This is a genomic window from Methylobacterium cerastii, from assembly GCF_022179125.1.
GTDB lineage: Bacteria > Pseudomonadota > Alphaproteobacteria > Rhizobiales > Beijerinckiaceae > Methylobacterium > Methylobacterium cerastii.
Genome location: NZ_BPQG01000022.1, coordinates 1 through 54011, shown reverse-complemented (window position 1 = coordinate 54011; position 54011 = coordinate 1). Strand labels below are relative to the sequence as shown.

The following is a 54011-nucleotide window of genomic DNA, read 5'->3' as shown; positions in this document are numbered from 1 at the left end:
AGCTCACCGCTTCTCAAGCTAGAACGTTCTTTCTTCGTGCTCAGAAGACGACCGCGTCGAGTATCCATGATAATTATGACTACCTTCCTTGTTTTGTCAGAGGTATCGGGCGTGTGGGCGCGCAGGAGGTGACGTGGGAGATTAGGGCTGGTGGAACAGCTCGTGTCACGAACAGCGCGGGAAAGACGGTGCGTTACGGGTGCCGCCGTCCCTGCGATAACCTCTTCCAAGGCAGCCGGTAAGATCGCACGAGTGGCGCTAGAGCTTCGGTTTTCGTTTGGGAACACTGGGCAGGTTTGGGTATGCCGTTCCTGAACCACCGCCATGCTGGTTCACTTTCCGAGTTTGGCCCTTTCAAAATGAACTGGTAATCTGTGAACCAGTCGTAGTGAACTAAGCGGCCTCTCCATGTTCGTGCGCGCCTACCTCCGGGCCTCCACCGACGACCAGGATGCAACTCGGGCCCGGACCGACCTCGAACGCTTCGCCTCTGAGCGCGGCCTGACCATCGCCGCGACCTATGTCGAGACCGCCTCGGGGGCGTCGCTGGCCCGGCCCGCGCTTTTCCGCCTGCTCGGGGACGCGCAGGCCGGCGACGTGCTGCTGGTTGAGCAGGTGGACCGTCTCTCCCGGCTCGCCGCCGAGGATTGGGAGCGCCTGAAGGTCGAGATGGCCGCCCGGCACATCCGCGTCGTCGCCCTCGACCTGCCGACCTCGTGGACGATGGCAAGCACGGAGGCCGATCCCTTCACCGTGCGGATGTTCGACGCCATCAACGCCATGTTGCTCGACATGCTGGCGGCGGTGGCCCGAAAGGACTACGACGACCGCCGTCGCCGGCAGGCCCAGGGGCAGGCGAAGGCCAAGGCCGCGGGCCTCTACCGGGGCCGGGCCGAGGACGTGAAGCGCAACGCCGGCATCACCGCCATGCTGCGGTCCGGCGCATCGTGGACCTCGATCCAGGACTTGACCGGATGTAGCCGCGCGACCGTTTCCAAGCTGGCGAAGCGCCTTCGAGAGGCACAAATGGCCGGTTGAGACGTGCCATACCGGGACGCCATGGTAACGGAATCGGTTAAGGATTCCGACATTATCTTCGTCAACCGAGCCTTGTAGGCGCTGCCTCGCCGCACTTGCCACCGGACTGGCTGCGGCACTCACACCGGCGGCCCGATCCGGTGCTTCAAGCGATGTCCATGGCGGCGGAAGTGCAGGCTGCCTCCGCTTCCGCGAGGATGGCCCCTACGTCGTTGAAACCTGGTCCCGGCGCGGGGCCCTCCGGGGGCATGTACGGCAGGTCGGCGTCGAGGTCTTCGAGTTGCGGTAGGGCTTGGCCCGGCGCTACCCGGGCGAGGCCCAGGCCCCACGCCAGAACCAGCACCGCCCGGACTTCGAGGTCCAGGCGCTCTGCCATCCCCGAGACTGCCGGATCTGCGCCGCCTGCCAGGAAACGCTGGGTCAGGACCGCGGCTTCCGTCCGGTTCCCGCTGGGTTCCGGGCCCAGGAGCAAGCCGGTCTGACCGAAGAGGGCTCCGGCCGCCCGGCGCTGCTCCGTTGTCGTCCGGTCGAGGAACAGGTGTCGCAGGGCCGCGCGTTTCTCGGCCGGTTCGAGGTCGTGGCGGGCCAGGATGCGACCGCAGATGCCCAGGGTCAGTCGGACGAAGGCGTCGGCATGCGGGTCCCACCGGATAGCCTCCACGGTCGGCGTTGGCTTCAGGCTCGCAGGCATATCGGTCCGCTCCTCTTGTCCAGATACGACAAGGGTGCCGAGCGGGTGCCGATGCCGCAAGGTGATACCGGTCTCCATGGCCCGTAGAGATAGCTCGGTCAGCTATCGGGTCTGCCGATTTCGACCGAGACATCGTCGCCGGTCCCGGTGTCACCTTGTCGAATCGATGGGAACACGGATGCTGTGCAGGACAGCCCCTGAGAGCCAGCAATGTCCGGTATGACCGGACAACTGGCCAAGGGGGCGTACCGCCCCCTGTGGAACCCCCCGCCATGGCGACCGATGCGACCCTCGCGGCCCTCTGTGAAGTGGTCACTTTCAAGCTTCGCGCCGACGAGCGCGCGACCCTGCGTACGACTGCCGCCGGCCTCGGCGTCGGCCCCTCGTCCTACGCCGCGGACGCGGTGCGCCGGGCGTTGGGCACCGAACGTCGCCGCCCCCTGCCGCAGCCGCGCTCGGCCCTGACCGAGGCGGTCCGCGAGGCCACCGGCGCCCTCGGCCGGCTCGGCAACCTCGTCAACCAAATCGCCCGGCGCGCGCACCAGGGCCACCCCGCCCAGGCGGCGGAACTAGCCACGATCCGGGCGGCGCTGGCCGCCATCGACGCCCGGCTGGGCGCGGCCCTGGAGGCGTGATCATGCAGCACGTCCGCCATGGCCGCACTGCCCGCGATGCCCGGAACCTTGGGCGCCACCTCCTGCGCCGTGACGGCAACGCCAGCATCGAGGTCGTCCGTATCGTCGGCCTCGCCGCCACGGACCTGCCGGGGGCGCTGGCCGCGATGCGCCGCCTCGCCCCACGCACCGCTGCGGCGGCCTTCCACCACATCAGCTTGGCCCCGTCCGGGACCTGCGCGGTCGCTGACCTGAGTGCCGACGCCGACCGGGCGATGCGCGAGATGGGCGCCGACCCCGCGATCCACCCGCACGCCCTCGTCGTACACGGCAAGACCTCGGTCGCCGGCCGGGCCCCCTGCCACGCCCACCTCGTCGTGGCGCATTGGGGCCTGGAGGGTCAGGCCCTTGATGACAGTTGGCTGCATCTTCGCCTGGAGCGGGTCGCCCGCGAGATCGAGCACGACCGCGGCGAGCCCCTGACCCCCGGGCGCCATGATCGGGCCCTGGCCAAGGCCTTGCGCGCCCGGGGCCGGCCCGAGGTTGCTGCCGCGCTGGAGGCGGCGGCCGCTGACGGCCCGCCTCGGTCAGCGACGACCCCCGGGGCCCGCCAACGATTGCGCCGGGCCGGGGTGGACGACGTGGCGGCCCGGGCGGCGGTGAAGGCCGCGTGGGCCTCCGTAACCGGCCCGGCAGCCCTTCGGGAAGCCCTCGCCGAAGCTGGCTTGTCCATCACCCCGGGCGGGAAGCCCGGCGTCTGGACCGTCGTCGCGTCCGGAGGCGCCGTCGTTGGCGCGCTCGACCGCATCGTGAAGCAGAAGCGGGCCGTCGTGGTCGCGCGCATGGAGGAATCCGATGACCGTACCGACCCCGTCGTTGCCCTCGCCCCCGCCGCCACCCTCCCAGGAGATCCTCAGCCGGACCCGGCTCATCGACACGCGTACGGACCGGCTAATGGCGCTTCTCGACCTCTTGGAGGAGCGAGAGGGACCGTCCCCCCTGGAGGCCCTGCGCGAGACGCTGGTGGAGATCCTAGTGACCCAGCGCGACGCGGGGGACCGGCTCGCCCGGATCGAGGGAAACCTGCGGCTGCCGGCCCAACCCCCGCGCCCTCCCGCAGGAACCGGATCCGCGAAGCCGTCGCCGCGCATCGCCTCGCCCGCGACCTGAACCCCACCACGATCCGCGAGGAGGCGGCCCGGCGCTACCTCGCCGTGCGGCTTGCCGAACTTGAAGCCGTCTACCGCCGAGCCCGCCAGGACCGTGACACGGCCCGGGCGCTGATCCCGGAACCTGCGGCGGTGGCCGAGGCCCAGGCGTTGGAGGCGCGGGCAAGGAAGGAGGCGGGGCGGGTCCGGGCCGAGGCCGAGGCGGCAGAGGCGCGGCGAGCCGAGCTCGCGGCCATCGCGCCGACCGGCTGGCGTCGGGCGTGGTGGTGGGCGAGTGGCCGGCTCCGGCCGCATCGCGTCGCGCTTGCACAGGCGACCGGCGCCGCCCGCCACGCCCGCGGCATGGCGATGGCGCACGCCCAGGTGGTCGCCGGGCGGGTATTCGGGGTCGAAGCAGAGGTTGAAAAGGCGGCGCGCCGCCGTCCGGTCGAGGTGCAGCGACGCCGCGAGGCCGAGGCGGTGGCCGTCCGCAAGATGGAGGAGGCGGCGATCGCTGCCGACCTTCTGCGCGCCGATCTGGGGCGCGGGGCCCTCCTGGTCCCCGACCTGCTCAGGCAGGCCGAGGCGGAGCGCCGCCGCAGGGAGGCGGCCGAAGGCGTCCGCGAGGCCCTGGAGATCGTCGGCAGCGGCCCTCGCCCTCGCTGACACGCCGCGTCCTGTCGCAGCGACCGTGCTCCGCAGCGAGGAGCACCCGCTGCCCTGGGAAACGCTAGTGGTTCAAATCTGACGCTTGGTACCCGCCGCGAGGGGCTGCTTCCGACCCTTTGCGGCCCCTGGGAACGTCCGCTCTCAGGCTCGCGGTGAAGCGGCGTCGGACGACCGGGATGGGTGGGAAGCAGACGCCACACTGGAGCTATGCGAATGGCCTCCGGTCGTGCCTCAGATTTTATGGAACGCGATCGGGCGTCGGCCTCACGCGCGCGAGGCAAACGTATGCATAATCGCCTTCACCATCGCCAGCACCTTCGCCCGGTCCTGCTGGTCCGCGACCCCCTGCCACAAGCGCAGCAGCTCCATCGTCTGGCTTAGGTCGGACACGCTGTCATCGTGAAAGGCCGTTGGCTCCATGTCCAAGGCCTCGGCGAGACGGCGAAGGGTCTCATTCTGCTCAAGCAGGCTATCAGCCGGCATGTTTCACTCCTATTGCGCGCAACGTTTTAGGGCGCGCCCGGAGGAGATCAATCTTCTACGGCAACTTCAGAGACGCAGAACCAGAAAATTTTGCGCCATAAAGCGAAATTTGATACTAACGTAAAAAATACTGCATCCAGAGCATTCTAGAGCGGAATAGTAGGCATCATGGCGATACAAGATAAACTTGAGGAGATCGCGGACGCGTGCCTTGCGCTCCATGAAGAGATCAAAAGGCACGGTACGACCGAGATGCAGCACTTCATCCGTCTGTTGCTGTTTCAGGTCGGTCAGGAACTCGCTCGCCAGCAAGCAGCCTCGCAGGAATGACCGGGCCGCGTCCGGCTTGGCGTCGCATAAACGACTTCATGCGAAAGGGACGCGCTGCGCGTACATGCAGGTACGCTATGGGTCGGAGCCGGAACGTCTGCTTCTGACCGAAGGATCAGGTTCCGCTTCCCACCCGTTGCGGACTTCGTAGGTGGGTACCAAGCGTCAGATTTGGACCACTAGGCGGGGGCTACCGCCGCCCCGGGACCTGCGATCCTCAAGCCGGTGGGTCGTGCCTCGCCCCGCACCGCTGTTAGGAACGGCCAGGGCAGGCGCTGGATGGCCTCGTTCAGTTCGACGACGTTTACCGCTCGCGGTTTCTTCTTGGTGCCGTAGCGCCCCGTCATCCCGCTCTCGGCGTGGCCCATCAGCGCCTTCTTGATCTCCCCGCCGTAGCCGGCTGAACCTAACCGATCCTGGAACCCGTGCCGGAACGAGTACAGGCTCGTTCCCTCAGTGGTCAGGCCAAGTTCGCCGCGGCTGAACACGGCCCAGAAGGACGAGAAATAGCCCGAGACCCGCGTGACGTCGCCGGCCTGCGCCTCCATCGCGCTCCACAACGACTTCCGCCCCTCCTGCTTTGCCGCCGCGACGAGAGCTGGCAAGCCCAGGTCGATCAGTTCGCGCCGGACTGGCACCCACCGTCGGCGCGCAAGGGTCTTCAATGCCCGCTCGCCCGCGTTGGTGACGTTGAAGCACAGCATATCGGGATGGTCCGGATGAGGGCCGACCGTGTCGGGTCCGATCTGTAGGATCTCGGAGGAGATCATGCCGTGGAGGCAGGCGATGAGGGGCAGCCAGAACTGCAACTCGCCGCAAGCCTTGACGGCGGTTAGCCGTTTGCCCTGCGTGAAGACGGGATGGGCGAAGATCGTGGCGAGTTCGGTATCCCCGTAGGGCTCGCGCCGATCCTCGTCCTCCGGCACCTCCAGGTACAGGTCGGGCCCGAGGCCCGTCTCGATCCATCCCGCATTCGCCGCGGTGGCCATCAGGCCAGAAATGAAGCCGACCTTCTTGTTGATGGTCGCGGTCTTGTAGGCGGTGGCCGTGTCCAGATGGTCGCGATAGGCGAGCAGGTGCCGGCGCCGTATGAGGCCGATGTCGCCGACCCCCGCATGCGCCTCGAAGGCCGCGACGGTCCGGTCCATCTCTCGCAGGTAGTCCGGACGCGCCTGCTTCTTCGTCTTCGTCCGGTTCTCGACCCACTTGGCCCGGCAGTCCGCAAGCGACCGACAGACCTCCGAATCGATGGTAGTCGGCCTCGCCTGAGGCTCGGGATGAGATCCCGGACGGCTCGCGGCGTGTTTCCACGGTCCATCGACTGCGTCGGGGTGGAGATGGTCGAGGCCGCCCCTGCGAGCCTCACGCATCTGAAACACGTCGAGGTAGGCGAGCTCGGCCGTCAGGCATGCGGCCATGAACCGTTCGAGGTCCGGGTCCGTCCGGGTGAGGCTCACGCCGAGGCGGCGGACGTAGCCCTGGACGAAGGGGAGCCGTGCCTCGGCATAATCGGTCACCGTGCCCTCGCGCAGCGCCCTTCCCCGCGCGATGTGTTCCCTGACGACCGCAGGGTCGCGCCAGGGCAATCGCGAGAGGTCCCGCTCCGCCGTCAATGCCGCCCCGGACGTCGAACCGAGACGCGCACGCCAGTCCTCCTCGGCAAGGCTCGCTCCGAACCAGGAGGCCAGCGCCTGCCAGTCCGGCCAGGTCCACCCCTCGGCGACGAGTGCGGCGGGACCATCGGGGCCGGGGCTTAGTCCCTTGCGCCTGCGCGCCTCGGCGAAATGGTCGTCCCACACCTCGTCCAGCGCGAGCGCGTCCGCTCGGGCTGCCCGCTTGTCACGGGTGCGGAGGGACCTCTGGACGCGCGCGAAGGGGAATGCGTCGCGCAGGTCCTCGGGCACGCGCCGGACGTACTGGAAGACCCCCTCGCGGAGAGTGAGATGGTTGGAAACGGGCACGTCGTCTGTCGCCATGTTATGCACGATGTTATGCGATCGACCCGGGTGCAAGAGGGCCGAAGTGCGTGCAAACGTTGACAAACAATGAGTTGATGAGGCCGAAACGGCCAAATGGCGCGCCCTGCGGGAGTCGAACCCGCCTCTTCAGCGTGAAAGGCTGACATCCTAACCGATAGACGAAGGGCGCTGGCGCTGGGCCGAGGTTTCTATAGTCGGACCGCGGGCGGAGGGCAACGGGCGGATCGTGGCTTGTGAGGCGGTGGCGGGCCGGTTTGTCGCGGATGGGGTGGGACGGCGCCGCCGGGCGGGTGCGGCAACTTCGTCCCGGGCGTGCTAACGCTGCCGCTTCGCGCGCCTTGGCGGGGCGCTGGTCTGCCTGCGCGGTCGCGCGCAGCACGGTTCTGGAATGGTTTGAGCGGATGGCGAGCGAGAGCGACGACGGCGGCGAGGACGGCGGCCGGCCGGCCGGGTCCGAGGTGCGCAAGCCCGGCTTCGGCCAAGCTGATCACGGCAAGTCGGGCTATGGCAAGTCCAGCTTCGGCAAGCCAGGGTATGGGAAGCCGAGCTACGGCAAGCCTGGTGACGGCAAGTCCGGTTACGGCAAGCCCGGCTTCGGAAGGCCGGCTTTCGGCAAACCCGGCTTCGGCAAGCCGGCCTACGGCCAGCGGCCGCGGCCGGCCGGCCCGCAGCCGGCGCACGAGGGGGCCGCCGTGCTCTACGGCTTCCACCCCGTGGTGCAGGCGATGGGCAACGCCGAGCGGAAGCTGCACCGGCTGCTCGCCACCGAGAACGGCGCCGCGCGCCTCGTCGAGGAGCTCGGAACCCTGCGGATCGAGCCCGAGCTCGTGCGGCCGGCCGACATCAACCGGCTGCTCGGGGCGGATGCGGTGCATCAGGGCCTCTACCTCGAGGCCGACCCCCTCGCCTCGCCCGGCCTCGACGCGCTGCCGGCCGACGCGCTGCTGCTGGCCCTCGACCAGATCACCGATCCGCACAACGTCGGCGCCATCGTGCGCACCGCCGCGGCCTTCGGCGTCACCGGCATCGTCACCACGGCGCGCCACGCGCCGGGCGCCACCGGCGTGCTGGCGAAATCCGCCTCGGGCGGCCTCGAGCACGTGCCGTTCCTGGTGGTCCGCAATTTGGCCGAGGCGCTGATCACCCTCGGCGAGCAGGGGTTCACCCGCATCGGCCTCGATTCCGACGCCGAGACCGGCCTCGACACGCTCACGCCGACGCGGCCCGCGGTCATCGTCCTCGGCGCCGAGGGCAAGGGTCTGCGCGAGCGCACCCGCGCCTGCTGCGACGTGCTCGCCAAGATCCCGTTCACCGGCGAGATCCGCAGCCTCAACGTCTCGAACGCCGCCGCGATCGCCCTCTACGCCCTCGGCCGCTGATTTTTCGGACCTGCCGGACCGGGTGTCCCGCAGGTGGCGTCCGGACTGGGCGCGGCGCGGGACACACCCGCGTCGCCCAATCGCAAAAAATTAGATGCCTTGGCCGGCGACTTCGCGGGCGACGGCGCGCTGGCCGATGTCGCGGCGGCAGAACCCTTCCGGCCAGTCGATGCGGGCCACGGCCGCGTAGGCGCGGGCCTGCGCCTCCAGCACGCTGTCGCCGAGCGCGGTGACCGCGAGCACGCGGCCGCCGTCGGCCAGAATGGCCTCGCCCTCGGCGCGGGTGCCGGCCTGGAACACCAGGGCGCCGTCGCGCTCGGCGTCGGCGATGCCGCGGATGGTCGAGCCGCGCACCACCGTGCCGGGATAGCCGGCCGCCGCCATCACCACGGTGAGCGCGGCGCGCGAGGCGTCGAACTCCAGGCTGACGCCGGCGAGGTTGCCGTCGCAGGCCGAGAGCAAAGCGGGGACGAGGTCGGAGGCGAGGCGCGGCATCAGCACCTGCGCCTCGGGGTCGCCGAAGCGGGTGTTGTACTCGATCAGCTTCGGCCCGTCCGCGGTCAGCATCAGGCCGGCATAGAGGATGCCGGTGAACGGCGTGCCGCGCGCGCGCATGCCGTCGAGCGTCGGCTGGATGATCGTCTCCATCACGGTCCGCTCGATCGCGGGCGTGACGATGCCGGCCGGCGAGTAGGCGCCCATGCCGCCGGTGTTGGGGCCGCGGTCGCCGTCGAAGACGCGCTTGTGGTCCTGCGCGGTGCCCATGGCGATCGCCCGGGTGCCGTCGCACAGGGCGAAGAAGCTCGCCTCCTCGCCGAACATGCACTCCTCGATCACCACCTCCGCGCCCGCATCGGCGAACAGCGCCCGCAGCGCGCCCTCGGCCTGCTCCACCGTCTCGGCGACGGTGACGCCCTTGCCGGCGGCCAGGCCGTCGGCCTTCACCACGATCGGGGCGCCCTTGGCGCGCACGTGGGCGAGCGCCGGGTCGAGGGCGGCGAAGCGGCCGTAGCCGGCCGTCGGGATGCCGCGCTCGCTGCACAGCGCCTTGGTGAAGCCCTTCGAGCCTTCGAGCTGCGCGGCGGCCCGGGTCGGCCCGAAGGCGCGGATGCCGGCCCGGGTCAGGTCGTCGACGAGGCCGGCGACCAGCGGCGCCTCCGGCCCGATCACGACGAGGCCGACGCGCTCGGCTTCGCAGAAGGCGCGGACCGCGCCGTGGTCGGCGACGTCCAGCTCCGGCCGGTTCTCGCCGTGCCGGGCGGTGCCGGGATTGCCCGGCGCCGTGAACAGACGGGTGCAGAGCGGGCTTTTCGCAAGGGCGTAGGCGAGGGCGTGTTCGCGGCCGCCGTTGCCGACGAGGAGGATGTTCATGGGATCAGGGTGTTCCCGAAATCCGGGACCGGGGAAAGGGTCCTATCGCACGAAGGTGCGCGTCGTGCACCGGATCCACCGTCCTGCGGCGGGCTTTGACCTCGCCGCCGCGTCCGCATAGCACTTCGGCCATGCCCCTGGTCCCGCCCCCCGCCCCCCGCAGGTCGTCGCCGGCCGCCGACGTGCCGTCCTCGGCGGTGCTCGTCGCCAACCAGCCGGAATGGTCGGTGGGCGACCTCGCCTCGGCGTTGAAGCGCACGCTGGAGGACGCGTTCGGGCACGTGCGGCTGCGCGGCGAGATCTCGGGGTTCCGCGGGCAGCACGGCTCGGGCCACGCCTACTTCTCGCTCAAGGACGGCAACGCCCGCATCGACGCCGTAGTCTGGAAGGGCACGTTCAACCGCCTGCGGCAGAAGCCGCAGGAGGGGCTGGAGGTCGTCGCCACGGGCAAGATCACGACCTTCCCCGGCAAGTCCTCGTACCAGATCGTCATCGAGAGCCTGGAGCCGGCCGGCGTCGGCGCCTGGATGGCGCTGCTGGAGGAGCGCAAGCGCGTCCTCGCGGCCGAGGGCCTGTTCGCGGCCGAGCACAAGCGGGCGATCCCGTTCCTGCCGCAGGTCGTCGGGGTGGTGACCTCCCCCACCGGCGCGGTGATCCGCGACATCCTGCACCGGCTCGAGGACCGGTTCCCGCGGCCCGTCCTGGTCTGGCCGGTGCGCGTGCAGGGCGACGGGGCGGCCGACGAGATCGCCGCCGCGATCCGCGGCTTCAACGCGCTTCCCCCCGGCGGCCCGATCCGTAAGCCGGACGTGCTGATCGTCGCCCGCGGCGGCGGCTCGATCGAGGACCTGTGGGCGTTCAACGAGGAGGCGGTGGTGCGCGCCGCCTTCGAGAGCCGGATCCCGCTGATCTCGGCGGTCGGGCACGAGACCGACACCACGCTGATCGACTTCGTCTCCGACCGGCGCGCGCCGACGCCGACGGGCGCCGCCGAGATGGCCGTGCCGGTGCGGGCCGACCTCGCGCTGGCGCTGGACGACTTGACCCGCCGCCGCCGCGGGGCGGTGGAGCGCAAGCTCGACCGGCTGGCTGCGGATTTCCGCTCGGCCCTGCGGGCGATGCCCGATGCCGACGCGTTCCTCGCGGGCAAGCGCCAGCGCCTCGACCTCGCCGAGGCCCGGCTCGCCCCGGCGCTGGCGGGCAACGCGCGCGCCTTCCGCGAGCGGTTCGCGCGCGTGCTCGACCGGCTCGCGCGGCACCCGCCGGAACTGGTCTTGGAACGCGCGCGGGCGCGGCTTTCGGCGATCGACCACCGGCCGCGCCAGGCGCTCGCCAACCACGCAAGCCGCAAGGGCGACGCGCTGGCGGCCCTCGGCCACCGCCTCGTCGTCGCCCGGACGACGACCCTGCGCCGGGCCGAGACCGAGGCGGCGCGCGCGCGCGAGCGGCTGGCGGCCTCGCATGGGCGGATGATCCACGCGGCGGCCGGGCTGATCGAGCGCCGCCGCGCCCGGCTCGACCGGGCCGGCGACCTCCTCGGCAGCCTCGGCTATCGCGCCGTGCTCGCCCGCGGCTACGTGCTGGTCCGCGACGGCGCAGGCGCTGCGCTCCGCTCCGGCCGCGGGTTGCCGGCCGGCTCGCCCCTGAGCCTCGAATTCGCCGACGGGTTCGTGTCCGCCCGCACCGAGGTGGATGCGGGCGCTCCTGCGCCCGAGGGTGCTCCCTCGGCGAAGCGAGGCCCCGCCCCGGCGAAGCAAGGCGCCGCCCCGGCGAAGAAGCGTGCGCCGCGCCGGGCGAAGGCCGCAGCCGAGGCCGAGCCTCCGCCCGCGCCCGCCGCCGCGCAGGGCTCGCTGTTCGAGGCTTGAGCCCGGTCCGGCGACCCTCGAGGCCGCCGGCTCAACCCTGGCGGCGGTAGTGGTAGCGCAGCAACTCGGTGCGGAACCCGAGGCCGCGGTAGAGCGACAGGGCGGCCGCGTTCTCGGCCACCACCTGGAGGCAGGCGCCGACGGCCCCGTTGGCGCGGGCCCAGCGCATCAGCGCGCCGACCGTGCGGCGGGCATGGCCGCGCCCGCGCAGCTGCGGGGGCGTCGCCACGGATTCGATCACCGCGAGCGGCCCATCGAGGACGGTGTAGCCCATCGAAGCGGTCTCCCCCGCAAGGTCCAGGGCGGCGAAGGCGCGGGGACCGCGCAAGTCTCCCGTCATCGCGGCGTAGATCGCGGCGGCCTGCGCGTCGGCGCCGGCAAGCCGGCTGCGCAGCGCGAGCCAGTCGCCATCGGGCGCCGGCATCAGCCGCACGCCTGAGTCGAGCCCGTCCGGCATCCCGTCGAGGGCGGCGAACAGGGTCGACGCGTGGCCCTCCGCGCCGTAGCCGCGCGCCGCCAGGGGTTCGTCGAGCTCCGGGGCGAGGCTCACCACGCGGACGATCGCCGGCTGGCCGAGCGCCGCGTACGCACGCTCGCAGACCGCGATCGCCGCGTCGGCCGGGCCGCGCGGTCCGGGGGTCGGGTTGAGCGAGTTCGTCCGCCGGGTCGGCCCGCCCGAGGCGCGCAGCAGCCACCCGTCCAGAAGGTGTTGACGTGACGCCGGGCATGCGACCAGGCAGGCCGCCTCCGCTCTCCAGGCGAGGTCGTCGTGCTGAGACATGGACCGTCCGCGGGTTCTACGGCCGGCGGGTCGTAGCACGGCGGTAGACCGATCCGAACCGCAAGACTTGCGCGATCGGTTGTATCGATTGAGTTGGACTCGTATACAAATTGTTGCTCAAGGTTTCTGAAGAGCGGGAAGCATACTGGTAGGCCGATGAAGTTCGACGGCATCGACGATCGAGGGCAGGCGGTGGGGGACCTGCACGCCGCCCTCCAGGCGTCGGGCGTCGTCGGCACCTGGGACTGGAACCCGGTCTCGCAGCGCGTGCGCTACGATCCCGGCGCCGCCGAGCTGCTGGCGGGGGACGCCGCGCTGGCCGGCCGCGACCTCGAGTTCGCCGACGCCGTGGCCGGCATCCATCCCGACGACGTCCCCTGGATGACGCAGGAGGTGGAGCGCGCCATGCAGGCCGGCGGCCTGATGCTGGCGGAGTACCGGGCCGGGATGCTCTCCGGGCAGACGCGCTGGCTCCTGTGCCGCGGCCGGATCTTCCACGATCCTCGCGGGCGCCCCGTGCGCAGCACCGGCATCCTGATCGACATCACCGAGGTCCGGACCATGGACGCCGGCTCCGTCGCGACCCCGTCGATCGGCGAGCCGGAGGCGCCGCTGGTGCGTGCCGCCGACCTCTGCATCGCGTTGCACGGGGTTGTCGGCGAGAGCGGATCCGAAGCGCTTCGCGGGATGACCGAGCGCCTGCTGCTTCAGATCGGCCGCGAGATCGCCCGGGCCGAGCGCGCGGCCGTGCCGCCGACCGCGCTGCATTGAGGGCCGGGGCCGCGCGGGCTTGACGGCGGCCGCGGGGTTGGCGATGCCGCGTCCTGCGGCACGCGTCCTGCCTGTGGGGCGGCGTGCCGCGACCAGGAGAGACCCGTGACCACCACGACCGCCAGCGACCAGCTGCTGCACCTCGTCTTCGGCGGCGAGCTGGAGGACATCGACGGGCTCCGGTTCAAGGATCTGGCCGGCCTCGACATCGTCGGCATCTTCCCCGACTACGCCTCGGCCAAGGTCGCGTGGCGCGCCAAGGCCCAGGCCACGGTCGACAGCGCGCAGACCCGCTACTTCGTCGTCCACCTCCACCGCCTGCTCGAGCCGTAGGCGCCCGGCTGTGCAGGGGGCCGTGCAGGGGGCTGTGCAGCGGGCGGGCCCGGCCATTGTGACGGTTCGACCGCACTGGTAAGAGCCCGACCGACGCGGATGCCGGCGGGCCTGTCGATCGGCCGGCCGTTCCAGTCTTCAGGACGTGTCTCGGCCCGAGACCCCAGATGTTGAGCCCGCAGGCATGAAGTCTTCGATCAAGATCATCGCCGGCAATGCCAGCCGGCCCTTGGCGGAGGACATCGCCGGCTACCTCGAACTGCCGCTCGCCAAGTGCATGGTCCGGCGCTTCGCCGACATGGAGATCTTCGTCGAGATCCAGGAGAACGTGCGCGGCGAGGACGTGTTCATCGTCCAGTCGACCTCGTATCCGGCCAACGACCACCTGATGGAGCTGCTGATCATGATCGACGCCGCGCGTCGGTCCTCGGCGCGGCGCATCACGGCGGTGATCCCGTATTTCGGCTACGCCCGGCAGGACCGGCGCACCTCGGGCCGCACCCCGATCTCGGCCAAGCTCGTCTGCAACCTCATCACCGAGGCCGGCGCCGACCGCGTGCTGACGCTGGACCTCCATGCCGGCCAGATCCAGGGCTTCTTCGACATCCCCACCGACAACCTGTTCGCCGCGCCCGTGATGGTGCGCGACATCAAGGAGCGGCTGACCTCCACCGACCGCATGGTGGTCTCGCCCGACGTCGGCGGCGTGGTCCGGGCGCGCGCGGTCGCCAAGCGCATCGACGCGTCGCTGGCCATCGTCGACAAGCGCCGCGAGCGCGCCGGCGAATCCGAGGTGATGAACATCATCGGCGACGTGGAAGGCCGCTCCTGCATCCTCGTCGACGACATCGTCGATTCCGGCGGCACCCTGGTCAACGCGGCCGAGGCCCTGCTCAACGCCGGCGCCAAGGAGGTCTCGGCCTACATCACCCACGGGGTGCTCTCGGGCGGCGCGGTCTCGCGCATCGCCGCCTCGCGGATGAAGGAGCTGGTGATCACCGACTCGATCCAGCCGACCCAGGCCGTCAAGCTCGCCCGCAACATCCGCGTGGCGACCATCGCCCCGCTCTTGGGCGAGGCCATCGGCCGGACGGCGACGGAAGCCAGCGTGTCGAGCCTGTTCGACTGAGCGTCATGGCCCGTCCAGGGCATCCGAACACAGCGTCCTCAAAAACCGCTCCGTCATTCCGGGGCTGCGCAGCAGAGCCCGGAATCCAGAGCCGCCGCGGGCTCCGAGGTGAAGCGTCCCGGCCCTTCGAGCCCGCGCGGCGCGTCTGGATTCCGGGCTCGCCTTCGGCGCACTGGAATGACGGGGTTTGGGCTGTCTGGCGCAGCCCCCTACCCGTCCCGCCCCCGCACGTAACCCCGCGAGATCAGGCGGCTGCGCTCGCGCGCGCGGCGGTCGGATTCGAGCAGGTCGGAGAGCGCGTCGGCGATGACGCAGCGGAGCGCCAGGTCCGCGTCGCCGGCGCTGGTGAGGAGGTAGGCGCGCGCGATCTCCTCCACCGGGCAGCTTTGCGGCGAACAGCTTTGCGGCGAACAGCTTGGGGGCGAGCAGCTTGGGGACGGGTCGGCCGGGCGGGGTTGGGCGGCGGCGGGCATGGGGTGCGACTCGCTGTGAGAACAGAACAAGAACACACCAGATCGGTCAAGGTTCGGTCAAGAGGGGCGGCAAAGTGGGGGATTCAGGCGAACCGGGATGCGGCCCCATGCGGCGGCGGTCGTGCTCGATCGCGAAGACGTGGGCGTAGAGGTTGGCGACCCAGCGCCGTCCCTCCACGGTGAGGTCGAGGGCGCGGATGGCGTCGCCGATCACCGGCTCGACCTTGCCCCAGAAGAAGCTCGGGTAGCGCTCGGCCAGATCCGCCGGGTCGACGTAGCCGAGCGATTCGCACAGGCCCGCCTCGCGCAGCTCGTGGAACAGCGCGTTGAGTTTTCGCGGATAGAGCGGATCGCCGAGCTGGCCGATGAGGTCGGCCGCGCGCATCAGCCCGGCCTCCGTGGCGGTCTCGGCGTGGTCGCCGTCGTCGGGCACGGGGAAGCGCGTCAGCTCGATCGCGCGTGCCACGCGGCCGGCGTCGACGAACTCGTGGGTAGCGAAGCGCTCCCACACCGCGATCTTCGAGCGCTCGACGTGGTGCGCGGTGAGCCCGGCATCGGACGCCCCGCGCGGCAGCCCGACGGTGGTGCCGGCCCGGTCGATCACGAACCGGGTGCGCGTGTCGCCGGCGCAGACGCCGCGGACGTAGCCGATGTCGTGGTAGAGCGCGGCCAGGATCGCGTGCAGCCAGTCCCGCGGCGACACCCCCTGCGCCACGAAGCGGCCGCGCAGGATGTCCTGGGTCACCAGCGTCACGAGGGTGGTGTGGTCGGCATCGTGATAGAGCGCGTCGCTCTGCGCGATCCGCTCGATGGTCAGCCGCGCCGATTCCTCGATCACCTCGACATAGCCCGGCTCCCGGCTGCCGAAGGTGCGCCGGTAGACCAGGGCGAGATGTTCGCCCAGGGCATTGGCGAGGAGCTTCGTGGCGTCGAGCATGAAACTACCATTAGTCGAAGGGTGCCGGAGATTGTAACGGATAGATATCGGGGGACATACCTCCTCGGTATGGTGTCGCGCCGGGAGTTGATTGCATGCTCATAGGTGACAGCTTAGGTGGTATTTAAATATAATTATCTAAGTTCTCAATATGTTTGGAAAAAGCTAGAATGGAAAAGAAATATCAGATATTTATTTCGTCTACTTATTTAGATTTGATCGATGTAAGGCGCGAGATAGCGAAGGCAGTTTTGCGGCAGACAGAAATCCCTGCCGCTATGGAAGATTTTGGGTCGGTCGATCGGGCAGCATTAGAATACATAAAAGCCGTAATTGATCAGTGTGATTATTATGTACTTATAATAGCAGGAAGGTACGGATCTATCGATGAAAGCGGTCTTAGTTATACAGAACAAGAATAAGATTATGCTTTAGAAAAATCGAAGACAATACTTGTTTTCATAAGGCGAGACATCTCAAATATCCCTGCGAAAGATGTTGATACGGACAAAAATTTACGCAAGAAATTAGAACGGTTCCGATCCAAGGCTTCCAAAGGAAGGCTCGTAAGTTTTTGGGACGACCCGAAAACGCTTATTACAGACGTTACGATTGCGCTAGGCAACGCATTCAGGACCCACCCTGGTTTAGGTTGGGTGCGGGCGACTCAGTTTGATAAAGTTGAGTCAGTTGAGATTGAACGTTTGAAGTACGAAAATCAATCTTTGAGCGCGGAATTGGAGGAGATGAAGTCAGTCGTTAATGCGCAAGAATTTGATTTTGAGTCTCTATTGTCGATATTTCGTATCAATGTGGATTACTATGTAAATTTAAGGTCTTGGAGTGAGTTTATTGAGATAAGTTGGGCGGAAATATTTTCGATTGTCGGACCAATTATGAAGTCACATTCGGAAATTGAAATCATTCGAGGTAAAATGTCTTCGGTAATAAGCACGGCTCTTCGTAAAAGTCAGAACGCATTCGAAGGTGCCGAAATAAACGATCTATCTTTTGATGAAATTACATCTTATTTTATTAGGTGCAACTTTATCGAAATGAAAAACGATCATATTATGTTTTTAACGTCAAAAGGAAGAAAATTCTTGATAGAATATAAATATTTAATAAACATAGGTAAATAAATATAGCTATTCGGGAATATATATTGAGATATATTTCCACAAATCATTAGAAAAAGAGCTAAGTATGGATCACCTTCCCATAAGCATCCAGCACGCTCTCATGCATCATCTCTGACAGCGTCGGGTGCGGGAAGACCGTGTGCATCAGGTCTTCCTCGGTGGTCTCGAGGTTCATGGCGACGACGTAGCCCTGGATCAGCTCGGTCACCTCGGCGCCGACCATGTGGGCGCCCAGCAGCTGGCCGGTCTTGGCGTCGAACACCGTCTTGATCAGCCCGTCCGGCTCGCCGAGCGCGATCGCCTTGCCGTTGCCGGCGAAGGGGAAGCGGCCGACCTTGACGGCAAAGCCCTGCTCCTTGGCCTTGGCCTCGGTGAGGCCGACGGAGGCGATCTGCGGCTGGCAGTAGGTGCAGCCGGGGATCTTCGCCTTGTCCATCGGGTGGGTGTGCAGGCCCTTGATCGTCTCGATGCAGATCACGCCCTCGTGCTCGGCCTTGTGGGCGAGCATCGGCGGGCCGGCGACGTCGCCGATGGCGTAGAGGCCGGGCACGTTGGTGCGCCCTAACCCGTCGGTGACGACGATGCCGCGCTCGATGGCGACCCCGAGCTTCTCCAGCCCGAGGTTCTCGATGTTGCCGACGACGCCCACCGCCGAGATCAGCTTTTCGGCCGTGATCTGCTGCACCTTGCCGTCGCCGCCCTCGATGGTGGCGGTGACGGAGTCGACGCCCTTCTCGACCTTCGTCACCTTGGCGCCGGTGAGGATCTTGATGCCCTGCTTCTCGAAGCGCTTGCGGGCGATGGCCGCGATCTCGGGATCCTCCACCGGCAGGATCTGCGGCAGCAGCTCCACCACCGTCACCGCCGCGCCCATGGTGGCGTAGAACGAGGCGAACTCGATGCCGATCGCGCCCGAGCCCATCACCAGGAGCGACTTCGGCATCGTCTCCGGCACCATCGCCTCGTAGTAGGTCCAGATCTGCTTCTTGTCGGGCTCGATGCCGGGGATCGCGCGCGGCCGCGCGCCGGTGGCGACGATGATGTGCTTGGCCGAGTAGGTGCCGGCGGCGAGCGCCCCCTTCGGCGCGGGGGCGCGGGTGGTCTCCTTCACCGTCACCTGGCCGGCGCCGTTGCCCTTGGCGACGGAATCGACCGTGGCCTCGCCCCAGATCACGTCGACCTTGTTCTTCTTCAGCAGGTGCCCGACGCCGCCGTTCAGCTTCGACGAGACCCCGCGCGAGCGCTTCACGATCGCCGCGGTGTCGAACGAGACCTCCTTGGCGGAGAGCCCGTAATCGGAGGCGTGCTGCATGTAGTGGTAGATCTCGGCCGAGCGCAGCAGCGCCTTGGTCGGGATGCAGCCCCAGTTCAGGCAGATGCCGCCGAGGTGCTCCCGGTCCACCACCGCGGTCTTGAACCCGAGCTGCGCCGCACGGATCGCGGTGACGTAGCCGCCGGGGCCGGCGCCGATGATGAGCACGTCGTAGGTGTCGGCCATGAGCGTCTGGTTTCTTCCCTGGAGCGTCTTGGAGAGGAACGTAGACGAGGAATCTGCGGGCGCCAACGCGGGGCGGCGGCGGGGGGGTTACATCAGCGACCTCTCGCTGGGCAGGGGGAGCGCGGGTCCCTTCTCCCGCCGATCTCGGGCTTGCCCGAGATCGGCTATTCTGGTGTCCAAATCGGGCAAGCCCGACTTGGATTGGGAGAAGGACAAGATGAGGGGCGAAACTCGTCCTGAGAGGTCACGCCCCTCACCCCGACCCTCTCCCCCTGGGAGAGGGGGCCGGTCGGCGCCCTACCCGGCCGCGCGCGATCCCCGCCACAGCCGCCACAGGCGGCGCCAGCGGGCGGTCTCGATCGGCGTGTTGAGGGGGTCGTAGCCCGGGCGCTCCATGGCGGCGAGGTAGCCCTCGACCAGGGCGAGCGGCAGGAAGGCGGCGCGGGCCGTGGGCAGGATCGTCGCCCTCTCGGCCTCGTAGGCGGCCAGGTGCCGGCGGGCGTCGGCGCGCAGGTCCGCGCAGGCGCCGCGCAAGCCCGGCCCGCCGCGGCCGGTGACGATGTCCTCGCGGGTGACGCCGTGGGCGCGGAACACGTCGGCCGGCAGGTAGACCTGGCCGCCGCGGGCGTGCCACGGCAGCGCCCGCAGCAGCCCGGTGATGCCGTAGGCCACGCCCGCATGGCCCGCGGCGGCGGCACCGCCCGGCTCCGCGCCGTCGCACAGGATCAGGCTGGCGAGCCGGAACAACGCCGAAGCGGTCTCGCCGCAATAGCCCTCCAGGTCGTTCAGCCGGGGCATCGGGTCGTCGTAGAGGTCGAAGACGCGGGCGTCGATCAGGTCGACGAAGGGCTGGCGCCCGAGGCGGCGGGCGACGATCGCGTCGAGGAGGGCGGCGGCCACGGGGTTGGCCTTCACGTCGCCGCGGGCCTCGCCCTGGAGCGCGTCGCGCCACCATTGCAGGCGGATCTCGCCGGCCATCGGGTTCGAGGCGGCCTCGCGCACCCGCGCGATCGTCAGGCTGAAGGCGTAGAGGGCGAAGAGGTGCGGGCGGGCGCCTTGCGGCGCGAACAGGGTCGCGAAGTAGCGGTCCGGGTCGCCGGCGCGGACGAGGTCCTCGCAATGGCGGAAGGCGAAGGCGAGGCCGCCGAGCCCATCCTCTCGAGCGTCCGCCCGATCCGGCGCGTCGCTCACGCGACCGCGATCAGGGCCGCCGCCACCTTGCGGTTCTCCGCCACCAGGATGTTGTACGTGCGCGCCGCCGCGCCGGTCTGCATCACGTCGAGACCGATCCGGTTGTCCTTGAGCCATGCCCGAAGATCGGGTGGCAGCGGCACGATGTCGAGGCCCGTGCCGACGAGCAGCAGCTCGATCTCCGCCGATTCGGCCTGAACCGGGCGCAACGCGGTGCGGTCGATCGCCCTCCCCTCCGTCACGGCCCAGGCGCGGACGCCCGAGGGCAGCGCCAGGATCGAGCCGCGGTGCGACATCTCGCCGAAGCGGAAGCCGCCGTTGCCGTAGGCGTCGATGAGGTGGCGGCCGGGCAGGAAACCCTGCTCGAAGCCGTCGAGCTCGGCCATCCTACTCCGCAGCCTGCGGCAGGCGCCCGCGGGCGGCCTGGGCCTTGGTGCCCGAGAGCATCAGACCGAGATAAATGAGACTGGGTGTGGAAACGAAGATGGCAGAGTAAGTGCAAATCACAACGCCACAGAGCATCACCACCGCGAACCCGCGGATCGCCTCGCCGCCGAACAGCACCAGCGCCAGCAGCGACAGGAAGGCCGAGACCGAGGTCATCACCGTGCGCGACATGGTCGAGTTGATCGACAGGTTGAGCAGCTCGTCGGTGGGAATGGTCTTGTACCGGCGCATCAGCTCGCGGGTCCGGTCGAACACCACCACGGTCTCGTTCAGCGAGTAGCCGACGATGGTGAGGATCGCCGCGATCGAGGTCATGTTGAACTCGATGCGGGTGATGATGAACACGCCCATGGTCAGCACGATGTCGTGCAGCGTGCCGACGATGGCGCCGAGCGCCAGCTCGCGCTCGAAGCGGAACCACAGATAGAGCAGCACCGCGACGACCGAGAGCACGACGCCGAGGGTGCCCGACTGCACCAGCTCGCCCGAGACGCGGGGGCCGACGGTCTCGGTGCGGCGGAACTCGTAATCCTTGTCGAAGGCGCCGTGCGCCTTGTTCATCACCGCGGTCTGGCCCTGCTCGCCGGGCTGCAGCGGCAGGCGCACCAGCACGGTGCCCTGGTTGCCGAGCTCCTGCACCTCGGGCTCGCCGAAGCCGAAGCCGGCGGCTGTGTGGCGGATCTCGCCGACGTCGGCGGTGCCCGACTTCGCCTGCAGCTCGACCAGCGTGCCGCCCTTGAAGTCGATGCCGTAGTTCAGGCCGACGGTGAGGAACAGCACCACGGTCGCCACCGACAGGATCGCCGAGAGCGGGAAGCTCACGCGACGGAAGCGCATGAAGTCGAAGTGCGACTCATCGGGCCAGAGGCGAAGCAGGCGCATTTTCAAAGGACCTTACGGTCGGGAAGCGACGATCGGCTCCCCTGAACGGACGACGTGCGGAGCGGCGACGATCTCAGAACGGCAGGGCTTTGGGCCGGAACGACTTGTACCATACCGCGATCATCATCCGCGTCAGCGTCACCGCGGTGATGACGGTGGTGAGGATGCCGAGGATGAACACCACGGCAAAACCCTTCACCGGGCCGGAGCCGAGGAAGAACAGGATCAGCGCGGCAATCGCCATGGTCGAGTTCGAGTCGATGATGGTCGCGAACGCCCGGTCGAAGCCGGCCTGCAGCGCGGAGACGAGGGAGCGCCCGGCGCGATGCTCCTCGCGCATGCGCTCGTAGATCAGCACGTTGGAATCCACCGCCGTGCCGATGGTGAGCACGATGCCGGCGATGCCGGGCAGCGTCATGGTGGCCTCGAGCACCGACATCAGGCCGAGGATGAGCCCGACGTGGACGATGAGGGCGATGTTCGCGATGAAGCCGAAGGTGCCGTAGGTCAGGAACATGAAGGCGACGACGAGGAGCCCGGCGACGCCGGTGGCGATCTTGCCGGCGCGGATCGAGTCGCTGCCGAGACCCGGCCCGACGACCCGGCGCTCGACCACGGTGAACTTCGCCGGCAGCGCGCCGGCGCGCAGCAGGATCGACAGGTCGTTGGCCTGCTGCACCGAGAAGTTGCCGGTGATCTGGCCGGAGCCGCCGGTGATCGCGCTGCGGATCACCGGAGCCGAGACCACCTCGTTGTCGAGCACGATCGCCATGCGGCGCCCGACGTTCTCCGAGGTCGCCTGGCCGAAGCGCTGGGCGCCCTTCAGGTTGAACTTGAAGCTCACCATCGGCTCGTGGGTCTGCTGGTCGAAGGCCGGCTGCGCGTCGGTGAGGTCGCCGCCGTCGGCCATGACGCGACGCTCCACCGCCACCTTGGCGCCGCGCTCGTCGCGCGAGGGAAGCATGTCCACGTCGCCGGCCGGGTTGTCGGAGATCATCCGGAACTCGAGCTTGGCGGTCTTTCCGAGCAGCGCCTCCAGGCGCTCCGGGTCCTGCAGGCCGGGAACCTGGATCAGGATGCGGTCGGCGCCCTGCTGCTGGATCGAGGGCTCCAGCGTGCCGGTCGAGTCGAGGCGGCGGCGGATGACCTCGATGCCCTGGGTCACGGCGCGGCGGGTGCGCTCGTTGATGCCCGCATCGGTGAGGGCGAGGCGGATCAGGCCGTCGGGCTGCTCGTTGATGTCGAGGGTGCGGCCGCCGGTCTGGCCGACGAGCGGGTTCGAGATCGGCTGCGCCAGCTCCTGCAGCTTCGGCATCACCTTGGCACGCGCCGCCGCGTCGGCGATGCGGACCTGGACGCCGCGCTGGAGGATGCCGATGCCGCCATCCGCCCGCACGTTCTCGCGCTGAAGCACGCCGCGGACCTCGTCGCGCAGTCCCTTGGCCTGGGAGGCGACGAGCTCGGTCTGGTCGACCTCCAGCAGCAGCTGCGAGCCGCCCTGCAGGTCGAGGCCGAGGACGATCGCACGGCTCGGCACGATCCAGGCCGGGAACCAGCCCGGCAGCGCGGCCATGAAGCCCTTGCGCTGGTCGGCCGAGAAGAAGCTCGGGACCGCGAGGCTTAGGCCGATCAGGATGGCGACGAGGGTCGCGATGATCTTGGTACGGGAAAAGCGCAACATCCGCCGACTCTGTTTTCTGCAGTCCTGCCGGGGACTTGCCGCGGCATCCTGATCCCGCGGGTCTGAAGCCTGTCCCGGTCGCGACGCGATCGGGAACGGCTCCGAGCTGTTGCCGTGCCGAGGTCTCCAACGCCGAACCGGGACTCGCTTCGGCGGAGAGCGCCCTAGGCGGCCTTGACCGGCCCGCCCTTGACGCGGACCTCGGAGATCATGGTGCGCACCACCTTGACCCGGACGTTCGGCGCGATCTCCACCTCGATCTCGGAGGCTTCGTCCATCACCTTCACGACCCGGCCGACGAGGCCGCCGTTGGTGACGATCGTGTCGTCGCGGCGGACGTTCTTGACCAGGGCCTGATGATCCTTGACCCGCCTTTGCTGCGGCCGCAGGATCAAGAAATACATGATCACGAAGATGAGGACGAAAGGAACCACCTGCAAGGCGATCTCGGCTCCGCCGGCAACGGTGCCGGCCCCTTGCGCGAAGGCGGGGGTGATCAAGCGCGTCTCCTCATGTGACATCAGGCACGAGCGCGCCTGTCGAAAGCGTCGCCGGGCCTGTCTGAAAGCGCGCGGACTATAGCCAGGGGCGTCCCGAAAGCAACGCCGGGCGGCCCCCAGGTCTCAGATCGCGCTCAGATCGCGTGGATGATCAGCAGGATCGCCGCCACGAGCGTCACCAGCAGCGTGGCGATGATGCCGCCGCCGCGGCAGGTGAACTGGCGCGGCGAGTTCTCCGGCGCAAGCATGCCGACGGGATGCAGCAGGCGCGCGACGAGCAGAATCGTCAGCAGTGGCACCACGATCCAGTGCCGGGTCCCGCCGGCCTCAAGGAGGGCGACGAGGCCCAGCGCCATCGGCACGTATTCGGAGAAGTTGCCGTGCGAGCGGATGCGCCGCTGCAGCGTGTCCTTGCCGCCGTCGCCCAGGAGGACGTTGCCTCTCACGCGCCCGCCCATCACCCAGGCGGAGAGGCCGATGAAGAGCAGGCCGAGCAGGCCGGCGAACAGGGCGGTGGTGGCTGGGAAGATCAAAGGTCGGCTCCGGTCGAGGTCGCGCCAACAACGCGGGTCGGCCCGCGACGTTGCAGCCGGCCCCCTGGTTGCAGCAAGGACTTTGCGCGCGTAGGCCCGGGCGATCCGCGGCCCACCCGAACCCATTGGCCATGACACAAGCGACCACCCTGGACACGCTGCTCCCCCTATTGGAGCGCATCGCGACCGCCCTCGAGCGCGCCGCCCCGCCCGCGCGGGTCGAGGCCGACATGAGCGCGGCCGACGCCTTCCTGTGGGGACCGGAGCGCCGTCTGATCCCGGTGCCGCGGGTGAATCGCGTCGAGATGGGGCTGCTCACCGGCATCGATCGGGCGCGCGACACGCTGGCCGAGAACACCGAGCGCTTCGCGCGCGGGCTGCCTGCCAACAACGCGCTGCTCTGGGGCGCCCGCGGCATGGGCAAGTCGTCGCTGGTCAAGGCGGTGCACGCCGAGATCAACGCCCGCCGCGCCGCAGGCGCTTTGCCGATGAAGCTCGTCGAGATCCACCGCGAGGATATCGAGGCGCTGCCCGACCTGATGGCGACTTTGCGCCCCGACCCGCATCGCTGGGTGGTGTTCTGCGACGACCTCTCGTTCGACGGCGACGACACCTCGTACAAGTCGCTCAAGACGGCGCTCGACGGCGGCATCGAGGGGCGGCCCGGCAACGTGCTGTTCTACGCCACCTCCAACCGGCGGCATCTGCTCGCCCGCGAGATGGTCGAAAACGAGCGCTCCACCGCGATCAACCCCGGCGAGGCGGTGGAGGAGAAGGTCTCGCTCTCGGACCGCTTCGGCCTCTGGCTCGGGTTCCACAAGTGCAGCCAGGACGAGTACCTGGCGATGATCCACGCCTACGCCGAGCGCTACGCGCTGCCGGTGGAGCCCGACGCGCTGAGGGCCGAGGCGCTGGAATGGGCGACCACCCGCGGGTCGCGCTCCGGCCGCACGGTCTTCCAATTCATCCAGGACCTCGCCGGACGTCTCGGCCGCACCCTCGACTGAGCGCTATTCTTTTTCGCTTCGTCGCCGCAGGTGCTTGTCGTGTGTCGCCTGCGCCCGAGCTTGCATCCTCGATGCTCTCCGCCTTCCGGCGGACGGCTGTTGGGGGATGGGCTGACGTCATGGGGTTGTTCGACATGTTCCGGGACGCGCTCGCTCGCGCCGAGGCACGCATTGATGCTATCGGCGGAGACGGGCTGCCGATGGCCTTCGCCAAGGTCCACCCCGGCGGCCTTCCGGCCTTCCTCGACAGGCTCCGCGAGGCCGGCCACGGCGCGGCGGTCTCCTCCTGGCTCGGATCGGGCGCCAACGTCGCCCTGCCCGCGGGCGCCTACGCCGCCTTGCTCTCGCCGGAGGCGCTGACGCGCTTCGCCGCCGATCTCGGCGTCCCGGAGGCCCGGGTGCCCACGGCCCTGGCCGAGTTCCTGCCCGGCGCCGTCGACCGGCAGAGCCGGGACGGCACCCTTGCGCCGCAGCGGCAATTCTCGACGCAGGTGGCCTGATCCCTGCTGCCGGCTAGAGTGCGCGCGATTCGGCGAGGAGCCTGAGCGATGAGCCTGTTCGACACCCTGAAGAACGCCCTCGACGGTAGCCTTGGCCAGGCCGCCATCGAGGCGCTACCCTCGATAATCGAGCGTGTGCTGCCGGGCGGCCTCCAGGGCCTTCTGAGCCAGCTCCAGAATTCGGGCTACGCCGCCCAGGTGAATTCCTGGCTCGGCCGCGGCGCGAACGAGCCGATCACGGCGGAGGACCTGCGCAAGGTGATGGACAACGAGCAGGTCCGCCGGATCGCAGACAAGCTCGGCATCCCGACCGACCAGGTCCTGGCGGTGCTGGCGAAGGTGCTCCCCGCGGCGGTCGATCACCACAGCCCCAACGGGACGCTCCAGACGCCGAGCAGCTGAAACGGAAAAAGGCGGCCCTCGCGGGCCGCCCTCCGACTTGGTGCAGAGGCCTGACGCTCAGTTGCTCGCGAGCTGCGACATCGGATCGATCGGTGCGCCGCTCTTGCGGATCTCGAAATGCAGCTGGGGCGAGGTCACGTTGCCGGACGCGCCGGACTTGGCGATCGTCTGGCCGCGCTTCACCTTCTCGCCGGGCTTCACGTCGAGCTCGCCGTTGTGGGCGTAGGCCGACACGTAGCCGTTGGCATGGCGCACCAGCACGAGCTTGCCGTAGCCCTTCACGTCCGAGCCGGCATAGGCGACGGTGCCGTCCTCGGCGGCCTTCACCGACGTGCCCTCGGGCACCGCGATGTTGATGCCCTCGTTGCCGGAGGAGCCGTAGCCCGAGATCACCCGGCCCTTGGCGGGCCAGCGGAAGGTCTGGTCCGCCGCCGCGGCGGCGACCGAGCCGGTGCTGGCGGGCTCGACCTTCGCGGTCGCGACGGCCTTCGCCGGCTCCGGCTTGGCGGCAACCTTCTCCGACGCGGCCTTGTCCGAAGCCACCTTGTCGGCGGCGGCCTTCTCGGACGCCGCCTTGGTGGCCTTGGCCTCGGCGACCTTCTTCGCCGCGTCCTTGGCGGCATCCGCCTTGGCCTGCTTGGCCTCGGCCTCGGTCTTGCGCGCGGCTTCTGCCTTCACGTCGGCCTTGGTGTCCGTCTTGGCGTCGGGCTTCGCGTCGGCCTTGGCGACCTGGCCGGGGCGGACATGGTGCTTCTTAGCGTCCGCCTCCTTGGCGGCGACCTCCTTGCGGGCCTTCTCATCGGCGCGCTTGTCGGCGAGCTTCTTGGCCTCGGCCTCCTTCTGCGCCTCCTTGGCCGCTTCCTTGCGCTTGGCCTCGGCCTTCGCCGCGTCTTTGGCGTCATCCTGGCGCTTGGTCTCGGCGGCCTTGATCCGCTCCGAGGGGGCGGCGGGAACGGCCCGCGCCGTCATCGGGGCCGCCGCCGGGTTCATGCCCGAGGCGCTGTAGACCGGGATGACGAGCTGGCGGCCGGGCGTCACCTGGCTCGCATTGGTCAAGCCGTTGGCCGACAGGATCGCCGAGGCCGGCACGCCGAAGCGCGTCGACATCTGATTGAGGCTGTCGTTCGGGGCGACGGTGATGGTGGTGCCGCCCTGCGCGTTCCAGCCGGGGTTGCCGGTGGAGGCGACGCGGGTGGTCTGCGCCATCGGCTGGGTCGGCACGCGGGCGGCCACCGGGCCGGGCCGGGGCGAGATCGCCATCGGTGCGCCGAGCGCCTCGGACTGGATCCGGCCGGTGCGGATCGGCGGCGCCGACGGCATGTCCGGCAGGCTCCCCGTCGCCGCCGGCTCGCTCGCCATGTTCGAGGCGAACGGATTTGTGAAGGGGTTGTCGAGACGCGATGCGTCCGACGAGCAGGCGGCGGCACCGCTGCCGATAACTCCGATGAGAGCGAAGCGCGACAGCGTCTTCATCCTCCGACCAGTCCCGCGAACCCGCATCGACGCACCCGTTTGCCTGACGCAACTTGATGAGCCCATGAAAGCCGGATTCAGGTTAAACAACCGTTCCCGTTCACCACGTTCACGGCCGCGCGAGCACCATTTCACTCTTCGAATCGCCGCTTAGGAATGCTTACCGTCATCGTGGCGGTGAACGGGTTTGGTTAAAGCGCGACCGCCCGCCCCGGCACCAGCGGCGCGAGGCGCAGCCGCGGTCCCGGCTCGATGGCGAGGCCCTGCCCGCGCGGCTCGGCCACCATCAGCCCGCCTTCCGATCCGGCGACGAGGCGCCCGCCCGGGTTCAGCGCCGCGCCCCAGCCGGGCGGGGGCGCCGACACGGCGCCGTTGACGAGGATGCGGTCGAATCCGCCCTCTTCCATCTCGGCGAGGCCATCGCCCTGGACGATCCGGACCCGTCCGCCGAGGTTCGCGCGCGCCTGGGCCACCAGCGTCGCGTAGCGCTCCAGGCTCGTCACGGCCTCGGCGCCGAGCTGCAGCAGCAGCGCCGTGACGTAGCCGGACCCGGTGCCGATCTCGAGGATGCGCATCCCCGCCTCGACCCTCAGCAGCGCCAGCATCGTCGCCACCGTGCTCGGAGCGGTCATCGCCGCCCCGCAGGGCAGCGGCAGCGGCAGGTCGCGCCGGGCGAGGTGTCGGTACGCGGCAGGCGCGAAGGCTGCCCGCGGCACCTGCTCCATTGCCCGCAGCACCGCCGTGTCGCGGGTGCCGCGCCCGCGAAGCGCCAGCACGAAGGCCGCATTCTCGATCGCCCCGCCGAGGCCGTCATGGCCGCTTAGCCCCGCGCCGTCGCGTTCGTCGTCCGGCCCGGTCATGGTGGCAGGTCGCGGAGCCAGGCGAGGATCAGCGCCGCCAGGGCGTCCGGCGCCTCGATCGGCAGCATGTGGCCGGCCTCCGCGACGACCGCCATCGTTGCGCCCCTGATGCCGTCACGCAGCTCCTCCGATTCTGCGACGCTGCGCAGGCGATCGCGGCCCGCAGCGATCACCAGGGCCGGGCAGGTGATGGCGCCGAGCCGGCCCTCGTCGCCGACGCGTTGCAGCCGGGACTGGCGCAGGAAGGTCTCGCGCCCGAGGCGCCGCCCCATCGCGCGGATGCGCTCGATCAGCGCCGCGTCGCCGGCTCGGTCGGGGTGCACCGAGGCGGCGGCCGCCGCCCGGCTCAGGCCTCCGAACCCCCCGGCCTCGACGCCCTCGATCGCGAGGCGCTTGGCCACCGCCTGCTGCCGGGAGTCGGAGCGCGATGAGGTCGCGACCAGGACCAGCCCGCGCACCCGCTCCGGCGCGAGCCGCGTCGCCTCGCGGGCGACGTAGCCGCCCATCGAGAACCCGACGAGCACGAAGCGCGGCGGCGCCTCGGCGAGCAGCCGCCGCGCCATCTCGGGGATCGTATCGTCGTGGGTGAGGCTCGCGTGGTGGATCGGGCCGGCCGGCGCCAGCGCCTCGGCCATGTCGTCCCACAGGCTGGCGTCGGCCATGTAGCCGGGGATGAGGACGAGGCTCATGGGGAAGGGAGCTCCGCTTTGGGACGTGACCGCTCCGCCGGGTCGATCGGCCTGCTCCCCGTCCCTCCACCGCAGGATGAGGGCGAGGGACGGGAAGAACACCGTCGGAGCTTACGGAGGACCTACTCCGCGAAAGCCTGCGCGAAGCGCGTCAGCGTCGGCTCGTCGGTGAGGTCGAGGCGCAACGGCGTCACCGAGATGCGCTTCTCGGCGATGGCCTTGAGGTCGGAGCCGTTGCCCGGCTCGAACCGCGCCTTGGCGAAGGCGAGCCAGAAATACGGGTTGCCGCGCCCGTCGGTGCGCGCGTCGATGGCGAGCAGCGCCTGGTTGCGCTGGCCCTGCGCCGCCACCGCGATGCCGGCGACCTCGTCGGGCTCGCAATCGGGGAAGTTGACGTTGATCACGATGCCCGGCTCGATCCCGGTCTCCAGGATCTTCTTCACGACGATCGGGCCGTGGTGGGCGGCGCATTGCCATTTCAGGTTCCCGCGGCCGCCGATCCCGTAGGCCTGGGACATGGCGATCGAGCGCACGTTGAGGATCGTGCCCTCCATCGCGGCGGCGATGGTGCCGGAATAGGTCACGTCCTCGGCGACGTTCTGGCCGCGGTTGACCCCCGACAGCACGAGGTCCGGGCCGTGGTCGGCCAGGATGTGGCGCACGCCGAGGATCACGCAATCGGACGGCGTGCCCTTCACCGCGAAGCGCTTCTCGGAGATGTGGCGCAAGCGCAGCGGGTCGTTCAGCGACAGCGAGTGCGAGACGCCGGACTGGTCGGTCTCGGGCGCCACCACCCAGACGTCGTCGGACAGCGTCCGGGCGATACCCTCCAGCGTTTCCAGGCCCGGCGCGTGGATGCCGTCGTCGTTGGTGACGAGAATGCGCATTACGTGGCCTGCCCTTCGATCCGGTTGAGGCCGCCCATGTAGGGCGCGAGCGCGGACGGGATCGTGACGCTGCCGTCCGGGTTCTGGTAGTTCTCCATCACCGCGATCAGCGCGCGGCCGACCGCGACGCCCGATCCGTTCAGGGTATGCACGAAGGCGGGCTTGCCGTCCTTACGGTGCCGGGCGTTCATCCGTCGCGCCTGAAAATCGCCGCAGACCGAGCAGGACGAGATCTCGCGGAACGTCTTCTGCCCCGGCATCCAGACCTCGATGTCGTAGGTCTTCTGGCTGGCGAAGCCCATGTCGCCGGTGCAGAGCGTCATCGTGCGGAACGGCAGGTCGAGCTTCTTCAGCACGGCCTCCGCACAGGACAGCATGCGCTCGTGCTCCTCGGTCGACTTCTCGGGCGCGGTGATCGAGACCAGCTCGACCTTGTTGAACTGGTGCTGCCGCAGCATCCCGCGGGTGTCGCGCCCCGCCGCCCCGGCCTCCGCGCGGAAGCAGGGCGTGAGGGCGGTGAAGCGCAGGGGCAGTTCGTCCTCGGCGAGGATGGATTCGCGGACGAGGTTGGTGAGCGGGACTTCGGCTGTGGGGATGAGCCAACGCGAACTTTGATCGATCCAGTCCTGTACGCCGGATGATATGAAGTCGGTGGCCTTCCGTCCGTCGTCCGCAGTCGCGATTAGCGAACCGACACTTCTACGAAGATCTTCGATCGTAGAGCCATCGTTGACAGCAAACTGATCATCTCGAAATTTCGGCAACTGCGCTGTACCGAACATCGCTTCGTCGCGCACCAGGATCGGTGGCGCTACCTCGAGATAGCCGTGCTCCTGCGTGTGTAGGTCGAGCATGAACTGACCCAGCGCCCGCTCCAGTCGGGCGATCTGGCCCTTAAGCACCACGAAGCGCGAGCCGGAGATCCTGGTGGCGGCCTCGAAGTCCATCAGGCCGAGCGACTCGCCGAGTTCGAAGTGCTGGCGGCCCTCAGGCAGTTCCGCGCGGGCGGAGGCGAAGCGGCGGTATTCGACGTTGCCGTGCTCGTCGGCGCCCTCGGGCACGTCGGCTTTCGGGAGGTTCGGGATTGCGGCAAGCCGGTCGTCGAGGGTCTTGGCGGCCTCGGTCTGCGCCTTCTCGAGCGTCGGCGCGGCCTCCTTCAGGCCGGCGACCTCGGCCATCAATTCGGCCGCACGGGCCTCGTCCTTCGCCTTCTTGGCCGCGCCGATCTCCTTGGCGCGGGCGTTGCGGCGCTCCTGGTTCTCCTGCGCCGCCGAGACGGCCGCCTTGCGGGCGTCGTCCAGCGCGATCAGCTCGGCCGAAAGCGGGCCGAGGCCGCGACGGGAAAGGTCGCGGTCGAAGGCTTCCGGGTTGTCCCGGATGGCGCGGATGTCGTGCATGGGCTGGCTCGGGTCGTGCGGACGGGCACGCTTTGCAGCATCGCTCCGCGCGCGACAAGGCTGCGGCGGGCGAAGGAGCGCCCGCGCGTCCGTACTGGGCGCGATCCAGGCTGCGTCCGGTCAGGGGATCGAAACGTGGCGTTTCGCGGCGCCCGCTGCCGAAACCCACCCCCTCATTCCGGGGCGCCGGAGGCGAGCCCGAAATCCAGACTCGCAGGTCGAGATCGCGCCTGGCACCGTCGGCGGCTCTGGACCCCGGGCTCTGCTGCGCAGCCCCGGGATGACGGGAGTGGTCTGGGATCGAATGCGATCCGCGAGCCTGTCGGCGGGCGCCCGCGATCCGTATCTCCGCAGGTCAGGCCGCGAGGCGCCCGCGCTCCAAGACCTCGTCCCCGTCGATATCGGGCCGGGCATCGAGCACAGCCTCGGCGTCGGCGGCGAGGCGGACGCGCTCCTGCTCCTCGCGGAAACTCGCCAGGATCGCTTCGGGCAGCGCGTCGAGGATGGCGCCGACCGGGTCGGTGCGCCGCTCGCGCTCGGCGAAGAGGTCCGCCTCCGGGAATGCGCCATCCCACAGATACCGGTCGCCGATGCGGTCGCGCGGATCGATGGCGAGGTGGTCCGGCGCCGTCGCCTCGGCACCGTCGTAGGGCTCGACGTCGCGCGCGACCGCGTGCTGCGCCGCGCGCCAGGCCGCCTCGGCCTCGTCCGCCTCGCGGCGGGCAGCCTCGCGAGCCAGAGCCTCCTCGGCGATAGCGCGGGCGACGGTGCGGGCCTCGTCGCGCGCGGCCTCGGCCTCGTAGCGCGTCAGCAGCGCCATCACGCCCTGCATCTCAGAGAATGGCATGTCCTCGCAGGCGGTGATCGCCCGCTCGATCATGCGCCGCGACAGGCCGACGCCGCGCAAGGTGCTGGTGCCGTCGGCGGCCTCGCGCCAGGCCGAGAGCGCGGCCACCACCGCCGGCAGCAGCGCTTCGGCGAGGCCGGAACGGCGGTGCAACTCGGCGATCCCGCGCGGCTCGCGCAGCAGCGTCCCGACGCGGGCGTGCTCCAGGCCGGTCAGGTCGGCGAACGCGGTTTCCGCGAACGCCATCTGCCCCGAGAGGATCGCCCGCAGGATCAGGCCGGCGTTGAGCTGGCCCGTGGTGCGCAGGTGCTTGACGATGCGCGCGGTGGCGGCAGCGCCGGCGCCCTCGCACAACTCGAGCACGTTGCGCTCGCCGGCCTCGCGGCTCATCCGGGCGCTGCGGTCGGCCGAGAGCCAGCCGCACTCGGTCACGAAGGCCGAAAGGCTCCGCGCCAGCCGTGCGCCGACCGCGTGGCGCACCTCGATCGGCAGGTCGGCGCGCTCGAGCAGCGCCTCGCGCAAGGTCGCGTCGCCGCCGTGGCGCTCGACCATGCGCAGCATCCGGCCGGTGGTGATGCGCGCGGTCGGGTTGCGCGCCAGCACCGCGAGGGTGTCGGCGGCGCCGATCTCGGCCAGCGCTCCGGCGACCGCGTGCGAGAGGTGGTGGCGGGCCGCGATCGTCGCGCGGATCGTCTCGCAGCCCATCGCCGCCGCATCCACGAGGTCGGCGTCGGTGAGGACCGGCGAGGAGGCCAGCACCAGGCAGGCGACCTCGGTCTGGTCGGAGGCCAAGGCCACCACCAGCGGTCGTGGGGCGCGGGCCGAGGCGGCGCAGGCCTCGGCCATGGCCCGGCGCACCACCGGCGCGGGGTCGTCGAGGAGGGCGAGGATCGCGGTCTTGGCCTCCCAGGCGGCGTCCGCCTCGAGGTTGCCGTAGAGGTAGGCCCGCGTCAGCGCCGAGGCGGCTTCGGCCCGGCGCCCGGCGGAGGTGGACTGGGTGCAGGCGAGGAACTGGCGGATGTTCATGGGCCGCTCCGGTTCGTGAACAACGACGCGTTGGGGTTGGCCGCGAGGCGCGCGGCGAATTCGGCGGGCCGGCGGGGCGGCAGCGGCGGGTCGACGAGCGCGCGGCCCGCCGGGACCGCAACGGCGAGGGCGCCGGTGGTCTCCGGGTCGGCCGAGGCGAGCGCCGCGACCGGCACCGTGGAATCGAGGCTCGAATCGGAGCGCGGGAAGTAGCTCGGGGCCGGGCGGGCGGCCTCCGCCGCACGGCCCTGGAACAGTTTGGCGACGCCCTCCGAGAGGGCGCCCTGGCGCCGGTCGGTCTGGAACAGGGTGCGCAGGTCGCCGCCCATCGCGGCGTAGGCGCTGGCCGCAGCCGGCGGCGTGGCGAGCGCGACGCTCTGCGTGAGGCCTGTGACGTCGCTCGGCGCCGTGCGGCCTGAGCCCACCGCCGAGAGGCTGGCATAGAGTTCGGCGGTGGTGCGCGGCCGGCCCGTGCGGTCGTAGAATAGGCCGCGGTTGGCGGCGGCCGCCTCAGGCATGTCGAGGGCTGCGGCCCGGTCCGGCGTCGCGCGGGCGGCGGCGATCAGCGTCGTCGCGCCCTTCGCCCCGAGTACGTGGGCGGCGTAGAGGTCGCCCGAGGTCGGCTCGCGCCCGAGCGCCACTGAGAGCGCCTCGCCGTTCTTCTGGGTAAAGGCGCCCGCGAGCGAGGCGGCGATCTTGGGATCGCGCCGAAGGTCGAGGATCGCCTGGCGCTGGCCGGCATCCGCGACCGTGTAGCTGCCGTCGGGCCGCGCCACGATGGCGTCGGCGTAGGTTTGGAGGCCGAGCTTCGGCCCGGCCGACTTCATCACCCCGAGCCAGGTCTGCTCGATGAATTGGAACAGGCCGGTGGCGGTCGAGGTGCCGGCCCTGGCCGAGGGATCGAGGGCGGATTCGCGTTGCGCGGTGGCGAGCAGGTAGTCGAAGCCGACGCCGCTGCTCTGCGCCCCGTCGCGGATCGCGTCGATCACGCCGCCCTGTGCGCCCGAAGTGCCTTGCGCGCCCGAGGTCCCTTGCGCGCCCAAAGCCCGCGGGGGCGCCGCGGCTGGTTGGGGGCTCGAAGGCGTGGTGAACAGGAACATCGGTCGCCGCTTCGAGCCGCACGCGCCGGACGGGCGTCGCGCGAGGCGCCGCACGTGGCGCCCCGGATGACGCAACCCTTGGCCATCATGGTAAAGAAAGCCTAAATTTCCGATGCTTACGCTCCCATGCGCGACCTCTTGATCGCCTCGCCCACCGGCGGCCCACCTGACATCGCCCACGCCGACGCCCTGGTGCTGGCGCATCCTCCGGCCGCGGCGCTCGGTTGGCTGCCGGCTCTTTGCAAGGAAACGGCCCTCTACGTCCGCGTCGTGCCGGGCGCGGTCGACCTCGACGCGGCGCGGGCGGTCCCTCGCGACGGGTTCCATGGAGGCTTCGCGGAGACAGCCGAGGCGGCGGCAATCCTCACGGCGGTGTTTGGGCGCGGTCCGGGTCCCGGCTGTGGCCCTCGCAGGCCGCTACCCTTAGGGTGAGCCGACACCCCCCATCGAAGCCCCAGCATGCCGCATCCGCGACGCCTCGCCCTACCGACCTTCGCCGTCGCCATCCTCACCCTCGTCGCAGGGCCGGCCGCGGCGCGCCCCTTCACCGATGCGGCCGGGCGCGTGGTCGAGGTTCCGAATCGCGCCACCCGGGTCGTGGCCGCCGGGCCGCCGGCGGCGGTGCTGCTCTACACCCTCGCGCCCGACCGGATGGCGGGCTGGGTCCGCACGCCCTCCCCGGCCGAGCGGCCCTACCTCGCGCCCGCGACCTGGGCGCTACCCGCCACCGGCCGCCTGACCGGGCGCGGCGGCACTGCCAACGTCGAGGCGGTTCTGGCCCTGAAGCCGGACCTCGTCGTCGATGTCGGCTCCACGGGGCCGACCTATGCGTCGCTCGCCGACCGGGTCCAGGCCCAGACCGGCATCCCCTACATCCTGCTCGACGGCGCCTTCGCCAAGACCGGCGAGACCTACCGGCAACTCGGCGCCGTGCTCGGCCTGGGGCCGGCCGCCGACGGGCTCGCGGCCTATGCCGACCGCACCGTGGCGGAGGTCGCCGAGCGCGTCGCGCGCGTCCCGGAGGCCGAGCGGCCCCGCGTCTACTACGCCCGCGGCCCGCGCGGCCTCGAGACCGGGTTCGCCGGCTCGATCAACACCGAAATCCTGGAGGTGGTCGGCGCCCGCAACGTGGCCGTCGGCGGCAACGGCCTCGCCAACGTCTCGCCCGAGCAGGTGCTGGGCTGGAACCCCGACGTGATCGTCGCCCTCGATCCCGCCTTCCGGCCCGGCGACGACCCGATCTGGCGGGGCGTGAAGGCGGTGCGCGAGGGCCGCGTCTATCGGACCCCGACGCTGCCCTTCGCCTGGTTCGACGCGCCGCCCGGCGTCAACCGGCTGATCGGCATGCGCTGGCTCGCGCACCTGCTCTACCCAGCGCTCTTCCACGAAGACCTGCCCGCTATCGTCGCCGACTTCTACCAGCGCTTCTACCACGTCGCCCTCACCCCGGAGGCGAAAGCCGTGCTCCTCGACGGCGCCGTGCCGGCGCGCCGATGACGCGAGGTTCCGCGGCGCCGATCGCGGCTCCCGGCGCGCGTCGGATCTCAGCCGTGTTCCGGGCCTGCCTCGCCGTGGCCGGCCTCGGGCTGCTCGTCCTCATCGCCCTCGTCGCGGGGAGATTCCCGGTGCCGGTCGCCGACGTGTTCGCGATCCTCGCCGCCAAGCTGTTCGGCACGGCGCCGGGCGACGCGACGGCGCAGGTGGTGGTGTTGCAGGTGCGGCTGCCCCGGGTCGCCGCGGCCCTCGTCGTCGGCGCGGCCCTGTCCTCGGCCGGGGCGACCTACCAGGGCCTGTTTCGCAACCCACTGGTCTCGCCCGACATCCTCGGCGTCTCGGCCGGCGCCGGGCTCGGCGCGGTGCTCGGCATCTACCTCGCCCTGCCGGTCCTCGCGATCCAGGCCATGGCCTTCGCCGGGGGGCTCGGCGCGGTGGCGATCGTCTATGCAATCGGCGCGCTGGTGCGGCGGCACGATCCGGTGCTGACGCTGGTGTTGGCCGGCGTCGCGGTCGGCGCGGTGCTCGGTTCGGCCATCTCGCTGCTCAAGGTCCTGGCCGACCCCTACAACCAGCTGCCCGCCATCACCTACTGGCTGCTCGGGAGCCTGTCCTCCGTCACCCTTGGCGACGTGTTCGCGATCCTGCCGGCGGTCGGCCTCGGGCTCCTGCCCCTCGTCCTGCTGCGCTGGCGCATGAACCTGATGAGCCTCGGCGAGGAGGAGGCGCGGGCGCTGGGCGTCGAGACCCGCTGGCTGCGCCCGCTCCTCGTGGCGGCGGCGACCCTCGTCACCGCGGCGGCGGTGTCGGCGACGGGGGTGATCGGCTGGATCGGCCTGATCGTGCCGCACCTCGCCCGCGGCCTCGTCGGGCCGGACTTCCGCCGCCTGCTGCCGGCCTCGGCGCTGCTCGGGGCGGGCTACCTCGTGGCGGTGGATCTCGCCGCCCGCACCATCGCGCCGATCGAGGTGCCGCTCGGCATCCTCACGGCGCTCGCCGGCGCGCCGTTCTTCCTCTGGCTGCTGGCGGCGGGCAAGCGAGGCTGGTCCTGATGCTGTCCGTCGAGGCGTTGGCGTTCGGGTACGGCGCGCGTGAGGTCGGCGCGGGCGTGAGCTTCACGCTCGGGGCGGGCGAGGTCCTGTGCCTGCTCGGGCCGAACGGCGGCGGCAAGACCACCTTGTTCAAAACCCTGCTCGGGCTGCTGCCGGCGCAGGCCGGCCGCGTCCGCCTCGACGGCGAGGACCTATCGCGCTGGTCGCGCCGCCGGGTCGCGCGGGCGCTCGCCTACGTGCCGCAGGCGCATGCGGCGTTCTTCCCGTTCACCGTGCGGGCCGTGGTGCTGATGGGCCGCGCCGCCCGGCTCGCCCCCTTCGCCGCCCCCGGCCGCGCGGACGAGGCCGCTGCGGACATGGCGCTCGCGACCCTCGGGATCGGACATCTCGCCGACCGCATCTACACCGAGATCAGCGGCGGCGAGCGGCAGATGGTGCTGATCGCCCGGGCGCTCGCCGGCGAGCCGCGCATCCTGGTGATGGACGAGCCGACCGCGAGCCTCGATTTCGGCAACCAGACCCGCGTGCTCGAACAGGTCCGCCGCCTCGCGAAGACCGGCATCGCCGTGGTGCTCTCGACCCACGACCCCGGCCACGCCTTCCTCTGCGCCGACCGCGTCGCGCTGCTGCATGGTGGCCGCCTCGTGGCGTTGGGAACGCCGGAGGCGACGATCACGCGAGAGAGCCTGCGCCGCGTTTACGGGGTGGACGTGGCGGTGGTGCCCTTGCCGGAGCACGGGTGCTCGGTCTGCACGCCGATCCTGGCGTGAGGCCGAGCCGCGTCGATCTCGTTGCGAGGTCCGCATCGTCTTCACGCGAGCCGGCCTCCACCGCGCTGGAAAACGCTCCGGACCCGCCGTTCAGTCGACGGCGACCATCACGTCGGAGGCCTTCACCACGGCGTAGGCCTCGCCGCCGACCGTGAGCTTGAGGCTGTCGACGGCCTCGTTGGTGATCGCTGCGGTGACGATCTGGCCGGCGGCGATCTCGATCTTGACGTGCGCGGTGGTCGCGCCCTTCTCGACGGCGACGACCTTGCCCTTGATGACGTTGCGTGCGGAGATCTTCATCGAACGGCCTCTGTGGCTTGAGAAAACGTCATTTGGCGCCTTGGCCTGCCGGGATCACGGAGAAGCCCTGGGCCTCGAAGTACGGCCGGGCCGCAGCGCCCTTCAGGAAGTCGAGGAAGCGGACCGCGCCCTCGCCCTTGGCCTCGGCGGTCAGCGCGAACGGGTACACCACCGGCGGATGGCTGTCCTCCGGGAACACGGCGATGACCTTCACGCCCGGATCAGACTTCGCGTCGCTCGCGTAGACCACGCCGAGGGGCGCCTCGCCGCGTGAGACCAGGGCGAGCGCCGCGCGCACGTTGTCGGCCTGCGCCAGCCGCGGCTGGATCGTCCCCCAGAGCCCGAGCTTTTCGAGCGCCGCCTTGGCATACTTGCCGACCGGCACCGAGGCGACCTCACCGGTGGCCAGCCGCCCGTCGGGGCCGAGCGCCTTGGCGAAGGCGTCGGCGGTCAGGGCCAAGTCCGCCTCCTTCGCGTCCTTGGGCGCGACGACGACGAGGCGGTTGTTCAGGAGGTTCACCCGCGTGTCGGCCCGGACGAGGTTCTTCTTGGCGAGGTAGTCCATCCATTCGAGGTCGGCCGAGGCGAAGAGCTCCGCCGGCGCGCCCGACTCGATCTGGCGGGCGAGCGCCGACGAGGCGGCGTAGCTCGGCTTGATCGCGATCCCGGTCTGCGCGGTGAACGCCTTGCCGGCCTCGTCGAGGGCGTTCTTGAGGCTGGCGGCGGCGAACACCGTCACGCTCTCGCCGGCCTGGGCGGCGGAGCCAAGCAGCAGGCTGGCGACGAGGACGGCGCGTGCGAATCCGATCAAGGCGACCTCCGAGGCGGGCGGCCCGCAGCAGCGGCCGGGCGCTGACGCTATATCCTATCATATACAGCGATGGCCAGATCGAAACCGAGGATCGCAGGCGCTCGCACCGGCCGCGCGGTCCGGGGTAGGAACGGCGCTCGGGACGAGGGAAGCCGATGGCAAGGTTGAGCATCCGCGTCGATTTCGGGCCGGGGCACCGGCTCGGGCCCGGCAAGGTGCAGTTGCTGGAGACGATCGCCGCGCACGGCTCGATCTCGGCGGCCGGGCGGGCGCTCGGCATGTCTTATCGCCGGGCCTGGATGCTGGTCGAGGCGATGAATGCCGGCTTCGGGCAGCCGGTGGTCGAGGCGCAGGTCGGCGGGCGGAGCGGCGGCGGGGCGCGGCTGTCCGCCTTCGGTGCGGAGGTGGTGGAGCAGTACCGGGCGGCCGAGCGTGCCGCGACGGAGGCGGCCGCGCCCTTCCTCGCCCGCTTCGTCGCAGACCGATCCACTGGATGACTCTTCAGCCGGCCGCCAGCAGGGCGGCGGTGATCGCGTCCCGCTCGGCCGAGAGGTCGCCCTCGGCCACTGGGCGACCCGCTTGGGCGTACCAGTAGGCCGCGTTGTCCTGGTCGCCTTCGAGGCGATGGAGGTGGGCGTGGACCCAGGCAGCGTCCCGGCCGGAATCGTCCTGGACGAGTTTGTGGGCCTGGTCCCAATGCGCCGGGCCCTTGGCTGCCCACCACAGGGCCGCGAGCGCCGGTGCGTCCGGTGGTGCGTCGGCTTCGGTCGTGCGCGAGGCATCCTGCTTCGTCATCGTCCCCTCCGGCCTGCGATGCACCGCAGGCCGGGGACGACGTCGGGATGGTTCGCGAGGTTCCGCTTTAGGCCCGCGCGAGTTGACGAAGGGCGCCGCGCCCCGCGTAGCGGCCCTGCGCGCCGAGGCCCTCTTCGATCCGGATCAGCTGGTTGTACTTGGCCAGTCTGTCCGAGCGCGCGAGCGAGCCGGTCTTGATCTGCCCGCAATTCGTTGCGACCGCGAGGTCGGCGATGGTTGCGTCCTCCGTCTCGCCCGAGCGGTGCGACATCACCGCGGTGTAGCCGGCGCGGTGGGCCATATCGACGGCGGCGAGCGTCTCGGTGAGCGAGCCGATCTGGTTGACCTTGATCAGGATCGAGTTCGCCGAGCCCTCCCTGATGCCGCGGGCGAGGCGATCGACGTTGGTCACGAACAGGTCGTCGCCGACGAGCTGGCAGCGGTCGCCGATGCGCTGGTTGAGCAGGCGCCAGCCCTCCCAGTCGTCCTCGGCCATGCCGTCCTCGATCGAGAGGATCGGGTAGGCGTCGACGAGCTTGGCGAGGTAGTCGACCTGTTGCTCGATCGAGCGCACGGTGCCCTCGCCCTCGTAGTGGTAGGCGCCGTCCTTGAACCAGTCGGTGACCGCGCAGTCGAGGGCCAGCACCATGTCGGCGCCGGGCTTGAAGCCGGCCGCCTGGATCGACTCCATCACGAAGTCGAGGCCGGCCTCGGCGGTCGGCAGGTTCGGGGCGAAGCCGCCCTCGTCGCCGACGTTGGTGTTGTGCCCGGCCTTCTTCAGCGCGCTCTTGAGGGTGTGGAACACCTCCGCGCCCATGCGCACGGCTTCCGCGATGGAGGAGGCCCCCACCGGCATGATCATGAATTCCTGGAAGTCGATCGGGTTGTCGGCATGCGCGCCGCCGTTGATGATGTTCATCATCGGCACCGGCAGCACCCGGCCCTGGACGCCGCCGACGTAGCGGTAGAGCGGGAGGCCCGAGGCTTCGGCTGCGGCCTTGGCCACCGCGAGCGACACGCCGAGGATCGCGTTGGCGCCGAGCCGCGCCTTGTTGGCGGTGCCGTCGAGCTCGATCATCGCTTCGTCGACCGCGACCTGGTCCTCGGCGTCCATGCCGCCGATGGCGTCGAGGATCTCGGTCTGGACCGCGTGGACCGCCTTGCGCACGCCCTTGCCGGCATAGCGGGTCTTGTCGCCGTCACGCAGCTCCACCGCCTCGTGGGCGCCGGTGGAGGCGCCCGAGGGAACCGCAGCGCGGCCGAAAGAGCCGTCCTCCAGCAGCACGTCGACCTCGACGGTGGGGTTGCCGCGGCTGTCCAGAATCTCGCGGGCGGCGATGTTGGTGATCGCGGTCATGAAGGCTCCTCCCCCGTGGGCGCGCACGATCGGTGGCAGGCCCGGTCTCAAGGTCTCGTCGGTGCGGCTTATCCGCCAAGGCGCGGCCTTGGGCAAGGCGGGGCCATATCGTATGATGCATCCCGCAAAATGAATGCAAAAGCCGTCTTTGCGCGCGGTCGCCGCGACCCTGGGCGGCGATGCCACGAGGCGCACGCGGCCGAAGCATGCGTCGGCGTCGGATGCACCGCGGGAAGGCCTGCGGTAAGGAGGGGCATGACCGAAGAATCTCTGCAGCTGGGGCAGCCGACGCCCCTCCCCGCCGGCCCGCACGAGGCCCGCCTCGACCGGGTGCCGAACCCGCATCCCGACACCGACTACCTCGCCCGGTTCACCGTCCCGGAATTCACCTCGCTTTGCCCGGTGACCGGCCAGCCCGACTTCGCGATCCTGGTGATCGACTATGTGCCCGATCGCTGGCTCGTGGAGTCGAAGTCGCTGAAGCTCTACCTTGGCGCGTTCCGCAACCACGGCGCGTTCCACGAGGATTGCACGGTGGGCATCGCCAAGACGCTCGTGGACCTGCTCGGGCCACGCTACCTGCGGATCGGCGGCTTCTGGTACCCGCGCGGCGGCATCCCGATCGACGTGTTCTGGCAGACCGGCGCCCCGCCGGCCTCTGTCTGGCTGCCCGATCCCGGCGTGCCGCCCTACCGTGCCCGCTGAGAGAGGTCGGACAAAGAAAAAGGGGCGACCGGCATGGCCGGTCGCCCCAAAATTCGAGGCCGAGTTGGTGTACCCTTAGTACGGCGAGCCGTAGTAGCCGCCGTAAGCCGGGGCGCCGTAGCCGTTGCCGTAGGCGCCGTAACCGCGGTTGTAGCCGTAGGAGTCGCGGGCCGCGCCGGCAGCGATCGCACCAGCGGCGAGACCGGCAATGCCGAGACCGACGGCAGCACCCGTGCCGATGCCGCGCCCGCCGCGGTGGCCATAGCCGTAGCCGCGACCGTAGCCGCCGCCATACCCGTGGCCATAGCCGCCGCGGTAGCCCGGCCGCGCGTCGGCGGTGGTGGCGGAAAAGACGCCGGCCGAGATGATCGCGGCGGTGACGAGGACGAACTTGCGCATGATGACCCTTTCTCGATGATCCATCGAATTCGCAAGCTCAACGCTGGGACGTCGCGATCGTTCCGAAGGTTCCGCCGCGCCGCCGCGCCGGAGGTGGAATTCGCGCCGGCATTCGAGGGAAGCGGAGACGCGGAAACACCGCGCTGCGTCCGCGTCAGCGGGACGTGTAGTCGCCGGCGCCCTTGGGCCGCTGCATCGCGAACTTCGCGTCCGGCCCGACCTTGAAGTAGTCGAAGTAGCCGCCGCGCTGGATCGGCTGCATCGCTGCCGTATCGACGAGGCCGTCCACGACGAAGCGGTCGTCGATGTAGATCGACACCACCTGCCCGATCACCAGGAAGTTGGCGGCTTCGCCGCCATCGAGCGGAACCAGCGGAACGGTCTGGAGCCACCGGCATTCGAGGGCGGCTGCGGCTTCCGCCACCCGCGGCGCCCGCACCTTGCGCGACGGGGCCGTGGTCAGGCCGGCGAAGTCGAACTCGCTTTCGCCCCGCGGCAGGGGCGCCGACGAAGCGTTCATCTGCTCGCGCAGGTCGTAGGTGGCGAGGTTGCAGACGAAGTCGCCGCCCTCTTCCGCGAAGGTCATCGCATCTTTGCGGCCGGTGGAGGAGAACGCGACCATGTCGTCGCCCACCGCGTTGAAGAACGAGTACGGCGCGAGGTTGAGCTTCCCCGCCCGGCTCATGGCGCTGATCCAGCCGATCGGCCGCGGCGCGACGATCGCCTTCAGAGGGTTGTGCGGCAGGGTGCGGTCGTCGGGGGCGTAATGCATGGGAGCGAGCCTTACAGCCGCGTGACGATCTCGGCGAGGTCCGGCCGCGGCCGGTCCGACGGGATCTCCTCGGGGGCGCCGACATGGATGAAGCCCGCAAGCTTCTCGCGCGGGTCGAGGCCGAGGGCTTCGAGCACGCGGCGGTCGTAGGCGTACCACTCGGTCAGCCATGCGGTGGCGAAACCCTGGGCGTTGGCCGCGACCACGAGGTTCATGCAGGCGGCGCCCGCCGACAGGACCTGCTCCCATTCCGGGATCTTCACGTGCGGGCCGGCCCGCGAGACCACCGCGACGACCAACGGCGCGTGGGCCAGCCGCCTCGCCTCGAGGTCGAGCCGCGCCGCGTCGGCCTCCGGGTTGTCGGAGGCGTAGGTGTTCGCGATCACCGTCCCGATCCGCGCCCGCGCCTCGCTCGCGATCACGATGAAGCGCCACGGCGCGAGCTTGCCGTGGTCGGGCACCCGCGAGGCCAGGGTCAAGATCGTGTCGATCTGTTCCGGGCTCGGTCCCGGTTCGGTCATCCGCAGGGGCGGCACGGAGCGGCGGGTGCGCAGCATGTCGAGGGTGGCGTTCATCGGGGCGTCTCGGCTGGGCGGTGCGGAAGGTCCCGCGATCACACCGGGATTTCGCACGGGCTGCACCGCCTGGGAAGTCGGGCGCCTTGGCGCGGAGGGCAGCGCAAGGGGCGCAAGGGGCAGCGCAAGGGGCAGCGCAAGGACCCCGGGCGGCCTTGCGCTCGCCACGGTCTTAGGATCACACGGGCGAGACGATGACGGTCGGCCGCTTCGGCCTGCGGAGAGAGGCTTTTCGACATGCGCGGACGAAGGCTCGGGCCCGGATTGGCGCTGCTGGCCGCGGTCGCGCCGCTCGCAGCCGCGGCGCAGTCGCCGGACCCCTTCGGCAACCGCCTCGGCGGCGGCCTGCCCTCGCCCTCGATCACGACGCCGGACCTGCCCCCGAGCCAGCCCGAGGGCGAGGCGACCCTGTCGCTTTCCGCGCTGCTGTCGGGGATCGGCCAGCCCCTGCGCTCGGGCCTTGTCTGGCGGATCTACGAGGACCGCACCGACGGCGTCCGGCCCGGGATCGTGGCCCGCTCCACCGACGCGGCGCCGACCTTCAAGCTCGCGCCGGGGGCCTACGTCGCCTCCGTGACCTACGGCTTCGCCAGCGCCACGAAGAAGATCGCGATGTCGGGCCAGCCCGCGACCGACACCCTGCGGGTGGCCGCCGGCGCGCTCAAGCTGTCGGGCGCGATCGGCGACACGCGGATCGCCCCGGCGCAGCTCTCGTTCTCCGTCTTCGTGCCGATCGGCACCAACTCGGAGGGGCGGCTGGTGCGCAGCGGCGTCAAGGCCGGCGAGCTGCTGCGCCTGCCCGAGGGCACCTACCACGTGGTCTCGACCTACGGGGAATCGAATGCGATCCAGCGCGCGGACCTGAAGGTGGAGAACGGCAAGGTCACCGACGCCACCCTCAACCACCGGGCCGCGACGGTGACGCTGAAGCTCGTCACCAGCCCCGGCGCCGAGGCCTTCGCCGGCACGGCCTTCTCGGTGCTGACGCCCGGCGGCGACACCATCCGCGAGGCGATCGGCGCGTTCCCGCAGGTCACCCTGGCGGAGGGCGACTACGTGCTGATCGCCCGTCACGACGGACAGGTCTACACCCGCGAGTTCAAGGTCGAGAGCGGGCTCGACCGCGACATCGAGGTGTTGGCCAAGGCGGGGTGAGCGGGCGCCGAGGCGCGCTTAGAGCATCTTCAAGCGAGGTGGATGCCGGCACGCGTGAAGAAAATGCTCTAGCAGGCTGCTGAAAAAGTCGGGCGAGGTAGAACAATCATCTCCGAATCACACCATTTGTTAGAGAATGGGGCGGTTCTCGCGTCTCGACGGTTCTCGATCGTGGGGGCTCGGCCCGCGAGTGCCTGCGGCAGGAGAACGTCTTTCTCCATCTCGGGACTTTTTCAGCAGCCTGCTAGGCCTTCACGACCTCGGTGAAGTCCGACCACTGCTCGACCCGGAACGCGCGGATGTCCCGGACCGAAGGCGCGAACCAGGGCAATGACTTCAGGGCCATGATCGCCGTGAACAGGACGGCCATGTCCTCGATCCGGCTGACGTAGGGGCTGCCCTGAACCCAGTCGAAGCCATGCCGGGCGAGTGTCGAGCGGATGTCGGCGTAGGCCTGAGAGACACCTTTCGGATGGGTCGCCTGCACCTCCGCGACGCTCAGGTCGAACGCGATGGCGAACATCACGCCTCGTCGTGATCGTGGAGGATGTCGCGCAGGGGGTAATCCAGCTCCTCGCCCGTCTCCAGGACACGCACGCGCATCAGCTGGTCGCCCGTGGTCGTGACGGATCCGGTCGCAACCACCTCGTAGGCGGGACCGGTCGGCCCGAACCGGCGCCAAGTCCCGATCAGGCATCGGGATGTGGACTCGGAGGGAATCGCGGTCTCACGCATCGGCCAATCCTGTCATAGCCTTCGCAGGAAGACGAGGCCGCTTGCAGGCGGCCTCGTTTCCACGATCAGGGCGCGGGCTCGACCGGATGCTGCCCGTCGAGCACCGCATCGGTGCTCGGCACGCTCTCGGCGACGGCCTCCGCCCGGCGGAGGTCGGGCGAGGTCGCCTCGGCGACGAAGCTCGCCACGGCCTCGCCGAGCGGCAGCGTCCGGGTCTGCTGGCTGCCGAGGCGGCGGATCGAGACCGTGCGCTCCTCGGCCTCGCGGCGCCCGAGCGCCAGGATCACCGGCACCTTGGCGAGCGAATGCTCGCGGACCTTGTAGTTGATCTTCTCGTTGCGCAGGTCCGCCTCCACCCGAAGGCCGGCGCGCGTCAGCGCCCGCACCACGTCGCGCGCGTAAGCGTCCGCCTCCCCGGTGATGGTGGCGACCACCACCTGGACGGGGCTGAGCCAGAGCGGGAAATGGCCGGCGAAGTGTTCGATCAGGATCCCGGTGAAGCGCTCCATCGAGCCGCAGATCGCCCGGTGCACCATCACCGGCGGCACCTTCTGGCTCTCGGCGTCGACGTAGAACGCCCCGAAGCGCTCGGGCAAGTTGAAGTCCACCTGCGTGGTGCCGCACTGCCAGTCGCGGCCGATGGCGTCGCGCAGCACGTACTCGAACTTCGGCCCGTAGAAGGCTCCCTCGCCCGGGTTCACCTCGGTGCGGATGCGGCCGCCCGATTGCGCCTCGATCTGCGCCAGCACACGGGTCATCACCTCTTCCGCATGGTCCCACAGGGCGTCCGAGCCGACGCGCTTCTCGGGCCGGGTCGAAAGCTTCACCACGATCTGGTCGAAGCCGAAGTCGGCGTAGGTCGAGAGGATCAGGTCGTTGATCGTCAGGCACTCGTCGGCGAGCTGGTCCTCGGTGCAGAAGATGTGCGCGTCGTCCTGGGTGAAGCCGCGCACCCGCATCAGGCCGTGCATCGCGCCGGACGGCTCGTAGCGATGGACCACGCCGAATTCCGCCATGCGCAGAGGCAGATCGCGGTAGCTCTTCAGGCCGTGCTTGAAGATCTGGACGTGGCCGGGGCAGTTCATGGGCTTGAGCGCGAACCAGCGCTTGTCCTCGGCCTCGTCGCCCGCGGATTGGGCCGCGAACATGTTCTCCCGGTACCAGCCCCAATGGCCGGAGGTCTCCCACAGGGCCTTGTCGAGGATCTGCGGCGCGTTCACCTCGCTGTAGTCGCCCTTGAGGCGGCGGCGCATGTAGGCGATCAGCTCTTGGAAGATCGTCCAGCCCTTGGCGTGCCAGAACACCACGCCCGGCCCCTCCTCCTGGAAGTGGAACAGGTCCATCTCCCGGCCGAGCCGGCGGTGGTCGCGGCGTTCGGCCTCCTCCAGCCGGTGCAGGTAGGCGTCGAGGTCTTCCTTCGTGGCCCAGGCGGTACCGTAGATGCGGGTCAGCATCGGGTTGTCGGAATTGCCGCGCCAGTAGGCGCCGGCGACCTTCATCAGCTTGAAGGCGGTGCCGACCTTGCCCGTCGAGGTCATGTGCGGGCCGCGGCACAGGTCGAACCAGTCGCCCTGCCGGTAGACCTTCAGGTCTTCGCCGGGCGGGATCGCATCGACCAACTCGACCTTGTAGGCCTCGCCGCGGTCGGCGAACACCTTGCGGATGTCGTCGCGCTTCCAGACCTCCTTGGTGAAGGGCGCGTCCCGGCCCATGATCTCGCGCATCTTCGCCTCGATCGCCGGGAAGTCCTCCGGCGTGAACGGCGTGTCGCGGGAGAAGTCGTAGTAGAAGCCGTTCTCGATCACGGGGCCGATCGTGACCTGCGTGCCCGGCCACAGCGCCTGCACCGCCTCCGCCAGCACGTGGGCGCAGTCGTGGCGGATCAGCTCCAGCGCCCGCGGGTCGGTGCGGTCGAGGAACTCGATGCGCGCGTCACGCTCGATCGTGTCGGAGAGGTCGGAGACGACGCCGTCGAGCGCCATCGCCACGGTGCGCTTGGCCAGCGATTTCGCGATGCCCTCGACGACGGCCCGTCCGGTCACGGCCTCGTCGTAGGCGCGGGTGTTGCCGTCGGGGAACGTGAGGATGGGCATCGCTGGAAATCTCCGGGCTCACTCCTGCGTACGCGGCAGGTAAGCGATCGAGGGCCGAACCGCGTGGGGCGCGGGAGCGGCCGTTTAGACCGTTTCGCGGGTGGAGGGAACGCCGCGGCGCCGGCCGGGCGCCCTACCCAATAAAGAGCCCCGCGCGGTCCTTCGACCGCGCGAGGCTGATGGTGCCGTCGGGATCGCTCCCGCGGTCGGCTTACTCGGCCGCGATCTGGTGGGCCTGCGAACCGTCGGTGTAGGTCTCGGGCGTCAGGCGCTTGCCCGGGGCGGCGCGGCCCGGCAGCGGCGCCAGCGCCAGCGCCTTGGCGAGGTCGATCCCGGCGCCTTCCGCGACCCGGCGGCCGTAATCGGCGTCGGCATGCGAGAAGTGCCAGACCATCCGCAGCTGGATGGCTTCCGGGCACTGCTTCATGTCGCCGACGAGGTTGGCGATCAGGTCGTCGCGCTCCCAATCCTGGAACGAACGGTAGCGCACGCCGGCTTGGGTGTAGTCGTCCTCGGTGCGCGAGGTCTGGTAGCGGCCGAGGTTGCCCTGCACCGGCTGGTGGTAGTCCTTCGCCGGCTTCGGGGCCTCGCGCAGGCCCTCGGCGAGCGTCGAGGGCTCGTAGTTGATGTGCTTGTTCGGGCCGGTGCCGTCGACGCCGTAGGTCATCTGCCCGTCGCGCTGGTTCGAGTAGACCTTCACGCCGGGCTGCGGCGCGTTGATCGGCAGCTGCAGGTAGTTGGCGCCGACGCGGTAGCGCTGCGTGTCCGAGTACGACAGCGTACGCCCCTGGAGCATCTTGTCGTCCGAGAAGTCGATGCCATCGACGAGCACGCCCGTGCCGAAGGCCGACTGCTCGACCTCGGCGAAGAAGTTGTCCGGCACGCGGTCCAGCACCATCCGGCCGACGGGCAGCAGCGGGAAGTCCTCGACCGGCCACAGCTTCGTGTCGTCGAGCGGATCGAACGACAGGTGCTCGTTCGGGCCGTCCGGCATGATCTGCACGCAGAACTCCCACTCGGGGAAGTTGCCGGCCTTGATGTTGTCGTAGAGGTCGCGCGTCGCGTGGCCGACATCCTTGCCCTGGATCTCGGACGCCTGGGCCGAGGTCAGGTTGCGGATGCCCTGCTTGGGCTCCCAGTGGAACTTGCAGAGCACGGCCTCGCCCTGGTCGTTGACCAGCTTGTAGGTGTTGACGCCCGAGCCTTCCATCTCACGGTAGTTCGCAGGGATGCCCCAGGGCGACTTCAGGTGCGTGACCATGTGGATGGCTTCGGGGTGTTGGGCCACGAAGTCGAAGAAGCGCCACGCCTCCTGGCGGTTCGTCACCGGGTCCGGCTTGAACGCGTGGATCATGTCGGGGAACTTGATCGCGTCGCGGATGAAGAAGACCTTGAGGTTGTTGCCAACGAGGTCCCAGTTGCCGTCGACGGTCTTGAACTTCACCGCGAAGCCGCGCGGGTCGCGCTCGGTCTCAGGGCTCTCCTTGGCGCCGGCCACGGTGGAGAAGCGCACGAACATCGGCGTCTTCACGCCGGTCTCGTTGAGGACGCGGGCGCGGGTGTACTTGGAGGCCGGCTCGTTACCGATCTTGCCGTAGGCCTCGAAGTACCCGTGCGCGCCGGCGCCGCGGGCATGCACCACGCGCTCCGGGATCCGCTCGCGGTCGAAATGGGTGATCTTCTCGATGAACTGGTAGTTCTCGAGCGTCGCGGGACCCCGCTCGCCCACCGTGCGGGTGCTCTGGTTGTCGCGGACCGGGTGGCCCTGGCGGGTCGTCAGGATCGGGCGTTGATCGCTCATGCGAAAGATCTCTCCGTGGTGGCGACGAAGTCCGAGGGCCGGCGCCGGCGCCCTTCAGCGAGGGGCGCGCCGTTTCCTGGAATCGTTCCGGGCTCCCCTTATGCGCCTCCTGCGACCGGTTGACCAATGCATCGTCTGAAAGGCTGTGATAGACGCAGCCTATGAACATCGCCGGCCTTTCGCTCCGCGATCTCGAATATGTCGTCGCCATCGCCGACGAGGGGCATTTCGGCCGGGCGGCGGAACGCTGCAACGTTAGCCAGCCGACGCTCAGCGTGCAGGTGCGCAAGCTCGAAGGTGCGCTCGGCCTGGTCCTGTTCGAGCGCTCCAACCGCCGCGTGCTGATGACGGCGCCGGGCCAGATCATCGTGCGGCAGGCCCGCGCTGTGTTGGCCGAGGCGCAACGCCTGCTCGCGCTGGCGAGCGAGGGCCGCGGCGCGCCCCTCACCGGCCGCCTCGTCCTCGCGGCGATCCAGACGCTGGGGCCGTATCTCTTCCCGCTGGTGCTGCGCATGTTGCGCCAGGAATTCCCGATGCTGACGCTCGCCCTCAGCGAGGGCCGCACCGCCGACATCCTCGCCTCCCTGCGCGACGGGCGGGTCGACGCCGCGCTGGTGTCGCTGCCCCTGCCCGCCTCGGGGCTCACCGTCTCGCCGCTCTTCGTCGAGCCGTTCCGCCTCGCCTGCCCGGCCGACCACGCGCTGGCGCAAGGGGGGGCGCTGCGCGCAGCCGACATCGCCGGGCCGGACCTGCTGCTGCTGGACGAGGGCAACTGCCTGCGCGACCAGGCGATCGCCGCCTGCGGTGCCGGCAGCGCCGCCGGGCGCCACGCCACCAGCCTGGAGACGCTGCGCTCGATGGTGGCGGCGGGCGCCGGCTACACCCTGCTTCCGGCGCTGGCGGTCCCCTCCGGCCCCGATCCGAGCGGGCTCACCGTGATCCGCGGCTTCGACACCGACGGGCCGGGCCGGACCATCGCGCTCGCCTGGCGGGCGAGCGACCCGCGGGCGCCGGGCCTCGCCGCGCTGGCCGCCTTCTTCCGCGCCCAGGCTCCGGCCGGCACCGCCGCCTGCCGCGACGCGACCATCGACGCCGGGTGACGGCACCCGGACGAGGGCGACTCGCACAGGGCTGGGTTGTGCGTCGGCCCGCGTGACAGGGTGGGCGGCAGGGTGTAGCGCGGCGCCAGGGTCGCGTCTCCGCCATGCGATCGATCGAACCGACGCATCGCCTTGCCTTTTCCCACACGGACCATCGCCCTCTGGGCGGCGCTGATCGCCGCCTCGGCCCTGCTCGGCTTCGGCCTGAAGCTGGCGCAGTTCCCGGCCGCGCTCCTGCTCGGGCCTATGGTCGCCGCGATCGTTTTCGGGGTGCGCGGGGCGCCGCTGCGGATGCCGAAGCCCGCCTTCCAGGCCGCCCAGGCGATGATCGGCTGCATGGTGGCCCACGCCATCACCGCGGAGATCACCAAGACCCTGATCGCCGACGGCCCCCTGATCCTGCTCGTGGTCGGCGTCACGGTGCTGGCCGGCGCGCTCGTCGGGCTGATCCTGACGCGCCTGCGGGTGCTGCCCGGGACCACCGCCGCCTGGGGCTCCTCGCCGGGCGGGGCGGCGGCGATGGTGGCGATGGCCGAGGAATACGGCTCCGATCCGCGCCTCGTCGCCTTCATGCAATACGTGCGCGTCGCCGCCGTCGTGCTCTCGGCCTCCCTCGTGGCGCGGCTGCTCACCGATTCGGCGACGGCTGGGCCGCCGCCGGCCGCCGCCGAGGCGGCGACATTCCTGCCGGTGCTGGTCACCCTCGCGGTCGCGGCCGTCGGCGCCGGCGTCGCCCTCTGGCTGCGCCTGGCCGCGGGCGCCTTGATCGGGCCGATGCTGCTCGGCGCCGCCCTCCATGCCACCGGTGTCGCCAGCATCAGCCTGCCGCTGCCGATCCTGGAACTCGCCTACGCGACGATCGGCTGGTACGTCGGCCTGCGCTTCACCCGCGAGACCCTGCGCGCGACGCTGCACGCGCTGCCCGGCATCCTGGTGGCGACGCTCGCCGTCATCCTGCTCTGTGCCGGCTGGGCGCTCGGGCTGACGCACCTGCTGGCGATCGACTTCCTCACCGCCTTCCTCGCGACCAGCCCCGGGGGCCTCGATTCGGTGGCGATCATCGCGGTCGGCTCGAAGGTCGACGTGTCGTTCGTGCTCGCGGTTCAGACGCTACGGCTGTTCGTGGTGCTGATCACCGGCCCGCTGCTCGCCAAGTGGATCGCCCGCGCGGTGCCGCAGGAGCCCGCGTGAATGGATGAGGCGGCGTGAATGCACGCGCTCTGGCTCGCGTTCCTGAATTCATGGCGCGGGCTCGTCCACGGCGCCCGCACCGAGCGCGCCGTGCGGCTCGAGCTCGCGCTGCTCGTCGTGGGCGTGCCGGCGGCGCTGGCGCTCGGCACGAACCTCTGGGTCCGCGTCGCCCTGATGGCGACGCTCCTGCTGATGCTCGCGGCGGAGTTCCTGAATACCGCGATCGAGAAGCTGTGCGACCACCTCCACCCCGGCCGGCACCCGCGCATCGGCATCGTGAAGGACCTCGCCTCGGCCGGGACGTTCTCGGCGCAGGCGCTCGCCGCCCTGATCTGGATCGCGGCCCTCTTTGATCGCTTCTGACGCGCTGGCCCCACGCACAGGCATCCTTTCCCGAAACGCGCGATTCGCGCGATTTGATAGGATTTCCGCAGCACTCCCGTAAAGACCGCCGTCTTATCCCGAGGCTGCATGAAAGCCTCGCTTGCCCACGCAAGAAAACAATCCTCCCGGCACGCGGTGATCCTGCCGTCGCTGTTCTGGAGCCGGACCCGTCCGGATTTCTACGCGGTGACCTGTCGCCTCGGGGCCGACGGCATCCGCTTCCGCTCCGCGATCATCCCGAACCCGGGCGAGCACCTGACCTGCAGCATCGGCCTCGTCGGTACCCTCGAAGTCCGCGTCGCCCACACGGCCGAGCGGGCCTTCACGGTGAAGCCGGCTCCCGGGCGCCAGCACAACACCGCCATCGCCCGCACCCTCGTCGAGCTCGCGGGACGCCAGAGCCGCCGGCTCGACCGCCACGGAACCTCGCCGCGGATCGTCCCGCGACGCACCGAGGTGGCGGTGGCCCTGGCCGACGGCACCGTCCTCAAGGGCCGGCTCGCCGAGGTCTCCATCGCGCGGGCGGATGTCTACCTCGCGGCCCCGGTCGCGGTCGGCGCCAAGGTCCGCCTCGGCGCCACCGAGGCGGTGGTGGCGCACAGCTTCCGCAACGGAATCGGCGCCTACTTCCTCAGCCCGCTCGATCCCGACCTCCTCGACGAGGGCCTCGTGCTCTGACGGTCGCGGGGCTTGCACGTTCACATGGGGGCCGTAGGCCGGTCGGGCATCGCGGGCATCGCGGGCCTCGGCCGAGCCGCGCGCCTTCGCCCGCTCGCATCTTGCGCCGCAAGCCGCTATTGCCGGCCACATGTCCGACACCGTGAAACCCGCCCCGCACCCGGCCGAACCGGCGCCCGACTACATCCGCAAGATCCTCACGGCGCGCGTCTACGACGTGGCGATCGAGAGCCCGCTCGATCCGATGCCGCGGCTCACCGCGCGTCTCGGGCGGCCGGTGCTGCTGAAGCGCGAGGACCTGCAGCCGGTCTTCTCGTTCAAGCTGCGCGGCGCCTACAACAAGATGTCGGCGCTCTCGCCCGAGCAGCTCGCCCGCGGCGTGGTCTGCGCCTCGGCCGGCAACCACGCTCAGGGCGTGGCGCTGGCGGCCGCGCGCCTGAAGGTGCGGGCGGTGATCGTGATGCCGCGCACGACGCCGGCGATCAAGGTCGACGCCTGCCGGGCGCGGGGTGCCGAGGTGATCCTGCACGGCGACGCTTTCGACGAGGCTTTGACCGAGGCGCGGCGCATCGAGACCGAGCAGGATCTCACCTTCCTCCACCCCTTCGACGACCCGGACGTGATCGCCGGACAGGGCACGATCGGCATGGAAATCCTGCAGCAGCATACCGGGCCGATCGAGGCGATCTTCGTGCCCGTCGGCGGTGGCGGCTTGGCGGCCGGGATCGCGACCTTCGTGAAGTACCTGCGGCCCGAGACCAAGGTGATCGGCGTCGAGCCGGACGACGCCGCCTGCATGGCCGCGGCCCTGAAGGCCGGCGAGCTCGTCCTGCTGCCGACGGTCGGCCTGTTCGCCGACGGCGTCGCCGTGCGCCAGGCCGGCGCCGAGACGTTCCGCCTGTGCCGCCAGCACCTCGACGAGGTCATCACCGTCGACACCGACGCCATGTGCGCGGCGGTCAAGGACATCTTCGACGACACCCGCGCGGTCTCCGAGCCGTCGGGCGCCCTCGCGCTCGCGGGCGCCAAGCTCTACGCCGAGCGCACGGCGAAGGGTGACGGCTCGGACGGCCCGCTCGTGGCGATCTCGTCGGGGGCGAACCTGAACTTCGACCGGCTGCGCCACATCGCCGAGCGGGCCGAGCTCGGCGAGGAGCGGGAGGTCCTGCTTGGCGTCACCATCCCGGAGAAGCCCGGCGCCTACCGGGCCTTCATCACGGCCTTGGGGCCGCGGGCGATCACCGAGTTCAACTACCGCTACGCGCCGGGCACGCAGGCGCGCATCTTCGTGGGCATCAACCTGCCGGGCGGACGGCCCGAGAAGCGCGACCTGATCGCCGGGCTCGTCGCCGACGGCTACGACGTCCACGACATGAGCGACAACGAGATGGCTAAGGTCCATGTCCGCTACATGGTCGGCGGCCGCGCCTCGGGCCTCGCGCACGAGCGGCTCTACCGCTTCCAGTTCCCGGAGCGGCCGGGCGCGCTGCTGAAGTTCCTCGATGCGCTGGGCGAGGGCTTCAACATCACCCTGTTCCACTACCGCAACCACGGCGCCGACTACGGCCGGGTGCTGGCGGGCATCGCCGTGCCGCCGGGCGCGCGCGAAAATTTCGACGCGGCGGTCGGGGCGCTCGGCTTCCCCTGCTTCGACGAGACCGACAACCCGGCCTACCGGATGTTCCTCGACGGCGAGCCTGCACCCAAATCAGGCCTCGCCGGCTGGTTCGGCCTCAGGAAGGCGTGACGGCGACCGCCTAAGCCGTTTTTCGTGATCCAGAGATCACGGAA

The 54011-nt window shown here is 70.0% G+C and carries 58 protein-coding genes and 1 tRNA gene; 25 read left to right on the top strand and 34 right to left on the bottom strand.

All coding sequences use genetic code 11. From position 1 onward, the window contains the following. The first annotated feature begins 408 nt into the window (after window positions 1–408). Entirely contained in the window at window positions 409–1038 is a 630-nt protein-coding gene (locus MFF13_RS08165) for a recombinase family protein (RefSeq protein ID WP_238271829.1), read from the top strand. A 145-nt stretch (window positions 1039–1183) separates the two neighbouring features. On the opposite strand, the gene MFF13_RS08160 is transcribed toward MFF13_RS08165, so the two are convergent. Next, window positions 1184–1729, bottom strand: coding sequence for a hypothetical protein (locus tag MFF13_RS08160; RefSeq protein ID WP_238271827.1), 546 nt, complete (start codon window positions 1727–1729; stop codon window positions 1184–1186). Window positions 1730–2001: 272 nt separating this feature from the next. Between MFF13_RS08160 and mobC the strand changes: the two genes are divergently transcribed. After that, window positions 2002–2364 carry a plasmid mobilization relaxosome protein MobC gene (mobC, locus tag MFF13_RS08155; protein ID WP_238271825.1) on the top strand — a complete coding sequence of 121 codons (363 nt, stop codon included), beginning with the start codon at window positions 2002–2004 and terminating at the stop codon, window positions 2362–2364. Between the two features lie 2 nt (window positions 2365–2366). Further along, window positions 2367–4157 carry a hypothetical protein gene (locus MFF13_RS08150; RefSeq protein ID WP_238271823.1) on the top strand — a complete coding sequence of 597 codons (1791 nt, stop codon included), beginning with the start codon at window positions 2367–2369 and terminating at the stop codon, window positions 4155–4157. A 267-nt stretch (window positions 4158–4424) separates the two neighbouring features. On the opposite strand, the gene MFF13_RS08145 is transcribed toward MFF13_RS08150, so the two are convergent. The 4 genes from MFF13_RS08145 to MFF13_RS08130 all read right to left on the bottom strand — a co-directional run bounded on the left by MFF13_RS08145 (window position 4425) and on the right by MFF13_RS08130 (window position 7121). Further along, the gene (locus tag MFF13_RS08145; protein WP_147751333.1) at window positions 4425–4643 is read right to left on the bottom strand and encodes a hypothetical protein; all 219 of its coding nucleotides are present in this window, start codon (window positions 4641–4643) and stop codon (window positions 4425–4427) included. Between the two features lie 66 nt (window positions 4644–4709). Further along, on the bottom strand, window positions 4710–4955 hold the full coding sequence (locus MFF13_RS08140; RefSeq protein WP_238271821.1) for a hypothetical protein: 246 nt from the start codon (window positions 4953–4955) through the stop codon (window positions 4710–4712). Window positions 4956–5152: 197 nt separating this feature from the next. Further along, a complete protein-coding gene (locus MFF13_RS08135; protein ID WP_238271819.1) occupies window positions 5153–7045 on the bottom strand; it encodes a DUF6538 domain-containing protein in 1893 nt (630 codons plus the stop codon). A gap of 1 nt (window position 7046) precedes the next feature. After that, a tRNA-Glu gene (locus MFF13_RS08130) sits at window positions 7047–7121 on the bottom strand. Between the two features lie 523 nt (window positions 7122–7644). Between MFF13_RS08130 and rlmB the strand changes: the two genes are divergently transcribed. Next, entirely contained in the window at window positions 7645–8331 is a 687-nt protein-coding gene (gene rlmB, locus MFF13_RS08125) for a 23S rRNA (guanosine(2251)-2'-O)-methyltransferase RlmB (protein ID WP_147752489.1), read from the top strand. 90 nt (window positions 8332–8421) lie between these two features. Here rlmB and purD read toward each other — a convergent pair whose 3' ends face one another. Next, on the bottom strand, window positions 8422–9702 hold the full coding sequence (gene purD, locus MFF13_RS08120; protein WP_147831381.1) for a phosphoribosylamine--glycine ligase: 1281 nt from the start codon (window positions 9700–9702) through the stop codon (window positions 8422–8424). A gap of 131 nt (window positions 9703–9833) precedes the next feature. Between purD and xseA the strand changes: the two genes are divergently transcribed. Then, window positions 9834–11567: an exodeoxyribonuclease VII large subunit gene (xseA, locus tag MFF13_RS08115; protein WP_238271810.1), complete on the top strand. Its 1734-nt coding sequence runs from the start codon at window positions 9834–9836 to the stop codon at window positions 11565–11567. A gap of 31 nt (window positions 11568–11598) precedes the next feature. Here the strand turns inward: xseA and MFF13_RS08110 are convergent, their stop codons facing one another. Next, entirely contained in the window at window positions 11599–12348 is a 750-nt protein-coding gene (locus MFF13_RS08110) for a GNAT family N-acetyltransferase (protein WP_147832353.1), read from the bottom strand. Window positions 12349–12504: 156 nt separating this feature from the next. On the opposite strand from MFF13_RS08110, the gene MFF13_RS08105 reads away from it, so the two are divergent. The 3 genes from MFF13_RS08105 (at window position 12505) to MFF13_RS08095 (ending at window position 14581) form a co-directional block, all read left to right on the top strand. After that, window positions 12505–13119: a PAS domain-containing protein gene (locus tag MFF13_RS08105; RefSeq protein ID WP_147832354.1), complete on the top strand. Its 615-nt coding sequence runs from the start codon at window positions 12505–12507 to the stop codon at window positions 13117–13119. Window positions 13120–13224: 105 nt separating this feature from the next. Continuing rightward, window positions 13225–13452 (top strand): DUF4170 domain-containing protein, encoded by a 228-nt coding sequence (locus tag MFF13_RS08100; RefSeq protein WP_147815645.1) that lies wholly within the window; start codon window positions 13225–13227, stop codon window positions 13450–13452. A 184-nt stretch (window positions 13453–13636) separates the two neighbouring features. Beyond that, a complete protein-coding gene (locus MFF13_RS08095) occupies window positions 13637–14581 on the top strand; it encodes a ribose-phosphate pyrophosphokinase (protein WP_147754674.1) in 945 nt (314 codons plus the stop codon). A 209-nt stretch (window positions 14582–14790) separates the two neighbouring features. On the opposite strand, the gene MFF13_RS26545 is transcribed toward MFF13_RS08095, so the two are convergent. Beyond that, window positions 14791–14958 (bottom strand): hypothetical protein, encoded by a 168-nt coding sequence (locus MFF13_RS26545; protein ID WP_187273804.1) that lies wholly within the window; start codon window positions 14956–14958, stop codon window positions 14791–14793. Window positions 14959–15100: 142 nt separating this feature from the next. Continuing rightward, window positions 15101–15991 (bottom strand): metal-dependent phosphohydrolase, encoded by an 891-nt coding sequence (locus tag MFF13_RS08085; protein ID WP_147832429.1) that lies wholly within the window; start codon window positions 15989–15991, stop codon window positions 15101–15103. A 170-nt stretch (window positions 15992–16161) separates the two neighbouring features. Here MFF13_RS08085 and MFF13_RS08080 point away from each other — a divergent pair, with 170 nt between their 5' ends. Together MFF13_RS08080 and MFF13_RS08075 are read left to right on the top strand one after the other, a co-directional pair. Then, window positions 16162–16413 (top strand): DUF4062 domain-containing protein, encoded by a 252-nt coding sequence (locus MFF13_RS08080; RefSeq protein WP_238271800.1) that lies wholly within the window; start codon window positions 16162–16164, stop codon window positions 16411–16413. Window positions 16414–16647: 234 nt separating this feature from the next. Continuing rightward, the gene (locus MFF13_RS08075) at window positions 16648–17133 is read left to right on the top strand and encodes a hypothetical protein (RefSeq protein WP_238271798.1); all 486 of its coding nucleotides are present in this window, start codon (window positions 16648–16650) and stop codon (window positions 17131–17133) included. 58 nt (window positions 17134–17191) lie between these two features. Here MFF13_RS08075 and lpdA read toward each other — a convergent pair whose 3' ends face one another. From lpdA to MFF13_RS08040, 7 genes are all read right to left on the bottom strand, one after another. Then, window positions 17192–18631, bottom strand: coding sequence for a dihydrolipoyl dehydrogenase (gene lpdA / locus MFF13_RS08070; RefSeq protein ID WP_147828685.1), 1440 nt, complete (start codon window positions 18629–18631; stop codon window positions 17192–17194). 297 nt (window positions 18632–18928) lie between these two features. After that, window positions 18929–19822 carry a phytoene/squalene synthase family protein gene (locus MFF13_RS08065; RefSeq protein WP_187273617.1) on the bottom strand — a complete coding sequence of 298 codons (894 nt, stop codon included), beginning with the start codon at window positions 19820–19822 and terminating at the stop codon, window positions 18929–18931. Further along, window positions 19819–20208, bottom strand: coding sequence for an Mth938-like domain-containing protein (locus MFF13_RS08060; protein WP_147753281.1), 390 nt, complete (start codon window positions 20206–20208; stop codon window positions 19819–19821). Before MFF13_RS08060 ends, MFF13_RS08065 begins: the two co-directional genes overlap by 4 nt. A gap of 1 nt (window position 20209) precedes the next feature. Further along, entirely contained in the window at window positions 20210–21151 is a 942-nt protein-coding gene (gene secF, locus MFF13_RS08055; protein ID WP_147753280.1) for a protein translocase subunit SecF, read from the bottom strand. A 73-nt stretch (window positions 21152–21224) separates the two neighbouring features. After that, the gene (gene secD / locus MFF13_RS08050) at window positions 21225–22832 is read right to left on the bottom strand and encodes a protein translocase subunit SecD (RefSeq protein WP_147828683.1); all 1608 of its coding nucleotides are present in this window, start codon (window positions 22830–22832) and stop codon (window positions 21225–21227) included. Between the two features lie 164 nt (window positions 22833–22996). Next, on the bottom strand, window positions 22997–23332 hold the full coding sequence (gene yajC / locus MFF13_RS08045; protein WP_147753278.1) for a preprotein translocase subunit YajC: 336 nt from the start codon (window positions 23330–23332) through the stop codon (window positions 22997–22999). Between the two features lie 134 nt (window positions 23333–23466). Next, window positions 23467–23865 (bottom strand): MAPEG family protein, encoded by a 399-nt coding sequence (locus tag MFF13_RS08040; protein ID WP_147828682.1) that lies wholly within the window; start codon window positions 23863–23865, stop codon window positions 23467–23469. A 131-nt stretch (window positions 23866–23996) separates the two neighbouring features. Between MFF13_RS08040 and MFF13_RS08035 the strand changes: the two genes are divergently transcribed. The 3 genes from MFF13_RS08035 (at window position 23997) to MFF13_RS08025 (ending at window position 25774) form a co-directional block, all read left to right on the top strand. Then, window positions 23997–24872 carry an ATP-binding protein gene (locus MFF13_RS08035; RefSeq protein WP_238271796.1) on the top strand — a complete coding sequence of 292 codons (876 nt, stop codon included), beginning with the start codon at window positions 23997–23999 and terminating at the stop codon, window positions 24870–24872. Window positions 24873–24991: 119 nt separating this feature from the next. Beyond that, window positions 24992–25372, top strand: a complete 381-nt coding sequence (locus MFF13_RS26660) for a YidB family protein (RefSeq protein WP_238271794.1) — start codon at window positions 24992–24994, stop codon at window positions 25370–25372. 48 nt (window positions 25373–25420) lie between these two features. Then, the gene (locus tag MFF13_RS08025) at window positions 25421–25774 is read left to right on the top strand and encodes a YidB family protein (protein ID WP_147828681.1); all 354 of its coding nucleotides are present in this window, start codon (window positions 25421–25423) and stop codon (window positions 25772–25774) included. A gap of 57 nt (window positions 25775–25831) precedes the next feature. On the opposite strand, the gene MFF13_RS08020 is transcribed toward MFF13_RS08025, so the two are convergent. The 7 genes from MFF13_RS08020 to MFF13_RS07990 form a co-directional block, all read right to left on the bottom strand. Then, a complete protein-coding gene (locus MFF13_RS08020) occupies window positions 25832–27274 on the bottom strand; it encodes a peptidoglycan DD-metalloendopeptidase family protein (protein ID WP_147828680.1) in 1443 nt (480 codons plus the stop codon). A gap of 164 nt (window positions 27275–27438) precedes the next feature. Beyond that, window positions 27439–28107, bottom strand: coding sequence for a protein-L-isoaspartate O-methyltransferase family protein (locus tag MFF13_RS08015; RefSeq protein ID WP_147828679.1), 669 nt, complete (start codon window positions 28105–28107; stop codon window positions 27439–27441). Continuing rightward, complete coding sequence (locus MFF13_RS08010; protein ID WP_238271792.1) at window positions 28104–28796, bottom strand: alpha/beta fold hydrolase; 693 nt, start codon at window positions 28794–28796, stop codon at window positions 28104–28106. The genes MFF13_RS08015 and MFF13_RS08010 overlap by 4 nt, the downstream gene beginning before the upstream one ends. 122 nt (window positions 28797–28918) lie before the next feature. After that, window positions 28919–29683 carry a 5'/3'-nucleotidase SurE gene (gene surE / locus MFF13_RS08005; RefSeq protein ID WP_147753270.1) on the bottom strand — a complete coding sequence of 255 codons (765 nt, stop codon included), beginning with the start codon at window positions 29681–29683 and terminating at the stop codon, window positions 28919–28921. Continuing rightward, a complete protein-coding gene (gene serS / locus MFF13_RS08000; protein ID WP_147828677.1) occupies window positions 29683–31080 on the bottom strand; it encodes a serine--tRNA ligase in 1398 nt (465 codons plus the stop codon). Before serS ends, surE begins: the two co-directional genes overlap by 1 nt. Before the next feature lie 355 nt (window positions 31081–31435). Further along, on the bottom strand, window positions 31436–32953 hold the full coding sequence (locus MFF13_RS07995) for a DUF2336 domain-containing protein (protein WP_147828676.1): 1518 nt from the start codon (window positions 32951–32953) through the stop codon (window positions 31436–31438). Next, window positions 32950–34053, bottom strand: coding sequence for a lytic transglycosylase domain-containing protein (locus tag MFF13_RS07990; protein ID WP_147828675.1), 1104 nt, complete (start codon window positions 34051–34053; stop codon window positions 32950–32952). The genes MFF13_RS07995 and MFF13_RS07990 overlap by 4 nt, the downstream gene beginning before the upstream one ends. A gap of 126 nt (window positions 34054–34179) precedes the next feature. On the opposite strand from MFF13_RS07990, the gene MFF13_RS07985 reads away from it, so the two are divergent. Genes MFF13_RS07985 through MFF13_RS07970 form a run of 4 tightly spaced genes read left to right on the top strand, consistent with a single transcriptional unit; the run spans window position 34180 to window position 37369 of the window. After that, complete coding sequence (locus MFF13_RS07985) at window positions 34180–34485, top strand: hypothetical protein (protein WP_147828674.1); 306 nt, start codon at window positions 34180–34182, stop codon at window positions 34483–34485. A 27-nt stretch (window positions 34486–34512) separates the two neighbouring features. Next, window positions 34513–35550, top strand: a complete 1038-nt coding sequence (locus MFF13_RS07980) for an iron ABC transporter substrate-binding protein (protein WP_147828673.1) — start codon at window positions 34513–34515, stop codon at window positions 35548–35550. Next, window positions 35547–36599 (top strand): FecCD family ABC transporter permease, encoded by a 1053-nt coding sequence (locus MFF13_RS07975; RefSeq protein ID WP_147828672.1) that lies wholly within the window; start codon window positions 35547–35549, stop codon window positions 36597–36599. The genes MFF13_RS07980 and MFF13_RS07975 overlap by 4 nt, the downstream gene beginning before the upstream one ends. After that, complete coding sequence (locus MFF13_RS07970) at window positions 36599–37369, top strand: ABC transporter ATP-binding protein (RefSeq protein WP_373322496.1); 771 nt, start codon at window positions 36599–36601, stop codon at window positions 37367–37369. Before MFF13_RS07975 ends, MFF13_RS07970 begins: the two co-directional genes overlap by 1 nt. Before the next feature lie 90 nt (window positions 37370–37459). Here the strand turns inward: MFF13_RS07970 and MFF13_RS07965 are convergent, their stop codons facing one another. Both MFF13_RS07965 and modA read right to left on the bottom strand, forming a co-directional pair. Next, window positions 37460–37669, bottom strand: a complete 210-nt coding sequence (locus tag MFF13_RS07965; protein WP_147726238.1) for a TOBE domain-containing protein — start codon at window positions 37667–37669, stop codon at window positions 37460–37462. A 28-nt stretch (window positions 37670–37697) separates the two neighbouring features. Next, window positions 37698–38480: a molybdate ABC transporter substrate-binding protein gene (gene modA / locus MFF13_RS07960; RefSeq protein ID WP_147828671.1), complete on the bottom strand. Its 783-nt coding sequence runs from the start codon at window positions 38478–38480 to the stop codon at window positions 37698–37700. A gap of 155 nt (window positions 38481–38635) precedes the next feature. On the opposite strand from modA, the gene MFF13_RS07955 reads away from it, so the two are divergent. Further along, complete coding sequence (locus MFF13_RS07955) at window positions 38636–38977, top strand: winged helix-turn-helix domain-containing protein (RefSeq protein ID WP_147753067.1); 342 nt, start codon at window positions 38636–38638, stop codon at window positions 38975–38977. A 4-nt stretch (window positions 38978–38981) separates the two neighbouring features. Here MFF13_RS07955 and MFF13_RS07950 read toward each other — a convergent pair whose 3' ends face one another. Together MFF13_RS07950 and eno are read right to left on the bottom strand one after the other, a co-directional pair. Then, complete coding sequence (locus MFF13_RS07950) at window positions 38982–39275, bottom strand: hypothetical protein (RefSeq protein ID WP_147814100.1); 294 nt, start codon at window positions 39273–39275, stop codon at window positions 38982–38984. Window positions 39276–39342: 67 nt separating this feature from the next. After that, a complete protein-coding gene (gene eno / locus MFF13_RS07945; RefSeq protein ID WP_147828670.1) occupies window positions 39343–40632 on the bottom strand; it encodes a phosphopyruvate hydratase in 1290 nt (429 codons plus the stop codon). Window positions 40633–40887: 255 nt separating this feature from the next. Between eno and queF the strand changes: the two genes are divergently transcribed. After that, complete coding sequence (queF, locus tag MFF13_RS07940) at window positions 40888–41337, top strand: preQ(1) synthase (protein ID WP_147753070.1); 450 nt, start codon at window positions 40888–40890, stop codon at window positions 41335–41337. Window positions 41338–41412: 75 nt separating this feature from the next. On the opposite strand, the gene MFF13_RS07935 is transcribed toward queF, so the two are convergent. The 3 genes from MFF13_RS07935 to MFF13_RS07925 form a co-directional block, all read right to left on the bottom strand. Next, window positions 41413–41736 carry a hypothetical protein gene (locus MFF13_RS07935; RefSeq protein ID WP_238271790.1) on the bottom strand — a complete coding sequence of 108 codons (324 nt, stop codon included), beginning with the start codon at window positions 41734–41736 and terminating at the stop codon, window positions 41413–41415. A 154-nt stretch (window positions 41737–41890) separates the two neighbouring features. Continuing rightward, window positions 41891–42508, bottom strand: coding sequence for a flavin reductase family protein (locus tag MFF13_RS07930; protein ID WP_147753072.1), 618 nt, complete (start codon window positions 42506–42508; stop codon window positions 41891–41893). Window positions 42509–42519: 11 nt separating this feature from the next. Next, complete coding sequence (locus MFF13_RS07925; RefSeq protein ID WP_147828669.1) at window positions 42520–43083, bottom strand: nitroreductase family protein; 564 nt, start codon at window positions 43081–43083, stop codon at window positions 42520–42522. Between the two features lie 237 nt (window positions 43084–43320). Between MFF13_RS07925 and MFF13_RS07920 the strand changes: the two genes are divergently transcribed. Next, window positions 43321–44238, top strand: coding sequence for an RgsD C-terminal domain-containing protein (locus MFF13_RS07920; protein ID WP_147753074.1), 918 nt, complete (start codon window positions 43321–43323; stop codon window positions 44236–44238). Between the two features lie 244 nt (window positions 44239–44482). On the opposite strand, the gene MFF13_RS07915 is transcribed toward MFF13_RS07920, so the two are convergent. The 4 genes from MFF13_RS07915 to MFF13_RS07900 all read right to left on the bottom strand — a co-directional run bounded on the left by MFF13_RS07915 (window position 44483) and on the right by MFF13_RS07900 (window position 48867). Beyond that, the gene (locus MFF13_RS07915; RefSeq protein WP_147828668.1) at window positions 44483–44761 is read right to left on the bottom strand and encodes a virulence factor; all 279 of its coding nucleotides are present in this window, start codon (window positions 44759–44761) and stop codon (window positions 44483–44485) included. Next, window positions 44761–44973 (bottom strand): DUF5397 family protein, encoded by a 213-nt coding sequence (locus tag MFF13_RS07910; RefSeq protein ID WP_147828667.1) that lies wholly within the window; start codon window positions 44971–44973, stop codon window positions 44761–44763. The genes MFF13_RS07915 and MFF13_RS07910 overlap by 1 nt, the downstream gene beginning before the upstream one ends. 65 nt (window positions 44974–45038) lie before the next feature. Continuing rightward, window positions 45039–47066, bottom strand: coding sequence for a threonine--tRNA ligase (thrS, locus tag MFF13_RS07905; protein ID WP_147753077.1), 2028 nt, complete (start codon window positions 47064–47066; stop codon window positions 45039–45041). 211 nt (window positions 47067–47277) lie between these two features. Next, window positions 47278–48867: a catalase gene (locus MFF13_RS07900; protein ID WP_147828666.1), complete on the bottom strand. Its 1590-nt coding sequence runs from the start codon at window positions 48865–48867 to the stop codon at window positions 47278–47280. 161 nt (window positions 48868–49028) lie between these two features. On the opposite strand from MFF13_RS07900, the gene MFF13_RS07895 reads away from it, so the two are divergent. The 5 genes from MFF13_RS07895 to ilvA all read left to right on the top strand — a co-directional run bounded on the left by MFF13_RS07895 (window position 49029) and on the right by ilvA (window position 53967). After that, a complete protein-coding gene (locus tag MFF13_RS07895; RefSeq protein WP_147753079.1) occupies window positions 49029–49967 on the top strand; it encodes a LysR substrate-binding domain-containing protein in 939 nt (312 codons plus the stop codon). 132 nt (window positions 49968–50099) lie between these two features. Beyond that, entirely contained in the window at window positions 50100–51158 is a 1059-nt protein-coding gene (locus MFF13_RS07890) for an AbrB family transcriptional regulator (RefSeq protein ID WP_147828664.1), read from the top strand. Window positions 51159–51176: 18 nt separating this feature from the next. Continuing rightward, on the top strand, window positions 51177–51521 hold the full coding sequence (locus tag MFF13_RS07885; protein ID WP_147753081.1) for a diacylglycerol kinase: 345 nt from the start codon (window positions 51177–51179) through the stop codon (window positions 51519–51521). A gap of 108 nt (window positions 51522–51629) precedes the next feature. Continuing rightward, complete coding sequence (locus MFF13_RS07880; RefSeq protein ID WP_147828663.1) at window positions 51630–52220, top strand: PilZ domain-containing protein; 591 nt, start codon at window positions 51630–51632, stop codon at window positions 52218–52220. 130 nt (window positions 52221–52350) lie between these two features. Then, a complete protein-coding gene (gene ilvA / locus MFF13_RS07875; protein ID WP_147828662.1) occupies window positions 52351–53967 on the top strand; it encodes a threonine ammonia-lyase, biosynthetic in 1617 nt (538 codons plus the stop codon). Window positions 53968–54011: the final 44 nt, after the last annotated feature.

Excerpts from the sequence above, each read along its gene's own strand:
- queF (WP_147753070.1), top strand. The coding sequence starts at position 40,888 with ATGACCGAAGAATCTCTGCAGCTGGGGCAGCCGACGCCCCTCCCCGCC.
- MFF13_RS08110 (WP_147832353.1), bottom strand. The coding sequence starts at position 12,348 with ATGTCTCAGCACGACGACCTCGCCTGGAGAGCGGAGGCGGCCTGCCTG.
- MFF13_RS07885 (WP_147753081.1), top strand. The coding sequence starts at position 51,177 with ATGCACGCGCTCTGGCTCGCGTTCCTGAATTCATGGCGCGGGCTCGTC.
- xseA (WP_238271810.1), top strand. The coding sequence starts at position 9,834 with ATGCCCCTGGTCCCGCCCCCCGCCCCCCGCAGGTCGTCGCCGGCCGCC.
- MFF13_RS07965 (WP_147726238.1), bottom strand. The coding sequence starts at position 37,669 with ATGAAGATCTCCGCACGCAACGTCATCAAGGGCAAGGTCGTCGCCGTC.
- MFF13_RS07975 (WP_147828672.1), top strand. The coding sequence starts at position 35,547 with ATGACGCGAGGTTCCGCGGCGCCGATCGCGGCTCCCGGCGCGCGTCGG.
- MFF13_RS08085 (WP_147832429.1), bottom strand. The coding sequence starts at position 15,991 with ATGCTCGACGCCACGAAGCTCCTCGCCAATGCCCTGGGCGAACATCTC.
- secD (WP_147828683.1), bottom strand. The coding sequence starts at position 22,832 with ATGTTGCGCTTTTCCCGTACCAAGATCATCGCGACCCTCGTCGCCATC.
- ilvA (WP_147828662.1), top strand. The coding sequence starts at position 52,351 with ATGTCCGACACCGTGAAACCCGCCCCGCACCCGGCCGAACCGGCGCCC.
- MFF13_RS08165 (WP_238271829.1), top strand. The coding sequence starts at position 409 with ATGTTCGTGCGCGCCTACCTCCGGGCCTCCACCGACGACCAGGATGCA.
- MFF13_RS08060 (WP_147753281.1), bottom strand. The coding sequence starts at position 20,208 with ATGGCCGAGCTCGACGGCTTCGAGCAGGGTTTCCTGCCCGGCCGCCAC.
- MFF13_RS07990 (WP_147828675.1), bottom strand. The coding sequence starts at position 34,053 with ATGTTCCTGTTCACCACGCCTTCGAGCCCCCAACCAGCCGCGGCGCCC.
- MFF13_RS08105 (WP_147832354.1), top strand. The coding sequence starts at position 12,505 with ATGAAGTTCGACGGCATCGACGATCGAGGGCAGGCGGTGGGGGACCTG.
- lpdA (WP_147828685.1), bottom strand. The coding sequence starts at position 18,631 with ATGGCCGACACCTACGACGTGCTCATCATCGGCGCCGGCCCCGGCGGC.
- purD (WP_147831381.1), bottom strand. The coding sequence starts at position 9,702 with ATGAACATCCTCCTCGTCGGCAACGGCGGCCGCGAACACGCCCTCGCC.
- MFF13_RS07880 (WP_147828663.1), top strand. The coding sequence starts at position 51,630 with ATGAAAGCCTCGCTTGCCCACGCAAGAAAACAATCCTCCCGGCACGCG.
- MFF13_RS08080 (WP_238271800.1), top strand. The coding sequence starts at position 16,162 with ATGGAAAAGAAATATCAGATATTTATTTCGTCTACTTATTTAGATTTG.
- MFF13_RS07930 (WP_147753072.1), bottom strand. The coding sequence starts at position 42,508 with ATGCATTACGCCCCCGACGACCGCACCCTGCCGCACAACCCTCTGAAG.
- MFF13_RS08150 (WP_238271823.1), top strand. The coding sequence starts at position 2,367 with ATGCAGCACGTCCGCCATGGCCGCACTGCCCGCGATGCCCGGAACCTT.
- serS (WP_147828677.1), bottom strand. The coding sequence starts at position 31,080 with ATGCACGACATCCGCGCCATCCGGGACAACCCGGAAGCCTTCGACCGC.
- MFF13_RS08035 (WP_238271796.1), top strand. The coding sequence starts at position 23,997 with ATGACACAAGCGACCACCCTGGACACGCTGCTCCCCCTATTGGAGCGC.
- MFF13_RS07895 (WP_147753079.1), top strand. The coding sequence starts at position 49,029 with ATGAACATCGCCGGCCTTTCGCTCCGCGATCTCGAATATGTCGTCGCC.
- MFF13_RS07955 (WP_147753067.1), top strand. The coding sequence starts at position 38,636 with ATGGCAAGGTTGAGCATCCGCGTCGATTTCGGGCCGGGGCACCGGCTC.
- MFF13_RS08160 (WP_238271827.1), bottom strand. The coding sequence starts at position 1,729 with ATGCCTGCGAGCCTGAAGCCAACGCCGACCGTGGAGGCTATCCGGTGG.
- MFF13_RS07970 (WP_373322496.1), top strand. The coding sequence starts at position 36,599 with ATGCTGTCCGTCGAGGCGTTGGCGTTCGGGTACGGCGCGCGTGAGGTC.
- MFF13_RS07915 (WP_147828668.1), bottom strand. The coding sequence starts at position 44,761 with ATGTTCGCCATCGCGTTCGACCTGAGCGTCGCGGAGGTGCAGGCGACC.
- mobC (WP_238271825.1), top strand. The coding sequence starts at position 2,002 with ATGGCGACCGATGCGACCCTCGCGGCCCTCTGTGAAGTGGTCACTTTC.
- MFF13_RS07950 (WP_147814100.1), bottom strand. The coding sequence starts at position 39,275 with ATGACGAAGCAGGATGCCTCGCGCACGACCGAAGCCGACGCACCACCG.
- MFF13_RS07935 (WP_238271790.1), bottom strand. The coding sequence starts at position 41,736 with ATGCGCAAGTTCGTCCTCGTCACCGCCGCGATCATCTCGGCCGGCGTC.
- MFF13_RS07920 (WP_147753074.1), top strand. The coding sequence starts at position 43,321 with ATGCGCGGACGAAGGCTCGGGCCCGGATTGGCGCTGCTGGCCGCGGTC.
- MFF13_RS07900 (WP_147828666.1), bottom strand. The coding sequence starts at position 48,867 with ATGAGCGATCAACGCCCGATCCTGACGACCCGCCAGGGCCACCCGGTC.
- MFF13_RS08015 (WP_147828679.1), bottom strand. The coding sequence starts at position 28,107 with ATGACCGGGCCGGACGACGAACGCGACGGCGCGGGGCTAAGCGGCCAT.
- MFF13_RS08010 (WP_238271792.1), bottom strand. The coding sequence starts at position 28,796 with ATGAGCCTCGTCCTCATCCCCGGCTACATGGCCGACGCCAGCCTGTGG.
- MFF13_RS07985 (WP_147828674.1), top strand. The coding sequence starts at position 34,180 with ATGCGCGACCTCTTGATCGCCTCGCCCACCGGCGGCCCACCTGACATC.
- surE (WP_147753270.1), bottom strand. The coding sequence starts at position 29,683 with ATGCGCATTCTCGTCACCAACGACGACGGCATCCACGCGCCGGGCCTG.
- MFF13_RS08020 (WP_147828680.1), bottom strand. The coding sequence starts at position 27,274 with ATGCGGGTTCGCGGGACTGGTCGGAGGATGAAGACGCTGTCGCGCTTC.
- eno (WP_147828670.1), bottom strand. The coding sequence starts at position 40,632 with ATGACCGCGATCACCAACATCGCCGCCCGCGAGATTCTGGACAGCCGC.
- MFF13_RS07980 (WP_147828673.1), top strand. The coding sequence starts at position 34,513 with ATGCCGCATCCGCGACGCCTCGCCCTACCGACCTTCGCCGTCGCCATC.
- thrS (WP_147753077.1), bottom strand. The coding sequence starts at position 47,066 with ATGCCCATCCTCACGTTCCCCGACGGCAACACCCGCGCCTACGACGAG.
- secF (WP_147753280.1), bottom strand. The coding sequence starts at position 21,151 with ATGCGCCTGCTTCGCCTCTGGCCCGATGAGTCGCACTTCGACTTCATG.
- MFF13_RS08145 (WP_147751333.1), bottom strand. The coding sequence starts at position 4,643 with ATGCCGGCTGATAGCCTGCTTGAGCAGAATGAGACCCTTCGCCGTCTC.
- MFF13_RS07995 (WP_147828676.1), bottom strand. The coding sequence starts at position 32,953 with ATGAACATCCGCCAGTTCCTCGCCTGCACCCAGTCCACCTCCGCCGGG.
- MFF13_RS07925 (WP_147828669.1), bottom strand. The coding sequence starts at position 43,083 with ATGAACGCCACCCTCGACATGCTGCGCACCCGCCGCTCCGTGCCGCCC.
- MFF13_RS08095 (WP_147754674.1), top strand. The coding sequence starts at position 13,637 with ATGAAGTCTTCGATCAAGATCATCGCCGGCAATGCCAGCCGGCCCTTG.
- MFF13_RS26660 (WP_238271794.1), top strand. The coding sequence starts at position 24,992 with ATGGGGTTGTTCGACATGTTCCGGGACGCGCTCGCTCGCGCCGAGGCA.
- MFF13_RS07910 (WP_147828667.1), bottom strand. The coding sequence starts at position 44,973 with ATGCGTGAGACCGCGATTCCCTCCGAGTCCACATCCCGATGCCTGATC.
- MFF13_RS08025 (WP_147828681.1), top strand. The coding sequence starts at position 25,421 with ATGAGCCTGTTCGACACCCTGAAGAACGCCCTCGACGGTAGCCTTGGC.